Below are 54,242 nucleotides of genomic sequence, written 5' to 3' on the forward strand. Positions count from 1 at the left end.
CGAGGAGGCGCTTGCCATCGCCTGCGCCATGGGTCTCGATTCAGACTGCGAGCTGTGGCTCGGCGCACGCAAGGTCGCCCGGATCGTCGACGGGCAGGCCTCCATGCTTCCGAACGACAGTGCAACCCAGCTCCGTTGAGGGCGCGGTCAGCTCCGCCGAGGCGGCGTTCCAGCCGGGTTGGCCGCGATCCGGCATTCCGGAAGGTTGAACTGCTGCATGTCGCCGCAGGGGCGAACCTGCGCGCTGCCGTCAGGCCCGACGAAGATCGCCCAATCACGCTTGTCCTCGCAGCTTGCGGTCCACATCGACAGCTTCTTGTACTCGGTAACGTAGCCCGAGCGTGTGACCCGCTTGCAACGCAGCCCGCTAGCAGTGATCGCTCGCTTTAGACCGATGTTGCGCCCCATCTCGTCGAGCTGGTGGAGCTGGTCCTGCTCGGGCGAACGAACCACGATCTCAGGCTCGTTGGAAACCACCTGCCGCTCGGTCCCGCTGCCGCAGCCGGCCAGCGAGATGATCGCCGCCCCGACCGCCAGAATCCTGATCGCCTGCCGCATTGTCGAGCCTCCTTGCATTGCCAATAACGATTGAAGCGGGCCGGCGCTGCAAGCCTTTTGACGCGATCGCAAACGGCGATAAGGTGCCGGCCCATGAAAGCCCTTCTCGCGCTGCCCGCGCTTCTTCTCCTCACCGGCGCCCAGAGCCCCAAGCCGCTGACGCCGACCGACATCGTCGCCAAGGCGCCGGCCTCGGCATGGAAGTCGATCCCCCCCGAGGACCTGCTGGTGATCGACTACCAGGGCGGCGGGCGGAGCGTGATCCAGCTCGCCCCCGCGTTCGCGCCGGTGCACGTCGCCAACATCCGGGCGCTGGCCCGCGCCGGCTATTGGATCGGCTCGTCGATCTACCGGGTGCAGGACAATTATGTCGCGCAGTGGGGCGTCAACGACGACGGCAAGCCGCTGCCCGCCGGAGTGGTGAAGCGACCTCCCGCCGAATATGTACGCAGTTCCCAGGGGCTGGCGATCCGCCCGTTTCCGTATCGTGACTCCTATGCCGTGCGGGTCGGACACACCGGCGGCTGGCCGGTCGCTCGTTACCGCTCGGCCGACGTCAGCCTCACCCATTGCTACGGCACGGTCGGCGTTGGGCGCGACCTCAAGCCGGACACCGGCACCGGCGGGGAATTGTACGCGGTGATCGGCCACGCGCCGCGCCACCTCGACCGCAATATCGCCATTGTCGGCCGGGTGATCGAAGGCATCGAGCAGATGAGCGCACTTCCCCGCGGAACGGAAGCGCTCGGCTTCTACCGGCAAGGCGTTCCCGGCCGGGCAATCGCGTCCATCCGCCTGGCGTCGTCCATGCCGGCGGTAGCCCGCCCCAGCTTCCAGTACATGGATGAGGCCAGTGCAAGCTTCACCGCTTACCTGCGCGCCCGGGCCAATCGGCAGGACGACTTCTATCAGGTCCCCGCTGGAGGCGTCGACATATGCAATGCGCCGGTGCCCGTTCGGCGGACACCGGCGCCCTAATCCGCACTTGATGGTCTCCCCCTCCGGCCGGCGGTCGCTGCGCGATGGCCGCGCCGCTCGCTTCGGCTGCCGGGGAGAGTTTCGTTACGCCGCCCAGGCGTGATTGGAAGTCCGGTTGCGGTGCTGAATGACCGCGGGTGCATTGTGTGACCGCATGCTCGCCTCGGCGAGCGGCAGCGCGGTGGCGCAGAAGGCACATTCGGCCGATACGCGGCCAATGATCCAGTGGGTCCGGCCGCAGCCCGGACAGTGATTCACCTCCTGCTCGCGGTAGACGGCATGATATCCCCGCCCCGCCGGGTCGTGCTTCAGGCCAAGATCACCAAGGGTCGGGAAGTTCGACATCGCTCTTATTCCTTTCGGCCCCTAGAACGACCGATCTAAAACGAAAGTTTCACGCTTTTGCGACGACCCGTTCCGCTACAGGCTGCGGAGCGCCTGCGCAGGCCGGGCGGACAGTGCGGGAAGAGCGGCGAACAGCGCGGTCGCGACAGCGACCGCAACCCCGACGACGGGCAGGGCCACAAGAGACGGCCAATCAGGCCGAAACGGCAGTTCGAACAGCTGGGTCACCGTCGCCCAGGCGCCCAGTGTCCCAAAGCCGAAAGCGGCGGCAGCGATCGCCGCGCTCATCGCCAGGAACTCGATCAGTTGGGCTTGAAGCACCTGGGCACGGCTGGCGCCAACCAGCTTCAGCAGCACGCTTTCGCGCGCCCGCTTGGCCCGGGTCGCCGCCACCGCCCCGGCCAGCACGGCCACTCCGATCAGGATCGCGACCGCCGACGCCAGGCGGATGGCGGCGTCCATCGCCGCGAGAATGGCCGACACGCGTCCAACCACCTCGCTCACCCGAATGGTGCTGACCATCGGCAGTTCCTCGCTGAGTCGGCGCTCGAACAACGCCGTGGCTACACCGGCGCCGGGCGCGACAGTTGCCATCAAGGTATAGGGCGCGCTGTCCAGTGCACCGGGCGCGAAGATGATCGCGAAGTTGAAGCCGAACGAGCGCCAGTCGATCTCCCTCAGGCTGGCGATCCGCGCCTCGATCGGGCGACCGAGCACGGCCACGGTCATGGTGTCGCCGACCTGGAGGTTGAGCGCCCGCGCCGCGTCGACATCGAGCGAGATCAGCGGCGAGCCGGAGTAGTTGGCCGGCCACCACTCGCCAGCGACCAGCCGGTTGGCGGGTGGAAGATCGCGAGCAAAGGTCAGGCCGCGGTCGCCGCGAAGGATCCAGGCCCCCTCGGGAACGGCGCCGATGGCGGAGACCGGGCGGCCGTTCAGCGCCGTCACCGGTCCGCGCAGCGAGGGGACGAGGCGGAGCTCGGCACCGGGCAGCGCCTGCTCGGCCAGGGCCCGGAACCGCGCTTCCTCGGCAGCGGGGATGTCGAGCATGAACAGGGCCGGCGCCCGCTTGGGAATGTTGCCCCCGATCTCGGCGGACAGGCTCGAGCCAATGCCGCTCAGCGCCACCAGCAGTGACAGCCCCAGCCCCAGTGCAACGCTCAGGCGCACGGTGGCGGAGCCGGGGCGATGGAGAGCCCCGATCCCCAGCCGGACGATCGGGCCGCCGCGCCCGCCAAGGCCCCGCGCAATTCGGGCGATCATCCAGCCCAGCGCCGCAAAGGCTCCGGCCAGCAGGACGGCGCCGGCGATCGCGATCAGGGTCAGCCGCGGGTTGTCGGAGGCCGCGGCGGCCAGGGTCACCGCCAAACCCCCGGCGACGAGCGGGACGAGCAGGTACCGATGCCAGCCGGCGCCCTCCCCCTCGACGTCGCCGCGCAGGATCGCCGCCGGGCGCTCGGCGACGGCCCGGGCGACCGGCCGCCACGATGCCGCGACCGTCACCAGCAGGCCGAAGACGGCGGACAGCAGCAATGCGGCGGGCTGCGGAGCCCGGTCTGGCTGGATCGGCAGCAGGTCGCCGACAACCTCTGCGACGAGCGCGGGAGCCGCGGCACCGATGGCCAGGCCGATGGCGATGGCGAGCGCCGCCAGCGCTCCGATCGCCAGCGCTAGCATCCAGCCGAGGTCGCGACGGCGGGCACCGTGGATCTTGAGCACCGCGACCGTGGACCGGCGCGATGCGGCGAAGGCGGCAACCGAGCTTGCGATGCCGATGCTTCCGATCCCCAGCGCACCCAACGCGATCAGCAGCAGCATCTCGCCGACCCTGTCCACAAACCGGCGGGTACCCGCTGCCGCTTCGCCGCGATCCAGCGCGCGCCAGCCTCCGCTGGGGAAGCGGCGCTGAAACGCCTGGCCGGCCGCCTGGGCATCTACGCCCGCAGGCAGCAGGATCCGGTAGGTGCTGGTGTACAGGCTACCCGGCTGGACCAGTCGGGTGGTGGCGAGGCCATCTGGCGTGACCAGCACGGGCGGCGCGAGGGCGAACCCGGACGCGGCCGGCATTCCCTGTATGATGCCGGTCACCCGAAAGCTTGCGAACCCCAGCCGCACGGTTGCGCCGGGTCGAAGGCCGAACCGCTCGGCAAGCTCACGACCGACCACCGCTTCGCCCCTGCCCGGCATGCGTCCACCGTGCCGTAGCGTCACCTTGCCAGCCGGCGGCCACCCGGGTGCAATGCCCGACAGCTCCACAAGTGCGCTGCCGGTCGGCGCAACGAGAGTCGACCGCAAGGTCGTGCTCGGCGATAAGCCGCCGAGGCGGGCCATCGCTGCCTGCTCCTCCGGAGTGGCGGAGCGCTGCGCCACGCTCAGCGACAGGTCGCCGCCAAGCAGGTCGCGTCCGTTGCGGTCGATGGTCGAGCGGATCGAGCTCGACAGGCTGGTCACCGCCGCGAGCCCGGCCACCGCGATGGTCAAGCAGACCAGCAGCAGCACGAGGCTGCCGAGGCCACCCCGCAGGTCGCGGCCGGCGAGCCGCCAGGCTCCCCTCACGCCGTCCGCCTCATGCTGCGATCCGACCGTCGGCGATCCGCACCACCCGGCTGGCTCGATCGGCCACCGCCGGATCATGGGTGATGACCACCAGCCCCGCCCCGGTCACCGTCGCCCGCTCGAACAGCAGGTCGATGATCCCGCCGCCGGTCCTGGCATCAAGGTTGCCGGTCGGCTCGTCCGCCAGCAGCAGGCGCGGCCCTGGCGCGGTGGCGCGCGCAATGGCAACGCGCTGCTGCTCGCCGCCGGACAGCTGGGCCGGATAATGATGCTCGCGCCTGGCGAGGCCGACCGTTGCCAGCTCCGCATGCGCCCGGGACGACGCGTCTGGGGCACCGGCAAGCTCCATGGGCACCATGACATTCTCGAGCGCGGTCATGGTCGGCAGCAGGTGGAACGCCTGCAGCACCACGCCGATCGACCGGCCGCGAAGGCGGGCCAGTGCGTCCTCGTCGAGACTGCCAACGTCCTCGCCCAGCACCCGCGCCTGGCCCCCGCTGGCCCGTTCCAGGCCGGCGATCACCGCCATCAGGCTGCTCTTGCCGGACCCGGATGCGCCAAGGATCGCGACCGCCTCCCCCTCCTTCAGCTGGAAATCGACCCCGCGAAGGATCTCCGTCCGCGCCGCTCCTCGGCCGAGCGTGAGACGGACGTCGGTCAGTTCGATCAGCGTTTCGGCCATGGTGCGCGGCTAGGGCGATTGAAGCTTGGCGGCAACCACCTAGATGCAGCGGGATGTACGCGAAATTCTGGCTTCCCTTCCTTCTCGCCGCCACTCCCGCCGCAGCCCAGGCGCAGCCCACCGCGGCTGCAGCCGAGCAACCGCACATCCTGGCGTTCGGCGACAGCCTGACTGCGGGATACGGCCTCGGGCGCGGGCTCGGCTTTGCTCCGCAGCTGCAGGCGGCGCTGCGCCGCCACGGCATCCCCGCAGTGGTTCACGATGCGGGCGTGTCAGGGGACACGACGTCCGGCGGGCGGGCGCGGCTGAAGTGGACGCTGGACGGCCTGCCTCGAAATCCCGACCTCGCGATTGTCGAGCTCGGCGCCAACGATATGCTCCGCGGCGTCGATCCGGCGGTGACCGAGCAGAATCTGGACACCATCCTGGCTGAACTGAAGCGACGCGGCATTCCGGTGCTGGTCGCCGGCATGCTCGCGGCGCCGAACCTCGACCCGCGCTACCGGCGGCGGTTCGATGCTGTCTTCCCGGCCCTGGCCCGCAAGCATGATGCGGCGCTCTACCCGTTCTTCCTCCAGGGTGTGGCCGGAAACCGGGCGCTCAACCTGCCCGATGGGCTGCACCCCAATTTCGAAGGCATCAAGCGGATCGTCACCGGCATCCTGCCGGCGGTGAAGCGGGTGCTGGAACGTCAGCCCGCCAGGTGAGCGGGATCGATCGGCTCGGCGAACTCGGCGCCGATCTTGCCCGCGGCGGTCCAACGGATCACCGCATTGGCGCGGTCGCGCCCCGGCAGCATCAGCCAGACCCGGGCCCCCACTTCGAAATCCTCGTCGGTCTCTGCCATGAAGCCGGTCTCGGACAGGTTGAGGATCCGGGCTTCCGTGCCGGTGGTTCCAAGCTCGCGCAGGCGCCCATCCAGCTCGACCTGATGGCGCGGTGACCGCCGCCGGTCGGCCTCGCCGGTGTCTTCCGCGATTCGGCCCCTGATGATCATTGCTCGGCTCATCTCGCCGCCACCATGGCGGGCCTCTATTGCGTGTTCGGCGGCGGCTTCCGCGCCTACAAAGACCATGTCCATCCCTTGGTTCCCGTGCAACCCTGCATCCTGCGGCTTGGCCGTTCTAAGCTCATCTTCCCTAAGCTTTCCTTTGCGCTGAAGCCGCCGACTGTGGCTGCGGCGCAACTGGAACGGGGCGTTCATCACGTGTATTGGTCCAGCAAGGCAAAGGAGCCGGTGGGCGGCCACGGAGCCGCCGTTCTTTCGATCAAGCAGGCAGGGGTGCAATGAGCGCGCGTTTTGTGTCGATGATGATGCTGGGTTCGGCGGCGGTGCTGCCCGCCGGAATGGCAATGGCGCAAGCAACCGCCGTTCAGGCGCCCACCGTGCAGCCGGTCGCTCCGGCGACCACGACCGCCGATCCCTTGGCGCCCCGGCCGCAGGCTGCAGCCCCGGCGCAACCGCCTGGCGTTGCCGCACCCCAAGCCGTTCCGTTGCCGCCTCCACCGCCACCGATCTGGCAGCCGGCCGACGCGCAGGACCTGCTTGCAGCGGTCCGGCAGGTCGGCAGCGAAGGGCTCGATCCGCGCGATTACGACCCGGCCGCGCTGGAAGCGGCGCTGCGGGGCGCCGATCCGATGCTGCTGTCGCGCGTCGCCACCGACACCTTCAACAAGCTGTCCCGCGACTTTGCCTTGGGCCATGTGCGCGGAAGCGCCCGGCAGCAGTGGTTCGTGGTGGACAAGGATCTCGACGACATCCGGCAGCGGCAGCTGCTCGACCAGGCGCTCGCCTCCCACTCGGTTGGCCAAACCCTCCGCGGGCTCCTGCCGACTCATCCGCAATATGGCTCGTTGCGGGTCGCATTGCAGCAGGCGCAGCCGGGCGACACCGCCACGATCAACAAGATCCGCCTCAACATGGACCGCTGGCGCTGGCTGCCGCGCGACCTTGGCGAGCGCTACATCATCGTCAATGTGCCCGGGATTCACGCGACGCTTGTCGAAAACGGCGTGACGCGGTGGAAGCATCGCGCGATTGCGGGTGCGACCAAGACCCCCACTCCCCAGCTGTCGGTGCACGCCACGGGCGTGATCCTCAACCCGTGGTGGGAAGTGCCGAAGAGTCTGTCGGGAGAAGTTGCGGGCAAGCGCGGCTACGTCGCGGTCAAGGGCAAGGACGGCAAGGTCCAGCGCTGGCGGCAGCCCCCTGGTCCGTCAAACGCGCTTGGCAAGATCAAGTTCGTGATGCCGAACAGCCACGCCATCTATCTGCACGACACCAACAATCGGGGCCTGTTCGACGCCAAGGCGCGCTTCCTCAGCCACGGTTGCATCCGTACCGAGCACATCCTCGACCTGGCGGGCGAACTGCTGAGCGATGATGGCGGGGAGTGGAACCAGGCCAAGATCGACGAGGTACTGGCCAGCGGCAAGACCGTCGAGGCCAAGTTCGTGAAGCCGGTGCCGGTGTACATCGTCTACTTCAGCGCCGCAGCGCTGACCGACGGCAAGATTGTCACTTACCAAGACCTGTACAAGCGCGACGCCCCGGTGATCGCGGCCCTGAACGACCGGGACGGCAAGGCGCCGACGAGGACAGCGGCGAAATAGGTAAGTTGCTCCCTACGGCGACGGCCGTGGGGAGCAGGGCGGCTGTTTTGGACTATTGGTGAGGAGAGCCGTCACGGGAGCAAATCCCGTGACGTCGGGCGTGTCGGGCATCCGCGCGCACGCCGCCGGCGCTTTGCGTCTCTCGACCCAGACGACGGACGCTGTGCGCCCGCCATCTTGATCTCGGCGCTACGCGATCTTGTCCGCGTAGATCATCCGCTGTCCGGCGAGCCGCTGCATCACGCTGTCCTGGCTGGCCTTGCTGAAGGCGAAGCAGCCTTCGGACCGGCCGAGCTTGCCGTGGATGCCGATCATCTCGGGCTCCGCATACCAGGCGTTGTGGATGACAATCGCGCGGGACTCGGCGTTGTTGTTGGTCCAGTCGAGCCCATGGACCTTCATCGAAAGCCCGTACTTGCCGTGGTAATATTCACCGGTGGTGTAAGCGCCGTTGGAGGTCGCCTCCGAACCGGGCGTGTTGCTGAAGCTCTCGACGAAGCCGCTGTGGGCCGGGTCCGACCCGCGGCCATGGGCTACCAGATGACTTTCGACGCGGCCGTTCATCAGGTCGACCAGATGGAAGCGCGCGTCGCGGGAGGCGAGCGAGAAATCGACAATGCCCATGAAATCGCGGGCGCGCACGGCGGCTCCGTGTCGGTCCAGTGCCGCCTTGGCGCGGGCGAACAGGGCCGCGTCGATGCCCAGCGGGGCAGCCGGCGCAGCAGCAACGGCTGGCACTGGAAGCGGGGGCGCCTTGTAGACGATCGAAGGCAGTCCGACGGGCTGAGCGGCGCTGGAAACCAGCGCGGCACCACCGCCGATTGCACCCCAACGCAGCATTTCCCGGCGACTGAGCGACATTCGCATCCCCCGTTTGTTGGAACAGAAGCCTATACACGACAACGGGTTAACCGCCGACAACTGGACCCAATGGAAGCCGTCTTTCGTCGCGCCGACACCTCGATTCAGCCCGCCATCAGCCTTGGCGTCGCGGGTTGAAGAATCGCTGGGCCGCTGTTAAGGGCCGCGCACCGGCGTGGGCTCAGCCTGCGACGAACGACATTCAATGCGCAGTGATGACGCGGTCTGCGATCGTATCCCCAGCGCGAATCCGGCGGTAGTCGGCACAAGAGAAGACAGGAGTTGGACGGCTTTTATGCAAATCATCGTTCGCGACAATAACGTCGACCAGGCGCTGCGGGCGCTCAAGAAGAAGCTGCAGCGTGAAGGCGTGTATCGCGAGATGAAGCTTCGCCGTCACTACGAGAAGCCGTCCGAGAAGCGTGCTCGCGAGCGTGCTGCCGCGATCCGCCGCGCCCGGAAGCTGGAGCGCAAGCGGGCCGAGCGCGAAGGCGTTCGCTAATACCGGGCCGCGCCCCAGCGGCCTTCTTCCCCATCGCTGAAGGACGCCCGTCGATGACCGTGACGCAGGTTCCCATTCGTCCTGTTGCCAAGGCGACTCGCCTGCGCCTGCTGGCTGGGCTGGTCGTGCTGATGGCGGCCGGTGCGGGCCTGGCCTGGGCCGGGACCAGCCCCTTGCGCCCGGAAGTCACCGCGACCGGCGTCCAGTTCCGCACGGTGCAGGCCGGCGAAGGGCCGTTCATCACGATGAACGATGCCGCGTTGATCGAGTATACCGGCACCTTCGACAATGGCGAAGTGTTCGACAGCACCGCTGGCAAGGGTCCCGCACCCATGTCGCCGCAGGGCGTGATCCCGGGCTTCGCCGAGGCGCTGCAGAAGATGCAGAAGGGCGGCACCTACAAGTTCCGCCTGCCGCCGGAACTCGCCTACGGCGCGTCGCCGCCGCCAGGCTTCCCCGCCAACGCCGCGCTCAATTTTGAAGTGAAGGTGCTGCAGGTCGCCCCGGGCGCCGCGGCCATGCTCGGGGCGGGCGGAGGACAACCGCGCTAGGCTGACGACGCTCCGCTTGCCGGCTCGGGCAACGGCGCACTTTCGGACCCATCGTCCCCGCCGGCGCGCTGTCCCGCAAACTCCTGCAGCGTGACCTTCAGCGCGGCCAGGATCGTGTCCGCGAACAACAATCCCAGGAATCCGAACAGCGCACCGAAGATCAGCTGCGCGGCAAGCACCACCGCCGGGGCGAGGTCGACCGTCTTGCGGGCGATGTACGGCAGGATCAGATAGCCGTCGATGTTCTGCACCGCGAAGTAGACCACAATCGCCCACAGCCCCTCGCTGGTTCCGGCGCTGAAGCCGACCGCAACCATCAGCACGCCCGAGGTGATCGCCCCGATGTTGGGGATGAAGGCCAGGACGCCGGTGAGCAGGCCGAGCAAGGCCGCCATCGGGATCGGGTCGACCCCGAACAGGCGCCCGACATAGGCCAGCATGATGAAGGTGAAGAGACCCTCGACCACCATGCCGACGATCCGCCCGAATAGCAGCCGGCGCAGGGTAAAGCCGACCCGGTCGCCGATCTGGTAGAAGCGGTGGCGGTGCCGCATCGGCAGCAGCCATGCGACGCCCCGGTCGTAGAGCCGCGGCTCGACGGCGATGAAGATGCCGATGACGATGATCAGGAACGCGCTGGTCACCGCACCGAGCGCAGTGCCGACGGCGCTGGTCAGCCGCCCGACCGACCCGAGCACCTGTTGGCCGAGCGTGTCCGGGCTGCCTTCGCTGACCAGGCCATGGTCGAACGCCCAGGAATAGACGCGGCCCGCTTGCGCCTCCACCACGGCGCGCAGGGCTTCAAACTGCGCGGCGAAGGTCGTCCCCGCGAAATAGAACAGCCAGCCGAGGAAACCGAAGGCGGCAAGCACCACCATCAACAGGCGCCAACCGCGGGCGATCGGCAGCCATCGCCCGAGCAGGCGCGTCCCGCCATCGAGCAGCACCGCGAACACCAGCCCGCCGATTATCAGCAGCAGCGGTTGGGCAAGGAAGATCACGCCGGCGATCAGCAGCGCGGTTCCGAACCACACCGAGGCCCTCTTGACCTCGTTGCGGATCAGCGGATCGTGAAACTCAGCCGGACCCGGCAGTTCGACGTGCGGCTCTTGCGTGGTGTCCCCCATGCGCGGCCTTATGGCTGCGGATGGGTCCGAAGGCTACTGCCGGCCCGACCGGAGCGGAGGGAGGAGAACCAGCTCAACGGATTGAAGCTGGTCGATCCATCCAGGCTGAAAGTGATGAATTCGGCGCGCCCGCCGATATTCTCCCACGGCACCGGTCCGCCCAGGCCATGCTCCTGGTCGCCGAGCGCGAACCGGCTGTCGGCGCTGCGGTCCCGGTTGTCCCCCATCAGGAAGACGTGGTTGGCCGGAACGGTGACCGGGCCATAGTCGTCGCCCTGGCTTGGGCCGAGGTCGATCGTGTCGAAGCTCGCGCCGTTGGGGAGCGTTTCTCGGACGATCGGCAGGCGGCAGTAACGCTTGCCGTCGGCGGCCTCGACCAGGAAGCCGGCGAACTCGATCCCGCATGGCGCATTGGCATCGACCGGGATCATCGCCGGCGGGCGGACCTGGCGCCGGACCTGCTGCCCGTTGAGGATCAGCCGGCCGTCGCGCACCGCCACCGTATCGCCAGGGCCGGCGATCACCCGCTTGATGTAATCTTCGCGCGCACCCGGAGGCGTGACGATCACCACGTCGCCGGGCGTCGGCAGCTTGCCGAACAAGCGACCACTCATCTCCGGCATGATGTGGAAACTTGGCGAGACCCACGACCAGCCGTAAGGATATTTGCTGACCACCAGCCGGTCGCCCTTGAGCAGGCCGGGCATCATTGATTCTGACGGAATGTAGAAGGGCTTGGCAACAAAGCTGTGGAACAGCAGCACCGCCAGCAGGACCCAGAACAGCCCCTTGATCTCCCGCCACAGCGCGGAATCCTTCTTCTCCGCCGGCAGCTCTGCCGGAGTCGGAGCGGCCGCGCTCGGGGTCAGGGTTTGCGCCTCGTCGTTCAATCAGCTCTCCAGCATATGCGCTTCGAGGATCACAAAGGCCTGCGCCCAGGGATGATCGTCGGTCATGGTCAAGTGGACGGTCAAGGCGTGGCCCGGCGGCGTGAGAGAATCAAGCCTGTCCCTCGCTCCGCCAGTCAGCACCAGGGTGGGCTTACCGGATGGCGCATTAGCGACACCGATATCCTTCATGAACACGCCGCGCTTGAAGCCGGTGCCGACCGCCTTGGAGAAGGCTTCCTTGGCGGCGAAGCGTTTGGCGAGGGTCCCGGCGGAGGTGAACGGGCGGCGCGCGGCCTTGGCGCGCTCGGTCTCGGTGAAGACGCGCTGAAGAAACCGGTCGCCGAACCGGTCGATCGACGCCTGGATGCGCTCGATATTGCACAGGTCTGAGCCCAGGCCGACGATCACCGCGCCGCGTCCATAAGTTCGCGCATCTTGCGGACACTCTGCTCGAGCCCCGTGAACAGCGCCTCGCCGACCAGGAAGTGGCCGATATTGAGCTCACGGATCTGCGGAATGGCGGCGACCGGGACGACATTGTCGAAGGTCAGGCCGTGTCCCGCATGGGGTTCGATCCCGTTCTTGGCTGCCAGCGCGGCGCAGTCGGCAATCCGCTTCAGTTCCTCGGTCCGGGCCGCTCCGTCGCGGTGGGCGTAGCGGCCAGTGTGGAACTCGACCACTGGAGCCCCCAGCTCGATCGCCGCAGCCACCTGGCGTTCGGTTGGCTCGATGAACAGGCTGACGCGAATACCGTCGCCGGACAGCCGAGCGATCATCGGCCCAAGCGCCTCGCGGTGGCCGTCGGCGTCGAGCCCCCCTTCGGTGGTCCGTTCTTCCCGCCGTTCCGGAACGATGCAGGCAGCGTGCGGCCGATGGCGCAGGGCGATCTCCAGCATCTCCTCGGTCGCGGCCATCTCCAGATTCAGCGGGAGGCCGATCTCCACCATCAGTCGGTCGATGTCGCGGTCGGTGATATGGCGGCGGTCTTCGCGGAGATGGGCGGTAATCCCATCGGCCCCCGCGGCCTGCGCGGCGTGGGCGGCGCGGACCGGGTCGGGGTGCTCCCCGCCGCGCGCATTGCGGATGGTCGCGACATGGTCGATGTTGACGCCGAGGCGAAGCTCGCGGCTCAAGCGGCCCTGCTACCCGGTTTCACCGCCGGAATCACTGCCAGGTCGGATGGCAGGTCGTCGGCTGCGTAGGTCGGAACATCGATGCGGATCAGCGGCGTGAATGGTACGCCCAGATCGGCGGTGCCGCCTGAGCGGTCGACCAGCGCCGCGGCGGCGATCACCCGGCCGCCCGCTTCCTCGACCGCCGTGATGGCTTCGCGCGACGACAGGCCGGTGGTGACCACGTCCTCCACCAGCAGAACCCGCGCGCCACGCTCCAGGGCGAAGCCACGGCGGAGATGGAACTCGCCCTCGGGACGCTCGACGAACATCGCCGGGCGGCCCAGCGCGCGGCCCATTTCGTGACCGATGATCACTCCGCCCATCGCGGGAGAGACCACCACGTCGATGGCGCTGCGGACCTCGGCCGGGAGCTTGGCCGCCAATGCCCGCGCCAGCCGCTCGGCACGGGCCGGGTCCATCAGCACCCGCGCGCACTGGAGGTAGCGCGGGCTGCGCAGCCCGGATGACAGGATGAAATGGCCTTCCAGCAGCGCCCCCGCTGCCCGGAACTCCGCCAGCACCTGCTCGTCGGTCATCGCCACGTCGGTCGTCATGGGCCGCTGATAAGCGCCTGCCCCCGGTCCTTCAACCACCGCGCAAGTGCCGCAGACAAGCGCTTGAGACGGTGGAAAGCCGCGCCTATAAGGCCGCCACTTTGGCGTGCCGGCCCGGCGCGCCGCTTCGCGCAGCGCTGTCAACCGGGGTTGGAATGAAACTGATTGGATGGGTAATCGCCCTGGCTGCCGCCGGGCTCACTCCTGCAGCGGCAGCCGTGCCGACGGTGGCGCAGCCGCAGGCCTCCGCGCCTGCCGCCGCCGCCGCTGGAACGCCGCAAGCCGGCGCCGCCGCCACTGACCCGACCCCCGGCCCCAGTGCCGTTGCCGCCGCGCCGGGCACTGCTCCGGCTGCCACCTTCGACCATGCCGCGCCGGTGGCCGGAATCGGCATGCCCGATGGCCGCATGGGCACCCAGGACCAGTTCACGCCGATCGGCCGTGAAGGCGCCGCGTTCCACAACAATTGGCTGCTGCTGCTGTGCGCGCTGATCAGCCTGTTCGTGCTGGGCCTGCTCGCCTACACCATCGTGCGCTACCGCCGCGCCGCTCACCCAGTCCCTTCGCGGACCAGCCACAACACGTTTGTGGAAGTCGTCTGGACCCTGGTTCCGGTGCTGATCCTGGTGGCGATCGCGATCCCCTCGATCCGACTGATCCGCCACCAATATTCGCCGCCGCCGGCCGATCTCACCATCAAGGTGATCGGCAACCAATGGTATTGGAGCTACCAGTATCCTGACCATGGTGGGTTCGAGATCGTCTCCAACATGCTCAAGGAACGGGGGGAGGCCGCCGCCGGGACCCGCTTCCGTACCGACGCCGACGGTCCGCGCCTGCTGGCAGTGGACGAGCGGCTGGTGATTCCGGCCGGCGCAGTGGTGAAGTTCATAGTCACCTCCAACGACGTCATCCACAGCTTCGCCGTTCCGGCCTTCTGGACCAAGATCGACGCGAACCCGGGCATCCTCAACGAGACCTGGGCCAAGGTCGATCGGCCCGGCGTCTACTTCGGGCAGTGCTCCGAACTGTGCGGGGCACGGCATGCCTACATGCCGATCGCCGTCGAGGTCGTCACTCCGCAGCGCTTCGCCCAGTGGGTCGCCGCCAAGGGTGGCACCATGCCCGGGACTCGTCCCGCCGCGACTCCGGACAGCACGGCCGCGACGCAGGTCACGCCGTCCGCCGTCCCGGCAGCGGCTGCGCCGACTCCTGCTCCGGCAGGCGGCGCCCCGACGAATGCGGCCCCGGCCAATCCCACCCCTGCGCCCACGCAGGGCGCACCGAACAACAATTAAGACGAAGCGGACCTATCCATGGCGACCACCGCAGACACTCTTCCGCTCAGGGCTCACGAAGCTCATGACGCGCATCACGACGCGGACCACAAGCCGGGCTTCTTCGCCCGCTGGTTCATGTCGACCAATCACAAGGACATCGGCACGCTGTACCTGATCTTCGCGATCGTCGCGGGGGTCATCGGCGGTGCCATTTCCGGCATCATGCGGGCCGAGCTGGCCGAACCGGGCATCCAGATTCTGACCCAGGGATGGCCGCTCGGGGCGGGCAGCGCCAACTTCGACGAAGCGCTGCATCATTGGAACGTGCTGATCACGGCCCACGGCTTGATCATGGTCTTCTTCATGGTCATGCCGGCGCTGATCGGCGGATTTGCCAACTGGTTCGTGCCGATCATGATCGGTGCTCCCGATATGGCGTTCCCGCGGATGAACAACATCAGCTTCTGGCTGATCGTCCCGGCCTTCATCCTGCTGCTCGGCTCGTCGTTCGTGTCGGGAGGCACCGGCGTGGGCGCGGGCACAGGCTGGACCGTCTATGCGCCGCTGTCGACCAGCGGCTCGGCGGGGCCGGCGGTGGACATGGCGATCTTCTCGCTCCACCTCGCCGGCGCAAGCTCGATCCTTGGCGCGATCAACTTCATCACCACCATCTTCAACATGCGCGCGCCGGGGATGACCCTGCACAAGATGCCGCTGTTCGTGTGGTCGGTGCTTGTCACCGCCTTTCTGCTGCTGCTGGCGCTGCCGGTGCTGGCGGGTGCGATCACCATGCTGCTGACCGACCGCAACTTCGGTACGTCCTTCTTCGATGCGTCGGGCGGCGGCGACCCGATCCTGTACCAGCACCTGTTCTGGTTCTTCGGCCATCCCGAAGTGTACATCATGATCCTGCCGGCCTTCGGCATCGTCAGCCAGATCATTGCCACCTTCAGCCGCAAGCCGGTGTTCGGCTATCTCGGCATGGCCTACGCCATGGTGGCGATCGGCGTGGTCGGGTTCGTCGTGTGGGCGCACCACATGTTCGTGATCGGCATGGACGTGAACGTGAAGATGTACTTCACCGCCGCCACCATGATCATCGCAGTTCCGACCGGCGTGAAGATCTTCAGCTGGATCGCAACCATGTGGGGGGGCTCGATCTCATTCGAGACTCCGATGCTGTGGGCGATCGGCTTCATCTTCCTGTTCACCGTCGGCGGCGTGACTGGCGTCGTGCTCGCCAACGGCGGCGTCGACACCTACATGCACGACACCTACTACGTGGTGGCGCACTTCCACTACGTGCTGTCGCTGGGCGCGGTGTTCGGGCTGTTCGCGGGCTTCTACTACTGGTTCCCGAAAATGAGCGGGAAGATGTACAACGAGTTCCTCGGCAAGCTCCATTTCTTCGTGATGTTCGTGGGCGTGAATCTGATCTTCTTCCCGCAGCATTTCCTGGGCTTGGATGGGATGCCGCGGCGCTATCCGGATTATCCGGATGCGTTCGCTTACTGGAACTACATTTCCACCGTCGGCTACATGATCACGGCGGCCGCGATGGGCATATTCTTCGTCAACCTGTTCTGGTCGCTGCTGGCCGGCAAGAAGGCTCCCGACAACCCGTGGGGCGAAGGCGCGACGACGCTCGAGTGGACGTTGTCCAGCCCTCCGCCGTACCACCAGTTCGAGACCCTGCCGAAGATCGACTAGCCGAAGCGCAGAGTAGAAGGGCCGGGACCGCCGAAGCGGTTCCGGCCTTTTTGCGGATTGTCATAGGAATCCGGGGCGGGCTGCGGGGGGCGACGCACCGAGTCACGGGCTTTGCTGCCGCGAGGCCGACCACGGTAGGCCTAAAGGACCTGCCCGGCCGCCCAGCCGCTGGCCCAGGCCCACTGAAAATTATACCCGCCGAGCCAGCCGGTGACGTCCACCGCCTCGCCGATGCAGAACAGGCCCGGCAGATGCCTCGCCGCCATCGTCTGCGACGACAGCCCAGCCGTCGCGATACCGCCGACGGTCACCTCGGCCTTTGCGAACCCTTCGGTGCCATTCGGGCGGAAGGTCCAGCCGGCGAGTGTCGCGCCCGCGCCCTGCAGCCGCCGGTCGGTGATGCTGCCAAGCTCGCCGGAAAGACCGAGCCGCTGCCCAAGCGTATCCGCCAGCCGGACCGGAAGCTTCGACCGCAGCGTTGCCGCGGCTGTCGCCCGTGGCCGGAACCGCTTTTCAGTGACGAGCCAGCCGGGCTCGTCGTCAGGGAGGAAGTCGATCGCGATCGCCTGTCCGTGCCGCCAGTAGCTGGAGACTTGCAGGATCGCAGGCCCGGACATTCCGCGGTGGGTGAACAGCGCCGCCTCGCGAAATCTCGCCGAGCCGCTGCGGGCGACCACTTCGGTCGCGACGCCCGACAGTTCGCGGAACAACGCCTCCTCTCCGCTCAGCGTCAGCGGGACCAACGCGGGACGCGGCTCGACCACCTTCAGGCCGAAGCGTCGGGCAAGGTCGTAGGCAAATCCGGTCGCGCCGAGCTTCGGGATCGATGGCCCGCCCGTCGCCAGCACCAACTGCGGTGCCTCCAGGGATCGCTCGCCGACCCGAACGCAGAAGCGGCCATCCGTGTGGGCCACTTGCCCGACCGTCTCGCCAAGCTGCAGCGTGACCCCGCCCTTCTCACATTCGGCGAGCAGCATGGCGACGATCTGCCGCGCGGAATTGTCGCAGAACAATTGACCGAGGGTCTTTTCGTGCCAGGCGATTCGGTGTTCGTCGACCAGCGCAACGAAGTCGGCCGGGGTATAGCGTCCAAGCGCCGACTTCATGAAATGCGGGTTGGCCGACAGATAGTTCTGCGGTCCGGCGTGCACATTGGTGAAGTTGCATCGCCCGCCGCCGGAAATCAGGATCTTCTTCCCCGGCTCATCGGCATGGTCCACCAGCAGCACCCGCCGCCCGCGCTGGCCGGCGACCGCCGCGCACATCAGCCCGGCGGCACCGGCACCGAGGATGATCGCGTCGAAGGAGGTGGTGCCGTTCCGCATGGCGCCGTCCTAGCGTGCGCCGTCGGCGGCGGGAATGAGCACCAGCTCACATCCGTAGGCCCGCCCCGCGCCTCATGTTATCCTTGCCGCCCCTCGAAGCGGAGGCTGCCATGCAGAGCACCACCGTCCGGCTGGGCGCTTCGGCGCTGCTCGCTGCCGCATTCCTGGCGCCAAGCCCTGCCCCCAATCGGGTCGACGACACCAGGATCATCGACCTGACCCATGCCTTCGATGAGCGGACGATCTACTGGCCGACCGCCAAACCCTTCACATGGGAAAAGGAGGCGTGGGGCCGGGCGCCGGGCGGCTACTGGTACACCGCCGGCCGCTACTCGGCGAGCGAGCATGGCGGCACCCACCTGGATGCGCCGATCCACTTCGCTGAAGGGCAACAGGCGGCGGACGAAGTCCCCTTGTCCCGGCTGCTCGGGCCGGCAGCCGTGATCGATGTTTCCGAGGCCGCGGCTCGCGACCGTGATTATCGTGTCGGGCCGGGTGACCTCCACCGCTGGGAAATCAGCTACGGACCGATCCCGCCGAACAGCATCGTTCTTATCCGCTCCGGCTGGGCTCGCTTCTGGACCGATCGCAAGCGCTACCTGGGCAGTGCCGTCCCGCGGGATACGGCCAACCTGCACTTCCCCGGCATCTCGCGGGAGGCAGCCGAACTGCTCGTCCGCCGGCGTGTCGATGCCGTTGGGATCGATACGCCAAGCCTCGACAATGGGCAGTCGCGGGACTTCATGGCGCATCGTATTCTGTCCGCCGCGAACATTCCCGGGTTGGAGAATGTCGCCAGCCTTGAGCAACTGCCGCCGGCGGGCGCGACGGTGATCGCACTGCCGATGAAGATCCGGGGCGGCAGCGGTGGGCCCGCGCGGATCATCGCCCTGCTGCCGTAAGCGGCTAGTTCACCCGCCGCGCAGCGATGACCTTGATCGCGGGCTCAAGCATCTGCCCCTTCATCGCGCCGCTGCCCTTGGCGGGATCGACGGGGGCGGCGAGGATGGCTTTCACCACGTCCATGCCCTCGACCACCCGGCCGAACGCCGCGAAGCTGTCGCCGAAGGTCGTGATCGGTCCGGCGAGGATGAAGAAATCGGCACGTGCGGTGCCCGGGCCGATGTTGGCCATCGCTATCGCCCCGGCGTCCATGGTCACGCCCGTTTGCGACGGCGGCTCGTGCGCGATCGGCGGATAGAGCAGGCGCGCATCCTTGGTGATGCCGGCCTGGATCAGCCCGCTGCCCTTGCCGTAAGGCATCGCGCGGTAAAAGCTGATGCCGTCGAACCTCTTGGCATCGACGTATCGCAGGAAGTTGGTGGTGGTGACCGGCGCCCGCCTGGCGTCCAGCGCGAGCACGATGCGGCCCTTGTCGGTGTCCAGCGCAACGCGAACAAGATCGTCCTTGGGCGCTACCGCGGAAGGCGGAGCGGCCGGAGCTTGGGCAAGGGCCGGAACTGCGGCGAAGGCGCTGAGAAGAAGAGCGATTCGGTGGATCATCTCCGCAGCCTAGCGACTCTTCGCCGACCGCTCTATAGGCGGCGCGAGCCATGACACCCGCCGCCGCTGCCCCCGATCTGCCTGCCGACTGGCGGGACCTGTTCGCGCTGACCAAGCCGCGGGTGATGACGCTGGTGGTGTTCACCGGCCTGTGCGGGCTCCTCGCCGCGCCAGTGGCAATGAATCCGGTGCTCGCCTTCGCCAGCGTGCTGTGCATCGCGCTGGGGGCGGGCGGAGCGGGGGCGCTCAACCAATGGTATGAGGCGGACCTCGACGCGCAGATGCGGCGCACGTCCGCGCGGCCACTTCCCGCCGGGCGGATGAGCCGGCAGACCGCACTGCACTTCGCGGTCGGCCTGTCGATCTTTTCAGTGATCCTGATGGACCTTGCCGCCAATCACCTGGCGGCGGCGATCCTGGCCGTGTCCATCCTGTTCTATGTGCTGATCTACACGGTCTGGCTGAAGCGCCGGACACCGCAGAACATCGTCATCGGAGGCGCGGCTGGGGCATTTCCGCCACTGATCGGCTGGGCCGCGGCGACGGGAGAAATCGCGCTGCTGCCGGTGCTGCTGTTCCTGCTGATCTTCCTGTGGACCCCGCCGCATTTCTGGGCGCTGAGCCTGTTCGTCCGCTCCGACTATGCCGCCGCGGGGGTGCCGATGCTGCCGGTGGTGGCCGGCGCGCAGGCGACGCGGCGACAGGTGGCGCTCTACAGCTTGCCAATGGCCGCCTGCGCTGTTGCGCCCTGGATGCTGGGGCTGACCGGCCCGATCTACGGCGTCGCGGCGGCGGCCTTGTCGGCTTTCTTCGTCTTCCTGGCGTTCGCCGTGCTGGCGAACAAGGCAACCGAGCCGGCTAGCATGGGCCCGGAAAAGCGGCTGTTCGCTTTCTCGATCGCCTACCTGTTCCTCCTCTTTGGCGCGCTGGTGGTTGACCGCTTCGCCGCCCCTCTCCTTCACGGATGAACCGATGACCGACGACCGCGCACCGCGCCCCGAAGACGAGCTGATCCGCAAGCGCCAGGCGAGCGGCGCGCGCGCAACCGCTTTGCTGCTGATCGGCTTCGTCGTGCTGGTGTTCGCCATCACCATCGCCAAGATGTCGATCAACCAATGACTACGCTTGCGCAGAAGAACCGCAGCGTCGCGCTGAAGGCGGTGCTGTTCGTGCTGGTCATGGTCGGCGTCGCCTTCGCCTCCGTGCCGCTGTACCGGATCTTCTGCCAGGTGACGGGCTTCGGCGGCACTCCGCTGCGCGCCGAGACGGCTCCGGGCCCCGTCGCTGGGCGGATCGGCATCCGCTTCGATGCCAACATCAACCCAGCCCTGCCGTGGAGTTTCACCGCGCCGGAGCGGATCCAGATCGCTCCCGGCGCGCGGACGGTGGTCAACTACCGCTCGAAGAACATGGTCGCTCGCGCGACTACTGGGCGGGCGATCTTCAACGTGTCGCCCGCCAAGGCGGGTCAGTATTTCAGCAAGATCGAATGCTTCTGCTTCACGGAACAGACGCTGAAACCCGGCGAGGAAGTCGACATGCCGGTGGTGTTCTTCGTCGATCCCAAGATCCGCGAGGACGAGGCCACGAGCACGCTCGACGAGATCACCCTCTCCTATACGTTTTACCCGGTGGAAAATCCGGAAAGCGCCCGCTAGAGCGCAATTAAACAGAGGAACGCGAGACGCCCATGGCCGCCACGAAGAACCATCCGTATCACATCCTGCCGCCCAGCCTGTGGCCGCTGCTGGGCAGTTTCTCGGCGCTGGCGCTGACCGGCGGCGGAGTGATGTGGATGCACGACAACCCTTACGGGATGTTCGTGACCCTGCTCGGCTTGGCCGGCGTGCTGGTGACCATGTACAGCTGGTGGCGCGACGTGGTGCATGAAAGCCGCGCCGGCGACCATACGCCGATCGTGCAGCTTCACCTGCGCTACGGCATGATCCTGTTCATCGCATCCGAAGTAATGTTCTTCGTCGCGTGGTTCTGGGCATTCTTCGACAATGCCCTGTTCCCCAGCGCGGTCGACGCCGTTGGCGCACAATGGCCGCCCAAGGGCACCGAAGTGCTCGACCCGTTTGGCTGGCCGCTGCTCAACACCTTCATCCTGCTGTGTTCGGGCACCACCGTCACCTGGGCGCACCATTCGCTGATCCATGGCGACCGCGAGGGCCTGAAGAAGGGCCTGCTGGCGACGATTGCGCTCGGCCTGCTGTTCTCGGCCATCCAGGCGTACGAATATGTCCATGCCCCGTTCGCCTTCAGCCTGGCCAATGGCGGCAACATCTATTCCTCCACATTCTTCATGGCGACCGGCTTCCACGGCTTCCATGTGATCGTCGGCACCATCTTCCTGATCATCTGCTACCTGCGCGCCGCCAAGGGCGACTTCACGCCGCAAAAGCACTTCGGGTTCGAAGCGGCGGCCTGGTACTGGCACTTCGTCGACGTCGTCTGGCTGTTCCTGTTCGTGTCCATCTACGTATGGGGCGGCTGGGGCGCGCCGGTTCACGGTTGATCGACCACGACCCGCGGCAGGAGCTTGCGCCGGCCTCCTTGGCCTTGCGCGGGCTCTGCCCCCGCTGCGGGAAGGGCAAGCTGTTCCGCGGCTGGGTGCGGTTCGCGGAGCGCTGCTCGGCTTGCGACCTGAGCTTCAGCCAGTTCAATGTCGGTGACGGGCCAGCGGCGTTCCTGATCCTGATCGTCGGCGCGGTCGTGACCGTCGGCGCGCTGGTCACCGACGCCGTGCTCGAGCCGCCGTGGTGGGTTCACCTGGTCTGGGTCCCCGTCGCCGTGCTGCTTACGGCTCCCGGCCTGCGCCTCGGCAAGATACTGCTGCTGGCCCAGGAATATCAGCACAAGGCTCGCGAGGGGCAGATCGTCCAGTGACCCGCCGGATCCCGCTCCTCCCAACTCTCGTCGTCGCCGCCGCGGTATTGGTGATGGTCGGGCTGGGCATTTGGCAACTTCAGCGCGCGGCTGAGAAAGAGGCGTCGCTCGCCCGCTACAATCAGGCCGAGCACCTTCCTGCCGTGGCATGGCCAACCGTGCCCGTGTCAGACACAGACCTGCCGCTATTCCGTCAAGCGAGCGGTTTGTGTCTCCGGCCCGTCTTCAGCAAGGCGGTCGCTGGCCGCAACCGCCGCGGCGAGAGCGGCTACAGCCATCTGGTCGATTGTGACACCGGTGCCGAAGGTCCCGGCATGAGGATTGACATCGGGTGGTCGCGCGATCCTCTGGCGGGCGCTGCCTGGCGGGGCGGTCCGGTCGCCGGCGTGATCGGCCCGGACAGCCAGGTCCGGATGCGCCTGATCTCCGCATCGGGGCAGGCCGGGCTCGAGGCGAGCGCTCCGCCCAGCCCGGCCGACATCCCCAACAACCACCGCTCATACGCAGTGCAATGGTTCCTGTTCGCGCTCAGCGCATTGATCATCTATGGGCTTGCGCTTCGCGGTCGGAGGGCGAAGACGACTTCATGACCCCGCGCCTGCATACCCTTCCGAACGGCCTTTCGATCATTGTCGATCCGGTGCCCGGCGCCCAATCCGCCGCGGTCGGCCTCCACGCCGGTGTCGGCTCCCGCGCCGAAGCGTTCGGCCAGGGCGGGCTCGCCCACATGCTCGAGCATATGGTGTTCAAGGGCGCCGCCGGCCGCTCCGCCCGCCAGATCGCGGAAGCGATCGAGGATGTCGGCGGCCACCTCAACGCCTGGACCGGTCGCGACCAGACGGTGTTCCACGCACGGACCCTGGCGGCGGACGTGCCGCTGGCGGTGAACCTGATTGCCGACCTGCTGCGCGAGCCGGACCTCGATGCGGACGAACTCGAGCGCGAGAAGGGCGTGGTTCTCTCCGAGCTCGGCGAATATCGCGACAATCCCGAGGACTTCGCCGGCGACCTGCTGTTCGAGGCGGCGTTCGGTGGGCAAGCGCTTGGGCGGCCGATCATCGGCACCGAGCAGTCGGTGCGGGCGCTCACAAGGAATGACCTGACCGACTGGATGAGGCGCGAGCTGGTTGCCTCGCGGCTGCTGCTTGTGGCTGCTGGGGCGGTCGACGAGGACGCGCTTCTGGCGTTGGCGGAGAAGCGCTTCGGCGACATGGCCGCCTCCCCGCCGCCAGCAACGGTGCAAGCCTCTTTCGGCGGCGGCGAGCGGATCGACGCGCGCAGTTGCGAGCAGGCGCACTGGAGCTTCGCCCTGCCAGGTCCCGCGGCAGGTGCGGCGGCAATGCCGGCGACCAGCATCTTCTCGCAGGCCGTCGGGGGCGGCATGTCCTCGCGGCTGTTCCAGATGCTCCGGGAAGAGCGCGGCCTGGCTTACTCCATCTATTCCTGGACCCAGGGGTTTGCCGACAGCGGCCTTTTCGCGGTGAGCGCGGCGACCGATTGCAGCGACGCCGCCGCCGCCCTGGCGCTTGCCCGCCAGATCGTGCGCGCAGCCGCTGACGACCTGTCGCCGCAGGAAGTGAGCCGCGCCCGGGCGCAGATCGAGGCCGGCCTGCTGATGAGCCTGGAGACCGCTCAAGGCCGCGCCGACCATCACGCCCGCAATTTCGAGATCTTCGGCCGGTTGGTCCCTCTCGCCGAAACACTTGACGAGATTCGTGCGGTCGATGCCGTCGCCGCACGGGCAGCCGGAGCCGCACTCCACGAAGGACCGACCGCGCTTGCCTGCGTCGGCGGAAACCTCGCGCTCGCCGCATGACCGATCTCCTCACGCTGGTGGCCGAGCCCTGGGCGGACTGGGGCCTGATCGATTCGGGCAACGGCCTGAAACTGGAGCGCTACGGCCCGGTGCGCGTCGTCCGCCCGGACCCGCAGGCGATGTGGGCGCCCGCCCATGGGGATTGGGATCCGGACGCGAGCTTCATTCCCGGCTCGGATGAGGAAGGGGGCGGTCGCTGGGTCCACCACCGGGCTGTCGAGCGCAGCTGGCCGCTGAGCCGGGGAGCGGTACGGTTCCACGCGTCGCTGACGCCGTTCCGCCACCTTGCATTCTTCCCGGACATGGCGCCGCAATGGGACTGGATGCGGGACAGGGTCCAGCAAGGGCCCGGCGACGCGGAGATCATGAACCTGTTCGGCTACACCGGCGTCGGTACGCTGCTGCTCAGCGAAGCCGGTGCCCGGATGGTGCATGTCGACGCGTCCAAGAAGAGCGTCGACGCCGGCAAGGACAATGCGGCCCTGTCCGGGCTGAGCGACCGGCCGATCCGCTGGATGGTCGACGATGCCGCCAAGTTCACGGCGCGCGAGGTCCGGCGGGGCCGCCGCTACGACGGCATTCTGCTCGACCCGCCGAAGTTCGGCCGAGGCCCGACTGGCGAGGTGTGGCGGCTGGAAGAGCATCTTGCGCCGCTGCTCGCAGACTGTCGCAAGCTGCTGGACGAGAATAGCCGCTTCCTGGTGCTGACGGTCTACGCCGTGCGCATGTCGGCGCTGGCCATCGGCGAGCTGCTCCGCCAGCTGACGGCCGATCTCGGTGGCCGGGTCGAAGCCGGTGAAATGGCTGTCCGCGAGGAAGCGCGGGGACTGCTGTTGCCGACCGCCATCTTCGCCCGCTGGTCGCGCGATTAGGTCCGCAGCGCGCGGATCGCTGCCCCGGAGACGAACGGCGCCCCGGCAAGGACGAAGAGGGCGACCGCCGCTTCGAGCTTCAGCGCGCCGTTGCCGCCCTCGCCCGCGGCCGAAGCCCCGAAGATCAGCAGCGGTATCGCCAATGGAAGCAGCAGCAGGCCACTCAGCGCCGGGCTTGCGCGGAGACCCGCGGTCAGGCTGGCCACCGCGACGGCCAGCGCCGCCAGCGCCGGCGTGCCGATTGCCAGGGTGAGGAGCACCCGGCCCAGGGCGGCTTCGTCGAGCCCAAGCAGCACCGACCCCGGCACCGCGGCAAGCAGCAGCAAGGGCCCGAACGTCAGCCAGTGGCCGAGGATCTTGGCCACGGCAATCTCCTCGCCCGAGCAGCCGCGGATGGCGAGCTGATCGAGCACCCCGTCGGCCCGGTCCGGCTCGATCAGCCGGTCCAGCGGCAGCAGCCCCGAGGTCAGCGCGGCGATCCACAGCGCGCCCCCGCCAATCCGCGCCAGCAGCCGCGCATCCGGCCCAATCGCAAACGGAAAGATCGTCGCGACCAGCAGGAAGAACATGACCGGCAACCAGGCGGCGCCGCCCAGCGCACGTCGGGCTTCGCGAAACACGAGTGCTGCGATCACCTGCCCAGCTCCAGGGTCCGCCAGGCGCCGCCGGGCAGCGGCAGGTGGGACGCCGCCACAACCGCACCGCCGTTGTGGCGGTGTGCCGTGATCGCAAGGTCGAGATGGTCGGCGCTTGCCGCGTCCAGGCCGTTCAGCGGCTCGTCGAGCAGCCACAGCGGCGCGCCGGACGCCACCGTCCGCGCCAGCCGCGCTCGCCGCGCCTGCCCGGTGGAGAGCATTCGAACGGGCACGTCGGCCAGGCGCCGCAAATTGAAGGCGCCGAGCGCAATGCCCAGCTCGGGACCACGCCCATCGAGCTTTGCCCAAAACGCCAAAGCCCGCCCTAGCGGGGCTTCGCGGTCAAGAGCCAAGGCATCGTCGGCCAGCGACACGTCGGCGCCGCGCTGCACGTTGCCTGCCGCTGGCTGGAGCAGGCCGGCCGCAAGCCGGAGGAGGCTGGACTTGCCCGCCCCATTGGGGCCGCGCACCAGCATCGCGTCGCCTGCCGCAAGCTCGAAGCTGACCTGCTCGAACAGCAGGCGGCCGCCGCGAACGCAGGCGACATGCTCGAAGCAGAGCAGCGAACTCAATGCTGCCGTTCCAGCGCGTGCATGTCGTCGTCGCTGAAGCCGAAGTGGTGCCCGACCTCATGAACCAGCACATGGGCGACAAGATGCTCCAGCTCTTCCCCGCCGTCCGCCCACTCGTCCAGGATCGGGCGGCGGAACAGGAGCACGCGGTCGGGCAGCGAACCGGATTCCTCGACGCTCTTCTCGGTCAGCGGGCGGCCTTCGTAGAGGCCGGTAAGGTCGAACGGATCATCGATCCCGACGGATGCGAGGGTCTCCTCGTCGGCGAACTCCTGAACCAGCAGCACCACGTCCTTGAGGTGGCTCGCGAATGGTTCGGGAAGCGCGGCAAGCGCGTCGCGAGCGATCCGTTCAATGTCCGCAGCCGACGGCGGGTGCCCGAAAATTCGCATGCGTCGCGGCTTACGGCCAACCGACGCGTCCGCCAAGCAGCGCTTCCTTGCCCCCGCGCCCACGATTGCCTAAGTGGCCCCGGTCCAGGCATGGCCCGCGGTCTCGCGCGAGCCGAACATGCGGAGCGGTGGCCGAGTGGTCGAAGGCGCTCGCCTGGAAAGTGAGTATACGGCAAAACCGTATCGAGGGTTCGAATCCCTCCCGCTCCGCCAGCCTGCGCTGATGCATCGGTTCGTCAGTGGCCACCGGTCCGGCGTTCGACGCCGGCATGCCGCCGTCCAGGGAAGGGTGCCGGCCCGGCCGGTCAGTAGCCGTTGCCGCCGAACACCACCGGGATCGTGCGCACGATGATCCAGACATCGCCGCGCAACGTCCGGCTCGTGGCATATTGGCAGTCGAGTTGGACCCGGCGACTGTACGACACGTCGTTGCGTCCGCTGACCTGCCACAAGCCGGTGATGCCTGGATTGACCGAGCAATAGGTCGCGAACGACTCGGCGTAGTAATGCGCTTCGTCAGTGGCGAGCGGGCGCGGGCCGACGATGCTCATGTCGCCGCGCAGGACGTTGAACAGCTGCGGCAGCTCATCGAGACTGTACCGGCGGAGGAAACGGCCGATCGAGGTGATCCGCGGGTCCTGGCGCAGTTTCCGCAACTCGATCCATTCCGTCCTCAGCGCCGGCGACGATTCGAGCAGCGCGGCGAGGACGCGGTCGGCATCCATCCTCATCGTCCTGAACTTCAGGCAGTTGAAGACCTTGCCGTCGCGGCCGAGACGCTGGTGATGGTAGATGATCGGGCCGGGGCTGGTCAGTCGGACGGCCACGGCGCAGAGGACCAGAATCGGCCAGACCAGCAGCAGGCAGACGATAGCAATGGTCACGTCCATGCAGCGCTGGAGGACCAGGGCCTCGGTTGCCGAGGAAGGCTGGATCGCGGCCGCTGCAGACTGGACGAACGGCTCGTCCCGAACCACGCGGAACAATCCGCCGGCCGAACTGGCATTCGAATGGCTGTGGAGAAGGCTGGGTTGGGCTTTTGGGCCCTGCGTGGCGAGCGGTGGAAGGTCTTCGGCGCGACTGGCCATCACTCAACTCTCCTTCACCGTGGCGCACCGGCGGTTCGTGTCGGCGGAGGGCATGCGAAGCCGATTGCCGCCCGTGCCGCTGGGCGCGGACGAGCAGTGTGTCTCGATCGACTGGCGTACCCGGGTCGGCTGACCTGCCCGACCTCGACGAACTCCGTACAAAGTGCCCAAAAGGACATCTGCGGCCTGAGAAGATGAGCGTCAGTCCTCGTCGGTGAAACTCGGATTTCGAGGCTAGACCCTTTGACGTAAGCCCCCGGGACGGTTGTCGGGTGAAGCAGGCGCGAGCACACATATCGTCGGGGCCGACGCTCCAGTTGCGTCCTCCCCGTGCGTGCTTGTGTCGATTGCGGCGCTTGCGCGCAGTTGAGGCAAGAGGTGGCAGTATGAAGAAGCGTCTCATTCCCGTCGTGCCGGTGATTGCCGGCCTTGCCGCCTGCGCCAGCAACAATGTGGGCTCGAACCTTCCGGGCGGGGGATCGGCCTACGCCGTCATTCCGCCGGCCACGACGATGGTCAGCACGGAAGAATATCGCATCGGCCCGGCGGACGCGGTCGACATCACGATCCTGCAGGAACCGGAGCTGTCGATTAAGGCCGCGCCGGTGGACTCATCGGGCAACGTCAACCTGGCACTGATCGGGGACGTCAAGGCCGGGGGCAAGACCGCCAACGAGTTCGCCAAGGAAATCGCGGCCCGCTACAGTCAGCGCTACCTCAAGAACCCCCAGGTGTCGGTGGTCGTCGCCAAGCCGGTGGCCCAGAAGGTCGCGGTGCAGGGCGAAGTGATTGAGCCCGGCATCTACCCGATCGAGGGCCCCACGACCTTGCTGGGCGCACTGTCGCTGGCCAAGGGCGAAACGCAGCTGGCGGCGCTCAACGACGTGGTCGTGTTCCGCACCGTCAACGGGCAGCGCGCCGGCGCGGTGTTCGATGTCCGCCAGATCCGCAGCGGCAAGGCACCCGATCCGCAGATCAAGTCCAACGACATGGTCATCGTCGGCGTGTCAGGAAGCAAGCGCGCGTGGCGCGACATCGTCAGCTCGATGCCGATCCTCAACATCTTCCGCCCATTTTAGCGGAAGACAGTTGTCATGAATGGCCAAAGCCCTGGCCGGGCAGGGCAGCGCAAGACTGCCTCATGCCTGGCGCAACCTGCCGTCCTGAATGCTCGGGAGCACGGCCACGGCCGCGCTTCCCCCGTGGATCAGATGTCGGCCGCCAGGCGCTGCGCGGGCCTGAGCGCGGCCACCGCAGCAAGGCGGCTGTGCACGCCCAGAGCGCGAAACGCCGCATGGACGTGCACTTTGACGGTGCTTGGCGAAATGCCGAGCTCCCGCGCGATGACCTTGTTGGCATGACCTTCCGACAGGAGCTTGACCACCTGTTGCTGGCGATCGGTCAGGTTGGCCAGCGCTCCGGAGTCGAACTCCTTGTCGTGGCCGTTGGCCCAGCGCTCCGGCTCGACCAGGCTCGCCGGAACGAAGATGCCGGTGTCCGCGACACTGCGCAGCGCTCGGAGCAACTCCGCGCAATCGCTGATCTGCTTGGGAATGAAGCCATGGGCCCCAGCCGCAAGAATGCCGAGAACCTCACGCAGATCGGTCCGCTCCGACAGGACGGCGATGCGCATGGAGGGCCAGCGTTGGCGAAGCTCCCTGATCGTTGCGATCCCGGATGCGCCAGGGAGGTCATAGTCCATGACGAGGAGTTCAGCGTCGCTCCGCGCCAACACCTTCATCAGCCCATTGTAATCGGAGGTCCGGAGGACCTTGGCGAAGCCGACCTCCGTCTGCATCATGGCGGCGAGGCCGGCGTTGAAGAAATCCTGTCCTTCCGCGACGACCGCGATTGACGTTGCGTCCATAGGTTGCCGTGCGGCTGCCCCCTTCTCGCTTGACGCTACTGTTACATCGGCGTGAGAGTCACATTAACAAAATATAAACCTGTGTCTATGTCGCTCGGAGTATCCGGCCGGCCAAATTGGATGTATACACAAAGTGATAGAGGCTTTCTGTTACAGGGTCTGCTAACATGGTCAGTTCCCTCGGCCGCGTACCAGGCCGGGTCCCCGCCGCCATCTCAACGGTTTGCAGCTGACGAACCGCCGTTCCGTCGAGCTGCGCTGGCAAGGAGTTCAGCGTGGATCAGCATGGACGCTTACTGATCGCCCATCAGGACGCCCTCGCCCGCAATTACCTGAGGTCCGTCGCAACGCGCGAGCTGCAGCTTCTTCCTTGTGCTGAGGCGGGCAGCTTCGACTCGCTGCTAGAAGAGTTACACAAGGGCCATCCGGTAACACTGGCGTTGGTCGACCTGGAACTTCCCGGAATGTCGCAGTCCCTCGGCCTGCGTTACTTGACGGCGCACCACCCAATATTGCGGATCGCGGTGCTGTTCACCAGTCTTGGCACTACTGATCTGGAGCAGCTTGCCGCCAGCGGCGTTGCCGCCCTGGTTCCGAAGCAAACTCCGGAAGCCTCGCTGATCGACATCCTCGGTCGCTTCGTCGCCGGGTTGAACTATGTTCCCTTCGCCGCGGCCCAGGACGATGGTTCGGCCGGCGACACTCAGAACCAGCTTTCGTTCCTGGATTATGAGCTGACCAGCCGTCAAAGCGAGGTGCTCCGGCTCCTCAGTCGGGGCCATTCCAATCGCACGATCGCGCGGATGCTCGGCATTGCGGAAGGGACCGTCAAGGTGCACGTCAATGCCGCATTCCGGGTGCTTGGCGTCCACAACCGGGTCAGTGCGGCTGCCGCCCTGCGCACCCATTTCGCCCAGTCCGACTCGCAGGTGCCGTGACTGGAGCTGCTTACTAGGCCAGGAAGTCGACCACGAACTGATTGGCGGGCTGGGCCACGATCTCGCTTGCACGTGCGAACTGCTGGACCGCGCCATGATTGAGGATCGCGACCCGGTCGGCGAGGGAAAAGGCCTCTTCATGATCGTGCGTGACGAAGATCGAGGTCAAGCCAAGCTCCTCGTGAATTGTCCGGAGCGCGCCCCGGAGGTCGCGCCGCACCTTGGCGTCGAGGGCGCCGAACGGCTCATCCAGCAGCAGGATCGCCGGCTTGCGGGCCAGTGCTCGCGCGAGCGCCACGCGCTGCCGCTGCCCTCCTGAAAGCTGGCTTGGATAGCGTGTGCCGATCCCTGGCAGTTGCACCAGGTCGAGAAGTTCCTCCACCCGGGCCTTGATGGCAGACCGGCCTGGGCGCAGCGAGCGCTTCATGATGTTGAGTCCGAAGGCGATATTATCCGCCACCGTCATGTGTCCGAACAGTGCGTAATGCTGGAAGACGAAGCCGATGCCGCGCTTCGCTGCGGGCGCATCCGTCACGTCGCGATTGCCGAACCGGATCCGCCCGCTGTCGGGCAGTTCGAGACCCGCGATGATCCGCAGGAGCGTGGTCTTGCCCGACCCGGACGGACCGAGCAGCGCCACGAACTCCCCGGGCTCAACCTCAAGGGAGATGTCGCCAAGGGCGGGAAAGGCGGAGAAGCGCTTCGAAACGCCCGCCACATGGATCGGCACCCTAGTGCCGGCCGGCTGCAAGTGCGTCGCCATGCCTCCACTCAATTGCGGTCTTGAGAACAAGAGTGACGAGCGCGAGCCCAGCGAGGAGAGAGGCGACGGCGAAAGCGGCAATGAAGTTGTATTCATTGTAAAGCACCTCGACATGCAGCGGCATGGTGTTGGTTTCGCCGCGGATATGACCGGACACGACGCTGACCGCGCCAAACTCGCCCATCGCTCGGGCGTTGCAGAGCAGCACCCCGTACAACAGCCCGAAACGGATGTTGGGCAGGGTGACGTGCCAGAAGGTCTGCCACCCGGTCGCGCCAAGCGACATGGCCGCCTCCTCATAGCCCCGCCCCTGCATCGTCATCAGCGGGATGAGTTGCCGCGCGACGAAGGGGAAGGTGACGAACACGGTGGCGAGCACCAGTCCGGGCACGGCGAAGATGATCTCGATGTTTCGCGCCTGGAGCCATTCGCCGAACCAGCCCTGCGCCCCGAACAGCAGGACGAAAACGAGACCCGAGACCACCGGAGACACGGAGAAGGGCAGTTCGATCAAGGTGGTGAGCACCGACTTGCCGGGAAACTCGTACTTCGAGATGCACCACGCCGCGGCGATGCCGAAGATCATGTTCAGCGGAACGGCGATGGCGGCAACCAGCAATGTCAGCTTGATCGCCGAGAGTGCGTCGGGCTCGACGATCGCGCTGGCGAACGCGTCCCAGCCCGAACGCAGCGCTTCGAACAGGACCGCCCCGAGCGGCACGACCAGCATCAGCACGATGTAGAACAGCGCCAGTCCGATCAGGAACAACCGCAGCGGCAGCGCTTCGCTCAAGTGGGCCGGACGGAGCATTATACCATTCTCCGGTGCTGCCAATGCTGCAGCAGGTTCAGGACCATCAGCATGACGAACGAGACCAGCAGCATGACGACCGCGATGGAGGCCGCCCCGGCGAAATCATATTCCTCGAGCTGGGTTACGATCAGCAGGGGCGCGATCTCCGACTCGAACGGCATGTTGCCGGCAATGAAGATGACGGAGCCATACTCACCCGCACCGCGCGCGAAAGCGAGGGCGAAGCCGGTTGCGAGAGCCGGCAGCAAGGTCGGGAAGATGACCCGGGCAATGGTCTGAAAGCGGCTTGCTCCAAGAGTCATTGCCGCCTCCTCGGTTTCCTGGCTCACCTCCGCCAGCACCGGCTCCAACGTGCGAACGACGAACGGCAGGCCGATGAAGGTCAGCGCCAGCACCACGCCCGCCGGCTTGTAGGCGATCGCGATCCCGAGCTTGGTCAGCTGTTCACCGATCAGGCCGGTATCCGCGTAAAGCGCCGTAAGAGCTATGCCGGCAACGGCCGTCGGCAACGCGAAAGGCAGGTCGATCGCCGCCCCGAACATCCGTTTGCCGGGGAACTCGTAGCGGACCAGCACCCATGCCACCACCAGTCCGAACACGCAGTTGATCGCCGCCGCCAACAGCGCCGCACCGAAGCTCAGCTTGTAGGCGGCGAGCGCGCGGTCGGACAGCGCGGCGGCGACAAAGGCCGCCCATCCCCCCGCCGAGCTGCGTGCGAAAACAGCCGACAGGGGGATGAGGACGATGACACTCAGCCAGAAGACGGTGATTCCCAGGGACAGGGAGAATCCCGGGAGGACGGACCGTTTCTGGGGTATCATCAGCACCAGTTTGCTACCCCTCAGAAATCGAGGTGAAGACGCGTCGCCAGCACGTCGCCGGCCGCCTTGTCCCCGACCGGATCCAGCGGCGTATTGTCCCCCCGGAACCGGACCCAGTTGAACATCAGCTTGGCGAAGGGATTGAAGTACCAGTTCAGTCCCAGGGTGATGCTGCTGGCCTCATTCCCGTCCGCAATGCTCGTCGCGGCGCACGGGATCAGGAAACTGGCAGCCGTTGTCGGCGCCGCCCGGCAGCCCGGCGTATTGGAAAGATCGATCTTGTCGTAGCGCAGTGCCACTTCAAAGGCGCCAAGGCCGTCCTTGCCCAGTTCGGTAAACGGCCTTACCCGGTCGAAGTTGCCGCCTCGAAAGGGCCGGGTCTCGCCGGTGATGAAGTAGGAGGCATAGCCGTAGAAGCCATTGAAGCTGATGTTTCCGGCGCCCTCCCGATCAAGCCAGACTTTGCCATACTCGCCGGCAAGCGTGAGCGGGCCGAACACGCCCGCAGCCTCAAGGCCGCCGTAACGCAGCGACTTCACGGCCGCACCTCCCCCGCCGAGAGCAGCGCTGATGAGGCCCGTGTCGGCGATGTTGCCGTTGTCAATGCGGATGTTCGGCCGGTCGGTCAGGCGTACCGCATCTTCCACGTCACCAGCTTTGAGCGCGGTTCGGTAGGCACCCGACAGGCCGAGGTGGATGATCTTGCCCGGTTGGAACAATGGCTCCCAGGTAGCGCGGCCGTTGAACCCCCAGCTTTCGTCCGGTGTGTTCGTGGCGAGCGCCGGCGGATTGTTGGAGCGGCCGATGCTTTCATTGTCGCCAAAGGCGCCCACCGCGACATTGATCGTTTCGCGCGGCGCGTATGCAGCGGAGAAGCCGATTCGGCGTTCCGCGACGGCATTGCCGAACGCGTTGGTGAACATGCCGCGTTCCATGAACATGTTGTAATTGTCGCTGTTGTTCGACTCGAGCCCGAACGGCGCCTTGTGCTGCCCAAGGGTGAGCACGACCTTCGGGATCTTGGTATATTGAAGGTAGGCATCCGTCAGGTTCACCACGTTGCCCGCGAAGTCGACTTCAATCCGGTAGTTGAACCATTTGAGCGCGGTGCCTTCGAGGCCGGTGCGCGCACGGCGGAAGCCTGTGCCGTTGTTGTAGTCATAGCCGCCGCGACGCTCGAAGAAGGCCGCGCCGTCCGCCTCGACCACTCCGCGCGGCTTGAAGGTGAATGCGCCGGTAGTGTCGGCGATCGTCGGCGCCCAGGTGAACTGCGCTGCCTTGGCCGCGCGGGTCTCCACGGATTCAAGCCGCTCCTGGTTGAGTTCGGCCTGCTGTTCCAGTTCGGCGTTGCGGGCCTCCAACTGCCTGATCCGCGCTTCCATCGCGTTCAGCCGGTCGAGCACTGGGTCGCCGGTCGGAGCGAGCGCTGGCGCGGCTGACCGGGCATTGTCGTCGACTAGGGTGTCGAGCGGACTGGGACCCGGATCGACTGCTGGCTCAACAGCAGGGTTCGTGTCCTGCTCGGGAGTGGGTTCGGGCGTCTGGAGGGCAAGCGATGCAGCCCCGGCAAGAAGCAGGCTTATCATTATGATTATCCCCTGTTTCCATGGTGAAGTGAATCAGCGTTTGGCGGCCTCGAAGATCTGGTCGAACAATCCCCCGTCGTTGAAGTGCATGGCCTGGGTGCGCTTCCAGCCGCCAAAGTTGCGGTCGATCTGCAGGAGTTGAAGCTTCGGGAAGCGCGCTGCATAGCGAGCGGCGACCTCCGCGTTGCGCGGCCGGTAGTAATGCTTGCCGATGGTCGCCTGCGCCTCAGGGGTGTAGAGATATTTCAGATAGGCTTCCGCGGCACGGCGCGTGCCGCGGCGGTCGACAACCTTGTCGACAACCGCGACCGGCGGCTCCGCCAGGATGGAGATGGACGGAGCGACAATCTCGAACTTGCCCTTGCCGAGCTCGTTGGTGGCGAGAAACGCTTCATTCTCCCACGCAATCAGCACGTCACCCTGGCCACGCTGGGCAAAGGTAGTGGTCGAACCGCGGGCACCGGAATCGAGGACCGGCACGTTGCGGAAGAGTCTGGTCATGTATTCGCGGGCCTTGGCCGGCGACCCGTATTTGCGCTGGGCATAGCCCCAGGCAGCGAGGTAGTTCCACCGCGCGCCGCCGCTGGTCTTCGGATTGGGGGTGATGACCTTGACCCCAGGACGGATCAGATCGTCCCAGTCGCGGATGTTCTTGGGGTTACCCTTGCGGACCAGGAAGACGATCGTCGAATAATATGGCGCGCTGTTGTTGGGCAGGCGCGACTGCCAGTTGGGGGCGATCAGTCCGCGCGCTGCAATCTCGTTGATGTCGGAGGCCAGGGCGAGCGTAACCACGTCCGCTTGCAGTCCGTCGATCACGGAGCGGGCCTGCTTGCCGGAACCGCCATGACTCTGGCGAATGGTGACTCGCTGTTTTGCTGCCGCTTGCCAGCGCTGGGCGAACTGTTGGTTGATGTCGAAGTAGAGTTCTCGTGTCGGATCGTAGGATACGTTCAGGAGCTGCACTGCCTGTGCTGCAGCTGGAGAGGTCATAGCAACGCTGCCGCCTAGCAGGGCTGCACAAAGCAAGAGGGCACGAACTTTCATGAGGTCCGACTCCATCCAAGCAACTGGTCGGAGCATGAACCCTAGTCTGCCACTGGACAATTAACTTAACGTTCACTTCGCCGCATTGTTGCCACATTCCGGCTCAGTCAAACGGCCCTCCCATTCGGCTCCCTCAGCAAGGGAGATGGAGTCGAGGATTTCCGTTGTCCGGTCCCGCACGATGGTGAACGCACGTCGAATCGCGCAGCTCGCTTCATCATGGCAGTCACCGCAGGGCGTGTAGAAGTTGACGCTGGCGCACGACACAAGAGCGATCGGGCCTTCAAGCGCACGGACGATCTCCCCGAACGAAATCTCGGACGGCCCGAGCGTGAGCTGATAGCCGCCGCGGGGCCCGCGCAGGCTGCGGACCAACCCGGCTTTCTTGAGGTCGAGCATGATGAGCTCAAGATACTTGGGCGGGATGTTCTGAGTCTCGGCGATGCGGGCGAGCTGCACGGGAGCCCCGCCTCCCTCCTCGACCAGGTAAAGCAGCGAGCGCAGGGCGTACCGGGATCGTTGGGCAAGCATGACGCGCGGCCTCCACCTGGCGCAGAGATCGACGGAACGATCCAGCTGCCCGCAGAGTAAGACATCACGCCGAGCCGGCAAACCCCTTCAGATCTTGGCGACAACATAAGCGGCAAGGTCCGTTGCTGAGACAGTTGTGGGCCAGCCATCCAACAAAGCGCTGACGGATATCGTCCGAGACAAAAGCGCGACTTTTCCCGTTAAAAACCCGATATTTGCGCAGGAGTTATCGGCAACAGGAACCCGATGTGCGTTCGGCTGAGGACTCGCCGCTAGGTGTTTACGGCTTCTCAATCTACGACACGCAACAGTCATCTTTGCAAATGATCCTAGTTCAGGGGGGGATCACATGAAGATCGGCGACCATCGCTGCGACGTACGCAGCCAGTGCGCTTGAGACATCCCTATAAATTTAGGTGAGGAGCGGATTCCGTTGATCGGATTCCGCTCGTGAGAACTTGCATTTGGAGCGTTATTGAATGGCTACTGTTACGCTAACCGGTGACTACGGTTACAAGGAATATTGGGTCAGGAACGCGGCAGCCGGTACGACGGTCGATGCCACGGCCGCCGACTTTCACATCTCGGCCAAGGAAAACCTGCCGGCGATCAACATCTATGATTCCAAGACCGTCACCATCAATGGCGGCGAGATCAAGGGCGAGATTTCCCAGACCGCCGAGTGGAACAGCATCTATCACCACATGGCGACCGGGTTCCGGATCAGCAACAGCCCGAACACCACCATCCGCAACGTCAAGATCGACGGTACGTGGGACGGCATCCGGTTCATCCCGCACGACACGCTGTCGGTTTCCAACGGCAACTCGAACGGATGGCTGATCGAGGACGTTCACTTCAGCAACATCCGCGACGACGCGATCGAGAACGACTTCGCGGCGACCGGAACCCTGCGCGACAGCCTGCTGGATGGCGTGTTCAGCGCGTTCGGGACGGTGAACGACCAGTCGGCTCACGGCGTCGTGACTGTCGATGACAGCATCATCGTGATGAAGAACTATCTCAAGGACGGCGAGATGACCCATGGGTCGCCGTTCAAGTTCAACACCGCCGATCCAGGCAACAATCCGGACCTGCGCATCATGAACTCGATCATCGCGGTGCAGGATCCGACTCACAACGGCTTGTCGCGGCTGAAGGAAGCGTGGAGCAATCTCACTGAATCGTCCGGCAACTATTATCTGAACCTGTCGGACACACCGTTCCCGTCGAGTTACCCGTTGCCGCCCAAGGGCTTCACGGTTCTTCAGGGCAAGGCCGCTCGCGATTTCCTTGCCACCGAAAAGGCCAAGTGGCTTTCGGAGCACCAGCAACCGCAGTCGTCGACGACGACCCCGACGACACCGCCGCCGCCGGAGCCCGACTCCGACACTCTGGTGGTGGCGCCCAAGCCTGCTGCGGGGACCAACATCATCGACGGCACGAGCAGCAGCGATACGCTCAAGGGCACGTCGGGCAATGACAAGATCACTGCTCTCGCTGGCGCCGACTTCCTCTATGGCAAGGGCGGCTTCGATGAGCTGATCGGCGGCTCGGGTGCGGACAAGTTCGTGTTCGACACCGACATGAAATCGTACGACGCGATCTACGACTTCAATCCGGCGGAGGACGCGATCTACCTCGACAACGCGATCTTCACGAAGCTGGGCTCCGGCTCGTTGAGCAGCCCGCGCCAGATCTACGGGACCAACCTCGAGGATCGCCCGGGCGCAAAGGCGGATGATGCCAACGACTTCATCATCTACGACACGAACACCGGCTATCTGTCCTATGATGCGGACGGGAACGGTGCTGGAGCTGCGGTCGTCTTCGCGCATCTCCAGGGCGGCCTCGATCTCCGAACCGCCAATTTCTTCGTGATCTGACCTGCCGGATTCGTCCTGCTAACTGAGTTGAGTTCAGCAGGAATGATCTGAAGAAGGGGACCGGCTTCAAACGCCGGTCCCCTTTTTCGTTGCTCAGAACCAATCAGGACCGAGGCTGAGCTCGAACAATCGTCCATCGTTCACCTGGTCGGAGCCATAATCGGCCACATACAGGCTCAACGTGTCGCCGTCGTTCGGATTGCTGCTGGGCGCAAGTTCCAGGCCCTTGATGGAGGGACGGCGACTGAGGGTCGACAGAAGGTCGATGGTGGCAAGGACGTTGCCCTCGGGGTCCATCGCCCAGATCAAGGCCGAACCGGCGGCGACAAAGTAGATGTCATGCACGCTATCGTACGCCAGTGCCTCGGCATCTTTCATCACGGAGGGCAACGGTATTGAATTCACATATTCCCCACTGGGCGTGAGTTCGAACATCAGCCTCAATGATCCGTCGAGGATGTGAAGATTGCCGGTGAGCGGATCGAACTTCATGTCTTCGGTGTCGAATAACCCAACTCGTGCCGTATCGAAGAACCCAAGCCGCACCGACGGGTTTGTCGGCGACACCCAGGACACAGCCGCTGCGTCATCATCGGCGACATACAGGAGGCCGTTGCTCGAGTTGTAAGCGAGGCCGGTCGGCTCTTTCGTAAAGGACAGGAGGCTGTGGTTCCGGATGTAGGAACCATCAAGCCCCACGGCAAACAGGTTGGTGCTGCTGTTGTACGGGCTTTCGTCATGCTCGGAATCGGCGACGAGCAGCGTTCCAAGGCTGGGGATGTAAGCCAGCCCCGAGGGATCGCCGATCCCGTAACTGCCGCTCCCGCCGTCCCTGTACTTGGAGCCGTCAGCTATATTGTAGGTTGCGACCACAGTCGGGTTGAGCGCGGGCATCGGGGGGGTGGCGACATCGTCATCCTTGATCTTGCCAACCGCAACCGCGGCATCGATCCTCGCGTTCGTCGCGGAGTTGATCTGAACCGTGAACGTTTCCAGCCGCTCTCCAACGCTGTCGTTGACGAGGTTAACGTCAAACGACTTTGTCGTCTGTCCCGCCAGGAACGTCACCGACTGCGACAGGCTGACATAATCGCTGCCTGCCTCGGCAGTGTGGTCAACGGTGCTGAAGGTTACCGTCACGGCCTGAGTAGCGGCTTGGCTTAGCGACAGGTTGAAAGTGACCTTGCCGGCATTTTCCACAGCCTGGCTGGCCGCGTTGATCGACACGGTCGGTAAGTTCGTCGGGGCCGCCCCTTGCACGTAAGTGACGGTCAGCACCGGTTTTACAGCCCCTTGAGAAGAGCTGAACTCCCAGAAGTCGGTGCTTGAAGGATTGAACAGCCAGCCAAGGTTCGCCGCGTTCTTCTGTGCTGAGGTTGAGCCGGCGCCATTCCAGGCCAGCAAGCTGTCCGTTACGTCGAGGATCCGCGCCCCGAGTGCAACCGCTCCGAGGGAGATGCCTGTTGACGAAGCTTCGACGCCGTTGACCTGCACGCCAGTGCCCAGGCTGTTCCAGGTCGATGATCCGTCCCAATTGACCAGCATTCTGTTCATCGTGCCGCCGTTGGTGGAAGCCCCGGTTACCTGAAGCTGGAGGGACGCTGAAAGGATCTGCGCTCCGACCAGGACCTGTCCGGATTCACTGCCGAACAGGTCGCCGAAACGGAGAAGAATGTCGGACCCTTTGCTTCCGTCCGTGCTTGCGCGCAGCACCGCTGCATCGGCATAGGATGTGGTGGGCCGGTTCATCCTCAGCATCGTGTCGACCGCACTGAAGTAACCGTCCGCACCCTGACGGAAGGTGAGCGAGACAACCGCCTGCTGCGTGCTCACCGTCCCGACACTCACTCCGACGCTGCCTTGCGCAGTGCCGCCGACACCATCGGACACGGTGTAGGAGAATGCGTCATTCCCGCTGAAGCCCGCGTTTGGCGTGTAGCGGACCTGTCCGTTCTCGATCTCGACCATCCCGTTTGCAGCATTGCCTATGGCTGCAATGCTGAGTGGGTCGCCATCGACGTCCGTGTCGTTGGCAAGGACGTCGATCAGCACCGGAGCCCCTTGGATCGTGCTTGCACTATCGGCGTTCGCGACTGGTGCATCGTTCACCGGTGCAATCGTGATGGTCACCTGCGCCGGCGACGAGGTGAGGCTTCCGTCGCTCGCCGTGAAGCGGAACGAGGCAGTACCGCTAAAATCCTTGGAGGGGGTGAAACTGTAGGCGCCGGTAGCGGAATTGATCGAGACCGAACCCCCGACCGCGGAATTGGCCACAAACGCGTAGGTCAGCGTGTTGTTGTCGGCGTCGGAGGCCTGGACCTGGCCGGTGATCGCCGGTCCGTCCTCGATTCCCGATGCAGTGGAGGCAATCCCAACCGGCGCTGAGTTGCCGTTGCCCCCGTCGCCAACGACGATCGAAGCGGTGCCGGAGGCGACCGAGAAGGCGGCTTGGCCACCAGCGGTGGAGGCATCCGCCTTGGCGCCGGCCGTGCCGCTGGTCTGGTCCCACGCACGGAAGGTGAAGCCGGCAGTGGTGCCGCTGACCCCATCGGGGACGAAGCGGACGTAGTCCGCGCCGCGCAACAGCAACGCATTGGTCTCGCTGACGCTACCTACCGCCAGCCAGGTCGCGCGACCGTCGATCGAATATTGCCACTGTCCGTTGCCGGACTGCAGGGAGGTGATTGCGATCCCCTTGGTGGTCGAATCCGCGTCGGTCGACGCCAGGAAGACGGACACCTTGCGACCGGTATTGGAGGTTTGATCCTCCGTGATGCTCGGCAACGACACTGAGGTGGACGTCAGCACAGGCGCGTCGTTGATGCCGGTCACTGTGAACTTGAGGGTCGTGCTCCCGGAAGCTGTCCCGTCCGTCGAGCCGTAGGTGAACGTATCGGAGCCGGTCGCCCCTGCCCTCAGGCGGTCTGCCAGGTTGGCGGCATAGGAATAACTGCCGTCGGCCATGATCGTGAGGGTTCCGAAGACCCCCTGCAGGGTGGTGCCCGCGCTGGTCACCGGCACGTAAGTGCCGGCGCCGGCCTTGATCTGCGTCACGCGCAGGGCATCGGAGTCGTTCTGGAGAACGTTGCCCGACGCACCGCCATTCTCGAGTAAGGCGCTGGAGTCCGAGCGAAGTACCAAAGCCATCCGGAAACCCCTTCATCCCCACCGAAGAAAGATCATAAAGCCTTGATTTTCAGAGCGTTAACGCGCGACAGTCGAGGAAGAGATTGGGCGAGTCAATCCGTCAATGGGCTTAGACCAAGATATCGGTTGTTCGGCGAAGCCGCTTCGTAGAGCATCCCGGAGGAGGCATCTCACGCATAGTGGAAACGGGGTCATCGCCCTGCCTCGGGGAGGTAAGCTTGGGGCATTTTGAGCAAATTCGCAGCGAGCATATGCCGCACGAGGAAGCACTCCCCCGCGACCCTCCTGCCCTGCCGGTGACACCGCTGAACGACAGTTCGACGAAGCTACGGCCGAGCACGGTTGCCGTGGCCCTCTTCGCTGCCCTGGAGCAGGAGGGTATCCGCTACTGCCATTGGAAGAGCAACATCCGACTCGACGGAACGCTGGTCGGGACCGAAGACATCGATGTCCTGGTTCATCCGGCGGATGCACACGGCTTTCAGCGGGTCATCAACGAGTGCGGGTTCAAACTGACGGTCTCACGGATGGGGGTCGGCCATCCAGGCGTGTTCCACGCAATCGGCCGGGATCCGGAAAGCGGCCAGTTCTTCGATCTGCATGCCTACCATCAGCTGATCAGTGGCGACAGCCTCGTGAAATCGTACCGCTTCCCGGTCGAAGAGGAATTGCTTGCATGCACCACGTCTCAGATGGGCGTGCGGGTGCCAACGGCGTCGGCCGAACTGGTGCTCTTCCTGCTCCGGATCCTGCTTAAGCACACCAGCCTGATCGAGGTTCGCAAGGTCAACGGCAGTTACGGCGAGTGCAGGACGGAGCTGGCCTGGCTGTTGGCGCGGAGTGACCTCGGTGAGGCGGCCCGATTGCGGGACGAGTGGTTCCCCACGCTGCAGATGCCGCTGCAGGACATGATCGATTGCGTCGCGAAGGGTACGGTTGCGGCGCGGGCGGGCATGGGGCTGCGGTTGGCCTGGGCACTGCGGCGGCACCGCCGCCTTGGCCATCTCGCCGGCGCGGCGTCGCGAATGACCAGGTTCGTCATCAAGCACCTCAGCCGCTGGCGGTCGAGGCGCAACCTGTCGTTGCTGGCAGGCGGCACGTGGATCGCGCTGGTCGGCCCCAAGGGAACCGGCAAGTCAACGCTGACGAAGGTCTTGGCCAAGCAGCTCGGTTCGAAGCTGACGGTGCAACAGATCCACTTCGGCAAGCCGCCGGCGAGCTGGCTGACATTCGTCCCGAGGCGGGTCGTGCCGGCCGTCCGAAAGGCGCTGTCGAGCAAGCGCTCGGCCGATCGGGACGGGTCCGGGCAAAGCCTCAAGGCACGCTATTCGACCTGGTTCGTGGTCAGCAAATGGCTGGTGGCGATCGACCGCCAGCGCCTTCTGACTCGGAGCATGCGTCAGGTCGCTTCGGGCACGATCCTGATCTCGGATCGGTGCCATGTTACCAACGGCACCGGAATGGACGGCAGCGCCTTCGACGACCTGGCGGTAGCCCGCGCGCGCTCGCCCCTCCAGCGCTGGCTGATGGAGCAGGAGCGCGCAATCTACCGGCACCTTCCTCGCCCCAGGCTCGTGTTCAAGCTCTGTGTCCCGCTCGAAACGGCGCTCCAGCGCGACCTTGCCCGGCACAAGGCCGGAGGTCCCAACCCCCAAGCGATCAAGCGGCGCTGGGATGTGGAAAGCCAGTCGGAGTTCGCCCGCTCGACCGTCTGCCTGATCGACACCGACGGAGACATCGACGACACTTCGCGAACAATCGCCGCGCGCGTGTGGCAGTCGATTTGAGAACGCTTGGCGGCCGCTTCAAGCTTGCGCCGCGACGCGGCTCAACGCTCGCCCGGCTGTCGCGGAACATCGCCTGGGGACTGGGCTCGCGCGGCTTCAACTCGGTCGCGGGGATCCTCTACCTGGCCCTGGCCGCGCGCACTTTGGGACCCAAGTCGTTCGGCGAGTTCGTCCTGATCCTCACCTATGGGCAGATGATCGCCAACTTCGTCCAGTTCCAGTCGTGGAAAGGTGTGATCCGCTACGGCGCCCTCCACCTTCAGGCCGAGCGGCCAGACCGGCTAGAGCGGCTGTTCGGCTATACCGCCACGCTGGATTTCAGCAGTGCGTTCGTTGGCGCGTTGATCGCGGTGATCGGCGCTCCGATCGTCGCCCCCCTGTTCGACTGGTCGCCGCAGCAGCAGATGTCCGCGGCGCTGTTCGGGGCCATTCTGCTGCTGACCACGGGAGCGACCCCCACCGGCATGCTGAGGCTGTTCGATCGCTTCGACCTGGTCGCTTATGCCGAGGCGGTCGGCCCTTTGTTGCGGCTCGTCGGCTGCGTGATCGCATGGCTCGCCGGCGCCGGGATCGTGGCCTTCCTCATCGTCTGGGCGACTGCGGCGAGCGCACAGGCCATCGTCCAGTGGGTCGCGGCAATCGTCTCCCGGAAGTCTCGCCTTGCATTTGGTCCGGCGCACTTCAGGCAAGGCGCACAGGAGAATGAAGGCATCTGGCGTTTCATGCTGCAGACCAACATTTCCAATTCAGTCAGCACGTTCTGGATGCAGCTGGGGACCCTTGCCGTGGGTGCGGTTGCTGGTGCGGAAGACGCGGGTGCCTTCCGGTTGGCCCAGCGCCTGGCCAAGGGCATCGTCAGGCCGGTACGTCCGATCACCGTCGCGCTCTATCCCGAACTGGCCCGCCTCGTTGCGAAGGACAGTCGCGACCAGCTGCGCAAGATGGTCATCAGGGCGACGATGGTGGCCGCGGGTTTGGCCTTGCTGGTGGTGCTGGTCACCGGTTTTGCGGGACGAGAGATCCTGACCCTTCTGGCCGGAAAACAGTTCGAGTTCGCCTACGTCTTCCTGTTCCTGCTGTCGGTCGCAACCGCGATCGATCTCACGGGGATCGCCTTCGAGCCGCTTCAGGATGCACATGGCCGGGCCGGGATCGTGTTGCGCGCCAGGTTGGTCGCGGCCGCCGCCTACGCTGTTCTGCTGGCGATCCTGCTGCCGTGGATCGGCGGCATCGGCGCAGCGCTGGCCGCGATCATCGGGTCAGGGTTGATCTTCGCTCAACTGGCGCGGGCGACTGCGTCGGTGCTCAAGGACGATCGGAGTGGCACCGTCGTCGGGGAGCGCGCAAATGTCGGGCAGGTGCCAGTGACCCGACCCTAGCCCAGGACACGATCAAGACCGCGTAAGCAGCCTCAATGCTGGGCTGCCTGCGCGATCTCCTCGGGAACCTCATAGCCGTTGCGCATCATCTCCGAGCGAAGTTCCGGAAGAATCTTGGCGAGCTGCCCTGCGTCGAACCGTTGCCACTTGTCCTGGCGGTCGGTCCTCACCTCGGTCCGCACGTAGTCGGCCATCTCGTCCGTCATCTCCAGATCACAGTGCGCGCAAATCCGCTGCAGATAGCCGACCGGGTTGGCGACGAAGTCCTCGTACCGCAGGCGGAACACCTGCCCCGGTTCGAACTGCGCAAGATCCTGCTCGGCCTTGCGGGTCGCGTTCGCCCACTGCCGGGCGATCACGGTCAGCATGTCCTCAGTCTTCACGTCCTGTTGGATGCCCTTGTAGCGCGGGCCCCAAACCGAGAGATACTTTCGCCGAAGGATCCGGTTGCGCCAGAACTGGTCGAGGAAGCCTTTCAGGTACAATGGGATCTGGCTGACCGGGGTGGTCTGGATCCGCTTCAGGATCCGCTTGGTCCCGGCCGGTTTCTGCCACTTCAGTTCGACCGAACTGATGAACGACAGCGGATTGCGAACGATGTAGAGGAAGCGCGCGTCCGGAAAGATTTCTCGCACATAGCGAATGCGGAGAATGTTGTGCGGCGTCTTCTCGATGATCGTGCGGTCGCCATGTTCGCTCTGATGCTTGAGGAACTGGCCGCGGACATAGTTGCGCACCCGCTCCGTCGCGTCGTGTTCATCGAACTCGTCGTGGTCGCGGGACGGGTCTGCATAGCGCCACATCCCGACCGGTTCGTACAGCGCGACGACGTCATGATGCGTTGCAAGGATTCGCTGCAGCATTGTCGTGCCGGATCGGAAATTGCCAAGCAGGATGATCGGACGCTTCAGTTCGCCTGACATAGCCGGCTGATCCCCCATGCTGCTGCACGCGAAGCGGGCGCTCGCCAAACGATTACCGCTTCGCGATGAAGGTATACTCAAGCGTCTGCCGGCGCAAACCTCGAACGCGCCAGACGACGTTGACCGGTCCCGGCGCTTGTGCGAGCCTCCTCAACTTGCAGTCGCGGGGGCCTGATGACGGTGACAGCGATCTTGGCGGGGCTTTCCGCGACCTTCTGGGCGCTGTTCCTTTATCCTTACGCCATCTACCCTTTGGTATTGGGGATGCTGAGCCGCAGGCCCATCCACCCGCGGCCTATCCAGTGCCCGGTGTCGATCCTGTTCTGCGCCTATAACGAGATCGAGTGCCTGCCCGCGAAGATCGACAACTTGCGTGAGTTGAAGGCCGCCTGCCCGCAGCTGGAAATCCTGGTCTATGACGATGCGTCGACCGATGGTACCTTCGAGCTGCTCGCCGGCGCGGGCGATCTGCTGAAGGTGGTTCGCGGACCGGGCCGGACCGGCAAGGCCGCAGGCATGAAACGGCTTGTCGCATTGTCGAATGGGAAGGTGCTCGTCTTCACGGACGCGAACATTCTTCTCGCCGCCGACCTCGTCGAGCGGCTCCTGCCCTATTATGGCGATCCGCAGATCGGCGGCGTCGCCGGAACCTTCAGGGGATCGGCCGGGCAAGGCACCGTCACCAGCAGCGTCGGTGCGGCATTCCTCAGTCTCGACGAACGGCTGCAGATCATGGAATCGCGCACCGGGAACATAATGGGAGCATCGGGGGGATTGTTCAGTGTCCGCCGCGAACTGTACCCCGATTTCCCCGACACGGTTCAAGATGATTTCACCGTCTCGATGAGCGTGATCTTTCGTGGCAAGCGCCTGGTCAAGGCGCCCGACGTCGTCGCCTTCGAAAAGACCATCGCGCGGCGGGAGGAGGAGCTCAGCCGCAAGGTGAGAATTGGCGCACGTGCGTTTCATACCCACCTCTTCCTGCGCCCGCAGGTCGCCCGGATGGCGTTACGGGATCGCATGAAGTATTTTTCCCGCAAGATGCTGCGCTGGTTCGGCGGTGTGTTCCTCGCCCTTGGAGCGGTGTTTGCGCTGGCGGCCGTGGCGACGCTGTCCGTCACCGCCGCCGCGGTGCTGGCGGCCGGCGCACTGGTGGCGATAGCCATATCGCTGCGCTCGAGCGCCGGCCACCTTGCCAAGCTCGGGGAGATGGGTCTGGCAATCTTCGCGACGCTGTTCGGCGTCGTCCAGGGCATGCGGGGTCGCACGAAGGCGACCTGGTCTCCCGCCAAGTCGCGATGACCGACGGCGCGGGCGCGAACAACGGTTGCGGGCTGCGCATCAGCTACCTGTTCCAGCAATTCCCCGTCCCCACCGAGACCTTTGCGGTCTCCGACATCGCAGCCTTGATCGCCCACGGTCATGAGGTTTCCGCCTACACTCTGAAGCTGCCGCGCAGGGCCGAGCGCGATCTTGCGCACAAGAGCGGGGTGCCGCCGCAGCTTGCGATCGACCGGCCGAGCTGGGCAGGCGCCCTGGCCTGGCCGAAGCTCTTGTGGAGGCGGCGGCGGGACGCTTCCTGGCTCGTTCGGCAGACTCGTCCCCACTGGCGCTCGGCGCCCGGCCTATGTCTCCAGACTTTGCTCTGCATTCCGCGGCTGCTGGAGATCGCGGACCGGATCGAGCGGGAGGGACCGGACGTCGTGCACGCCTTCTGGTCGCGTCATGTTGCGCTGGTTCTGCCGCTGCTCAAGGCTGCCGAGACGCCCTGCCTCCGCACCGCCTTTGCTGGAGCGTACGACCTGGTCGCGGACGACTTCATCTTCGACATCACCCTGCCGGCGAGCGAGATCCTGTTTTCCCATGCGGAGGTGAACAGGCCTGTGCTGAAGCAAAAGGCCGTCCCGAACACGCCGATCGAAATCGTCCACCGTGGCATTCCGTTGATGGACAATGGCGCGCAGGAAAGCCGCGACGAATTTCGGCTGATTACTGCGTCCGCGCTGGTCCAGCCAAAGAATGTCGAAGCCGTGATCCGCAGCTTTGCCAGTGCGCTGGCGTGGGAAAGCCGCCTGAGCCTGCGGATCTATGGCGATGGTCCTGACCGGCCCCGGCTCGAACGGCTGGTCGAGCAACTGGGCTGTTCGGCCTCCGTTTCGTTCGCCGGGCACATCCGTCGCGAGGAGCTGTTCGGGGAGATGCAATGCGCCTCGGTCTTCATGCTCCTGTCGAAGAAGCCGTCCGAGCGCTTGCCCAACGTACTCAAGGAAGCCCTATGGGCCGGATGCGCGGTGATCTCGTCGGACTCCGAGGGCATAGAAGAACTCCTGCCGGACCCGGGGATCGGGAACATCGTCGACCCCGACGACCCCCAAGCCATCGCCGCGGCGCTCAAAGCCGTGCTGTCGCAAACTCCGGACGAGCGGCAGCGAAGACGGGAGCGAAGCCGCGCGTTTATCTCCGGCCGCTTCTCGAGCGCGGCGAGCATGAGCGCCTACGACCGCGCATGGCGGAACCGCATCGCCGCACGCGAACTGCGAACATGACGTCGCCCTTGCGTCCCCGCGCGCCGTTCGCCGTCAGGCGACGGGGAGCCAGTCGGGCCGGAACCTGATCCGGCTGCTCAGATCGGTGGGACCGGGGTAAAAATGATCGCCATACTCGGCGATGATGGGGCAGGTGACCCGCCCGGAGTAATAGCACCCCAGGCTCCAGTAACATTGCGCCTCGCGGCTGCCGATGGAGACCCCGCGGATATCGAGCAGCGCATCCCCATTCAGCCACACCTGGAGGGCGCCGTCCGAAGGGCTGAGCACCACCCGGTAGACCAGATGATGGACCTGATTGAACGACAACGGGCCTTCATGGCGGCGCGTCCCTTCGCCGTCCCGCTCGCCGCGGGTGGTGATGGCGAAGGCGCCGTGGCGGGTACGGCGGAACGCGACCGCCGGCGATCCGCCGAAGTCGGACCCGATGTGCAACTGCCCGTGCACCCCACCCCGGTTGGCAGCCATTCCGGCCGGATCGTCCCACCGATGGTGGACGAAGGACATGGCGCCCCACAGCGGAACTCCGTTGGGCAGCCTCGGCGACTTCGGAAAGCGGATCTCGCTGCGCCGCTTGTTTGGATCGTCCCGCGGGCCGCGATTGAGCTCCCCTTCCCGAATTTCGAAGCGGGCGTTGTTGGGAGCCAGGCGTAAGGAATGGTCCATTCCGGGGTTCCAGGTGGATCCCATTGCGCAACGCCACCGGCGATCGTTCCAGTCGACGTGGCCGGGCGTGAGGCCGTTGACCAAAGTCGAACGATAATTGGGCGATCGGCGGTCGCTTCGCGGAAGCTGCAACGAGCCCGAGCGAGCGGTCAGATAGCCGAGCGGAACGATCGCCGCGCCCAATGCCAGGCAACAGGAACGCCGCGAGAGATCCACCGCCATCTCCTTTTCGCCGCTCATCACGCACTGGACAGCGGTCTCTTTCATAGCATGGTTTGCGTTTGGCGACTGAGGGATTATCAATTCGGATGAAGCATCGCCTGCTTGCCGATGCTTCCTGTCGGGAACCCGTGGTGAACGCTGAACTTCCGCAAAGTCACAGCCAAGCTTCATTGACCTTGTGGGAGTTGTTCGCCCTTCCCGGCGCAGGCAAGTCGACGGTTACGAGGGCGCTCGCCAGGCAGGCGCGGGTCGCCACCCGCGATGATCTTTCGGCGGAGTGGGCCACGCGTTCGGCTCGGGAGCGTTTGCTGCATGTCACCCGGGGCCTGGCGAACCCCAGTTGCGTGGCCGCCGCGGTTCGGTTCGGCGTCGGCGCCCGCCTCGGCACCCCGGAAAGCATGTTCCGCCTGGTGCGGCTCGTCGCGAAGACCCAGTGGCTTCGATCGCGGTCCGGTATGGTGCTGCTCGATCAGGGATTCCTGCAGGATATCTGGTCGATTCTGCTGTCGAACGGTTCCCGCCCTGCCGACCCGTCGCTGCTGTCCGCACTGATCGCCTCTGTCTACCAGGGCATCGATGCGACGATCGTGGTTCTTGCCGTGGACCCGCAAACAGCGTCAGCGCGCGTCGCGGCTAGAACCGATGGGGATAGCCGCTTTGACAGCTTGCCCGAGGGTCAGCTTCGTGATTCCATCGAAGCCGCGAGTGGCCTTCAGCGCCAGATAATCGACTCGGCGCGGCTCGCCGGATTGCATGTTGTCATGATCGATGCCTCGCCCCCCGTTGAGGTCGTTACAGCCCAGCTGCTGGACCTGGTACCATCGGCGCCAGCCAGAGTTGGTGACGCGATCCCGCAGCGGCCGCGTCGGATCTCCATCGTGGGAGCCTCCGGCAGCGGCAAGACGACTTTGGCCAGGCAAGTGGCGGACCGGCTGGGCCTCCCCTTTCGCGAGCTCGACTCCATCCGCGAGGCGGCGGAGCAAGGATCAGCGGAGCAGGACTTCCAGTCCCGTGTTGCCGAGCTTGCACTCGGCGACTCGTGGATCATCGACGGCCATTATCGTGAAGTGCGCCAGCTGATCTGGAGCCGCGCCGAGCTCGTGGTCTGGTTGAACTATCCGATGCGGCTTGTCTTCCACCGCGTGCTCCGGCGCTTCTTAGGCAAGCAAAGGGCAGCCGCATCGGGCGGGGACCGGCGCGAGATGCGCCCTAAAGCCTCCGCCCAGCACAGTGCGTCCTGGCGCCGGCGGTTCGAACGCCTGGCAAAGACCTTGCGCGAGCGCAGGCTGTACGGCCGCCTGCTGCAGTCCGACTATCCCAATGTGAAAGTGGTCGAGCTACGCTCCGTCGCCGCGACCCGTCAGTGGCTGCGAGACCTTTAAAAGCCGAGCCTCCGGGGCGTCGCTCTAGCCGAACCTGCCACGAACAGGACTCATCCGCCGAGGCATGGTCCGACGTGCGATGCGTCCACCTGCTCCTGCAGGCTGCTCCAGACGGACGGGTTCCGCCGCAGCAATGGCGGCGATGGCGAACCAGATAACGTTGTCGGTGTGGAACGGCCCGGAGTTGTGAAAAAAGATGTGCACCATGTAGGGGATGAAGAATATCAGGGACGCCCTAATTTGCCAGATCAACCTTGCTACAATGGGTGTGAGCAGCAGCAGCCCAACCCCGTAGACATTGATCATGGTCACAAGATAGTTGTGGAGATCATTCTCCCGCGTCCCTTGCGGGGACTGCATCATGTACAGGTCTGGCCAGTAGCCCTGCCAGAGGGTCATGGGTGCAAACGTCAGTCCGTAGCCGAGCGGATTGTCGGCAAATAGCCGGAGTCCGTAGTAGACCAGAGTGGACCGAGCCTTTGCGGAATTGTCGTCAGTTTCCAGGAGGCGCGGCGCCGCTGTTTCAAAGACGCTCGTGAGCAGCGGCCACACGAAATACGCTATGGCAGCCGCCACGACCAGGAAGATCGGCATCCATGAGGTACGCTGCTGGATTGCATAAACCGCCAGGAAGATCAGGCCGCCAAGGATCGGAGAGCGCGTGGCGCAGGCGATGCAGGCGGCAAAAAAGGCCAGCAGTGCAGGGACAACAAGGGGGTCAGCGCCGGAGGCCGGACCTCGAAGCTTGCTGCGGACGGCAAGAAAGGTTGCGAAGCCGAGGCACAGGTGCGTTGAGAGAGTAATCGGGGAAAAGGACAGGCCGACGGGCCGCCGCTCCAGAAAGTTTAGTCCCTCTATTTCTTCGGTGGGGAGCGGCCCGAGCGCACGCCGCAACGCCCAGGCCGGCTGGATGTCCAGCATCTGCCCCATTGCAACGAAAGCGCTTGCAGAGATCACCGCCACGATGGCGAGCGTGCTAGCCCGGGCTCCTGCGACCCGCGCAAGGATTGCGGCGGCCAGGATGGTAGCCGCGGCTTGCACGTGCACTTCGGCCACCTGACGGAAAACACCGGCAGGAGAAGCTCCGTTCACCAAGCTGACGAAGACGCCAAGGACCGCCAAACCGGCCGCAAGGGCAAGCAGAAGACGATACTCAGCGAAGACCCGCTTCGCGACCGGAAAGTAGAAGAGCAGCGCTAGGGCGAGCGCTCCCAGCGTCGCAAAACCGCGGATCGGCACCCAGCCGATCCTGAAGGAGTTGAGCGCTACGGCGGCGATCAACAATGCCGCAAAGGCGGCCGCGGCGAAGACTCGTCCACTGGCTTCCGCCGAGCTGTCCACGCTGTAGACGAACTGGCCGAGGCGAGGAGGCCGTCCATGGACTTGGGCAGGGTCAGCAAACTTCACCATGCCGATCAGCTTGCACGCCCGTAGGTATAATAATCGTACCCGCCGTAGCGCACTCCGGCGGACTTCGCGTCGAACTTGGTGATGACGGCGCCGATGATGTTGTTCTGTGGTAAGCGCGAGACCGCCAGGTCGACTTCGCTGGTCAGGGTCCGGCCTGCCTCAACCACCACCAGCACCGCTTCGACGCTGCGCGCAAGCAGCACTGCGTCGGCCATTCCCATGATCGGCGGGCCGTCGATGATCACGATATCGTTGTTCTCCGACAACTCGTCGAGAGCCTGCTTCATGTGATCCGCCGACAGCAGGGAAACCGGACTCGTGGTGACCTCGCCGGCGCGCACGATGCTGAACCCTGTCCCTTCCGCAGGCTGCACCGCGTCGCGTGCCGTGGTCGATCCGGTCAGGACGTCGGAGAAGCCTGGCACCGACGCTTCGTCGCGGGCCCGCGACGCCCCCGCGGCGCGGCGGAGATCGGCGTCGACAACGACCACGCGCTTGCCCATGGCCGCCAAGCTGCGGGCGATCCCCTGGGCCGACGTCGACTTCCCTTCGGACGCCGTGCTGCTCGTGATCAACAGGGTCTTGGGGAGTCCTGCGGCCGTCGACTGCTGCAGCGCGACGGCGATTGAGTAATACGCCTCGGCATAGCCGGTGTCGGGATCAGCCAGCGCCGTCGTGCTTTGCCCCAGGCCGGTGACCCGCGGAACGCAGCCGAGCGAGGCCAGATTGAGGCCCTGCTCGATATCCTCGGTGGTGCGGACGACGTTGTGCATGCGCTCCCGGATGCCGCCAAGGACCAGCGCGAGCAGGATGCCGCCAATGCCCGCTAGGGCGAGGTCGCGCCCGACGGACGAGTCCGCCGTCATCGGCGGCCACGCCGGATCGACAAGCGAGATGTTGGCCGCGGCCGCCCCGGCCGCAGCGGCCACTTCCTTGTACCGCTGCAGCAGGCCGTCATAGAACGCCTTGTTGGTTTCGACCTCGCGCGCAAGCGAGTTGAAGCCGACGCCGCGTTCGCGTTCGGACATCGCCGCGCCGCGCAAGCCGGCGACGGTGCCGGCGATCTGCCGTTCCTGCTGGGCAGCGGCGATGTACCGGCCCTGGAAGGATGCCTTGATCCGCGACGCGAAGGCGCCGATCTGGCCGTCCAGTTCAGCGATCTTGGCGGCTGCCCCTTTGACGCCGGGATGTTCTTCGGTGTGGCGCTCGCGCTCCTCCTGCAGGGCCGCCAACAGCTGCGCCCGTTGTGAAACGAGATCCTGGACGGCCTTGTTGCCCTGCACTTCCGGCAGGCTCAGCGCATCCGCCCCCTGCACCTGGGCCCACTGCTGCTGGGCATCGATCCGCCGTGCCGTCGCCTGGCTCAGCGAACCGGTCATCAAGCCAAGCTGTTGCGCCCGCAGCGAGGTGGGAGATCCGCCTCCATTACCCGCGTCGACCAGGCCGGTGGTCAGATCGGCGGAGCGCGCATAGCTGAGCATCCGGCGTTCGGAGCCCTCCAGGCGTTGCTTGGCCTGCGCCAATTGCTGCAGCAGATACTGCTTGGCCCGGGTTGAGGTCTGGTTCTTGCGGTCCAGATTGGCGGCGATGAGCGCCTCCGTAAAGGCGTTCGCCACCCGCGCGGACACGTTGGGATCGCCGCTGGTGAAGGAAAGCTGGGCCACCCGGGTGTTGAGCCCGATGCCGACCTGGACGTTCTCCTGAAGTTTCTGAACCGCCAGCCTCTCGGCCGTCTGCCGGTCGGGCGCCTCCACCCCGAGCGCTTTCAGCGCCGCGGGCGATTCGACCAGCCGGAGATTGCTGGCGACGGTTTCCGCGATTGTGCGGCTGCGGGCGAGATCGACCTGGGTCTGCAGGAACCGCTCGGCGTTGCGTGCATCGGCTTGCGGTTCCAGGCTGTCGTCGGCGAACACCTTGGGCGCCTGCTCGTCCACCTGGACCGAGGCGACGGCCGTGTAGCGCGGCTCGGCGGTGAGCGTCAGGATTGCTCCCGCAATCAGCGCCAGCGCAATCGCGGCTGCGATCACGAACCTTTGCCGGTACACGGCGGCGAAGAATTCCTCCAGGCCGGTCCGCTGGGACGACTGCCGCTGCGTCGGAAGCAGCTCCAGCTCCGTGAAGGAGCGGGCCGGCGAAAGCGGCGTGTTGGACGTCGTGATCAGCGTGTTCATGCTCATGACCCTTGTGGTAGTTCGCCAGTGCCAGTCGCGTGCCCGGTCAGGTGGGCACGGGTGAGCCGACCCCCTGCGCTGGGAAACCTTTGCTCAGGGAGGCAGGTGCGCTCGACCTATCGGCTGGCCAATTGTCGAGGAGGAAGTCGTTCGGGGTGCCCCGGCTGCCGTATGTCGCGTTGGCCCCGCCCCGATTGCCGGGCACGAGAGGTCCTGCGCTGTCCTGGGTCGAGGTTGCCATCGTACGCCTACCACCTTGGAACCGAGCTACTTCAAAGGGGTTTTCAGCTGCCGTCTCCCGACGATGCTCGCCCGCCAAGTTGCACATCCACGGTGCCCCACAGGAACAACCCCATCAGAAACAAGGATGACCTGAGGCCAGATGAATCCAAAGCCGCTATTGTGATTAGTACCTTGGTCGTAAGCCATGCGCGCTATCACGGGTCCGGCTTTGAATTCGGCAAGCCATTGACAAGTCTGGCCCAGGCGGGAAGGGAAGCGAAGTGATGCACGTTCATGCCGCAAATGGTGACCCGCGCAGCAGCCGGCTTTCCGCCTGGCGGTGGTGGCGTGCGGGTACTTCTGCGGCGCGATGGCGCGGCTGGTAGCGGATCGACGTTCGACCACTGACCACCGTTTTTCCATCAGCCCGCCACCCGGCGGGCTTTTTCGTGTCCAGGATCACCCCCATGCAGAACCTCCTCGCCATTGCCGAACAGCCCGTTCATCCCGTCGTGGACACCGGGCCGGTCCCCAATCCGCTGCCCAAGCTGCTCGCCGGCGAAGATCTGCCCGCAGACGATGCGGAACATTTGTTCGAGCGGCTGGTGCTCGGGCGGCTCGAGCCGGCCGAGATTGCCGGCATGCTGATCGCGCTCA

The 54,242-nt window shown here is 65.7% G+C and carries 57 protein-coding genes and 1 tRNA gene (2 of these 58 running past the window's edge); 28 read left to right on the top strand and 30 right to left on the bottom strand.

Translation table 11 applies throughout. The features are described 5' to 3' along the window. On the top strand, window positions 1–139 hold the 3' portion of the coding sequence (locus ACFQPG_RS01255) for a hypothetical protein (protein WP_380809612.1). 77 nt of this gene lie to the left of the window's left edge; only the last 139 of its 216 coding nucleotides appear in the window; its start codon lies beyond the left edge, outside the window; its stop codon occupies window positions 137–139. A gap of 8 nt (window positions 140–147) precedes the next feature. On the opposite strand, the gene ACFQPG_RS01260 is transcribed toward ACFQPG_RS01255, so the two are convergent. Next, window positions 148–558: a hypothetical protein gene (locus ACFQPG_RS01260; protein ID WP_380809613.1), complete on the bottom strand. Its 411-nt coding sequence runs from the start codon at window positions 556–558 to the stop codon at window positions 148–150. A 93-nt stretch (window positions 559–651) separates the two neighbouring features. Here ACFQPG_RS01260 and ACFQPG_RS01265 point away from each other — a divergent pair, with 93 nt between their 5' ends. Further along, window positions 652–1,536 (top strand): peptidylprolyl isomerase, encoded by an 885-nt coding sequence (locus ACFQPG_RS01265; protein ID WP_380809615.1) that lies wholly within the window; start codon window positions 652–654, stop codon window positions 1,534–1,536. Between the two features lie 84 nt (window positions 1,537–1,620). Here ACFQPG_RS01265 and ACFQPG_RS01270 read toward each other — a convergent pair whose 3' ends face one another. From ACFQPG_RS01270 to ACFQPG_RS01280, 3 genes are all read right to left on the bottom strand, one after another. Continuing rightward, window positions 1,621–1,881 carry a hypothetical protein gene (locus ACFQPG_RS01270; protein ID WP_380809617.1) on the bottom strand — a complete coding sequence of 87 codons (261 nt, stop codon included), beginning with the start codon at window positions 1,879–1,881 and terminating at the stop codon, window positions 1,621–1,623. A 75-nt stretch (window positions 1,882–1,956) separates the two neighbouring features. After that, window positions 1,957–4,515, bottom strand: a complete 2,559-nt coding sequence (locus tag ACFQPG_RS01275) for an ABC transporter permease (RefSeq protein WP_380809619.1) — start codon at window positions 4,513–4,515, stop codon at window positions 1,957–1,959. Beyond that, window positions 4,448–5,119 carry an ABC transporter ATP-binding protein gene (locus tag ACFQPG_RS01280; protein ID WP_380809620.1) on the bottom strand — a complete coding sequence of 224 codons (672 nt, stop codon included), beginning with the start codon at window positions 5,117–5,119 and terminating at the stop codon, window positions 4,448–4,450. Before ACFQPG_RS01280 ends, ACFQPG_RS01275 begins: the two co-directional genes overlap by 68 nt. 53 nt (window positions 5,120–5,172) lie before the next feature. Between ACFQPG_RS01280 and ACFQPG_RS01285 the strand changes: the two genes are divergently transcribed. Next, window positions 5,173–5,826: an arylesterase gene (locus tag ACFQPG_RS01285; RefSeq protein ID WP_380809622.1), complete on the top strand. Its 654-nt coding sequence runs from the start codon at window positions 5,173–5,175 to the stop codon at window positions 5,824–5,826. Here the strand turns inward: ACFQPG_RS01285 and ACFQPG_RS01290 are convergent. Further along, the gene (locus tag ACFQPG_RS01290) at window positions 5,811–6,116 is read right to left on the bottom strand and encodes a PilZ domain-containing protein (RefSeq protein ID WP_380809624.1); all 306 of its coding nucleotides are present in this window, start codon (window positions 6,114–6,116) and stop codon (window positions 5,811–5,813) included. The genes ACFQPG_RS01285 and ACFQPG_RS01290 overlap by 16 nt on opposite strands. A 24-nt stretch (window positions 6,117–6,140) precedes the next feature. Between ACFQPG_RS01290 and ACFQPG_RS01295 the strand changes: the two genes are divergently transcribed. Continuing rightward, window positions 6,141–6,410 carry a hypothetical protein gene (locus ACFQPG_RS01295; protein WP_380809625.1) on the top strand — a complete coding sequence of 90 codons (270 nt, stop codon included), beginning with the start codon at window positions 6,141–6,143 and terminating at the stop codon, window positions 6,408–6,410. Then, entirely contained in the window at window positions 6,407–7,732 is a 1,326-nt protein-coding gene (locus ACFQPG_RS01300) for a L,D-transpeptidase family protein (protein WP_380809626.1), read from the top strand. Before ACFQPG_RS01295 ends, ACFQPG_RS01300 begins: the two co-directional genes overlap by 4 nt. Before the next feature lie 189 nt (window positions 7,733–7,921). Here the strand turns inward: ACFQPG_RS01300 and ACFQPG_RS01305 are convergent, their stop codons facing one another. Continuing rightward, window positions 7,922–8,593 carry a murein L,D-transpeptidase catalytic domain-containing protein gene (locus ACFQPG_RS01305; RefSeq protein WP_380809628.1) on the bottom strand — a complete coding sequence of 224 codons (672 nt, stop codon included), beginning with the start codon at window positions 8,591–8,593 and terminating at the stop codon, window positions 7,922–7,924. Between the two features lie 295 nt (window positions 8,594–8,888). Here ACFQPG_RS01305 and rpsU point away from each other — a divergent pair, with 295 nt between their 5' ends. After that, a complete protein-coding gene (gene rpsU, locus ACFQPG_RS01310; protein ID WP_294174490.1) occupies window positions 8,889–9,095 on the top strand; it encodes a 30S ribosomal protein S21 in 207 nt (68 codons plus the stop codon). A gap of 53 nt (window positions 9,096–9,148) precedes the next feature. Next, on the top strand, window positions 9,149–9,646 hold the full coding sequence (locus tag ACFQPG_RS01315; RefSeq protein ID WP_380809630.1) for an FKBP-type peptidyl-prolyl cis-trans isomerase: 498 nt from the start codon (window positions 9,149–9,151) through the stop codon (window positions 9,644–9,646). Here the strand turns inward: ACFQPG_RS01315 and ACFQPG_RS01320 are convergent. Genes ACFQPG_RS01320 through pyrE form a run of 5 tightly spaced genes read right to left on the bottom strand, consistent with a single transcriptional unit; the run spans window position 9,643 to window position 13,374 of the window. Further along, window positions 9,643–10,773 carry an AI-2E family transporter gene (locus ACFQPG_RS01320; protein WP_380809632.1) on the bottom strand — a complete coding sequence of 377 codons (1,131 nt, stop codon included), beginning with the start codon at window positions 10,771–10,773 and terminating at the stop codon, window positions 9,643–9,645. The genes ACFQPG_RS01315 and ACFQPG_RS01320 overlap by 4 nt on opposite strands. A gap of 8 nt (window positions 10,774–10,781) precedes the next feature. Further along, entirely contained in the window at window positions 10,782–11,663 is an 882-nt protein-coding gene (gene lepB / locus ACFQPG_RS01325) for a signal peptidase I (RefSeq protein ID WP_380809633.1), read from the bottom strand. Next, window positions 11,664–12,071 (bottom strand): holo-ACP synthase, encoded by a 408-nt coding sequence (gene acpS, locus ACFQPG_RS01330; protein WP_380809634.1) that lies wholly within the window; start codon window positions 12,069–12,071, stop codon window positions 11,664–11,666. After that, window positions 12,068–12,796 carry a pyridoxine 5'-phosphate synthase gene (locus ACFQPG_RS01335; RefSeq protein ID WP_380809636.1) on the bottom strand — a complete coding sequence of 243 codons (729 nt, stop codon included), beginning with the start codon at window positions 12,794–12,796 and terminating at the stop codon, window positions 12,068–12,070. The genes acpS and ACFQPG_RS01335 overlap by 4 nt, the downstream gene beginning before the upstream one ends. Next, window positions 12,793–13,374, bottom strand: coding sequence for an orotate phosphoribosyltransferase (pyrE, locus tag ACFQPG_RS01340; RefSeq protein ID WP_380811663.1), 582 nt, complete (start codon window positions 13,372–13,374; stop codon window positions 12,793–12,795). Before pyrE ends, ACFQPG_RS01335 begins: the two co-directional genes overlap by 4 nt. A 173-nt stretch (window positions 13,375–13,547) precedes the next feature. Here pyrE and coxB point away from each other — a divergent pair, with 173 nt between their 5' ends. Both coxB and ctaD read left to right on the top strand, forming a co-directional pair. After that, complete coding sequence (gene coxB / locus ACFQPG_RS01345) at window positions 13,548–14,690, top strand: cytochrome c oxidase subunit II (protein ID WP_380809638.1); 1,143 nt, start codon at window positions 13,548–13,550, stop codon at window positions 14,688–14,690. 18 nt (window positions 14,691–14,708) lie between these two features. Further along, complete coding sequence (ctaD, locus tag ACFQPG_RS01350; RefSeq protein ID WP_380809640.1) at window positions 14,709–16,382, top strand: cytochrome c oxidase subunit I; 1,674 nt, start codon at window positions 14,709–14,711, stop codon at window positions 16,380–16,382. A 140-nt stretch (window positions 16,383–16,522) separates the two neighbouring features. Here the strand turns inward: ctaD and ACFQPG_RS01355 are convergent, their stop codons facing one another. Beyond that, entirely contained in the window at window positions 16,523–17,707 is a 1,185-nt protein-coding gene (locus tag ACFQPG_RS01355) for an NAD(P)/FAD-dependent oxidoreductase (RefSeq protein WP_380809642.1), read from the bottom strand. Between the two features lie 110 nt (window positions 17,708–17,817). Here ACFQPG_RS01355 and ACFQPG_RS01360 point away from each other — a divergent pair, with 110 nt between their 5' ends. Then, on the top strand, window positions 17,818–18,609 hold the full coding sequence (locus ACFQPG_RS01360) for a cyclase family protein (RefSeq protein ID WP_380809643.1): 792 nt from the start codon (window positions 17,818–17,820) through the stop codon (window positions 18,607–18,609). A 4-nt stretch (window positions 18,610–18,613) separates the two neighbouring features. On the opposite strand, the gene ACFQPG_RS01365 is transcribed toward ACFQPG_RS01360, so the two are convergent. Further along, window positions 18,614–19,210, bottom strand: a complete 597-nt coding sequence (locus tag ACFQPG_RS01365; RefSeq protein WP_380809645.1) for a peptidylprolyl isomerase — start codon at window positions 19,208–19,210, stop codon at window positions 18,614–18,616. Window positions 19,211–19,260: 50 nt separating this feature from the next. On the opposite strand from ACFQPG_RS01365, the gene ACFQPG_RS01370 reads away from it, so the two are divergent. Genes ACFQPG_RS01370 through ACFQPG_RS01405 form a run of 8 tightly spaced genes read left to right on the top strand, consistent with a single transcriptional unit; the run spans window position 19,261 to window position 24,790 of the window. After that, window positions 19,261–20,178: a heme o synthase gene (locus ACFQPG_RS01370; RefSeq protein ID WP_380809646.1), complete on the top strand. Its 918-nt coding sequence runs from the start codon at window positions 19,261–19,263 to the stop codon at window positions 20,176–20,178. A 4-nt stretch (window positions 20,179–20,182) separates the two neighbouring features. Further along, window positions 20,183–20,329: a hypothetical protein gene (locus ACFQPG_RS01375; protein WP_380809647.1), complete on the top strand. Its 147-nt coding sequence runs from the start codon at window positions 20,183–20,185 to the stop codon at window positions 20,327–20,329. Then, the gene (locus tag ACFQPG_RS01380) at window positions 20,326–20,868 is read left to right on the top strand and encodes a cytochrome c oxidase assembly protein (protein ID WP_380809649.1); all 543 of its coding nucleotides are present in this window, start codon (window positions 20,326–20,328) and stop codon (window positions 20,866–20,868) included. Before ACFQPG_RS01375 ends, ACFQPG_RS01380 begins: the two co-directional genes overlap by 4 nt. Before the next feature lie 32 nt (window positions 20,869–20,900). Next, the gene (locus ACFQPG_RS01385; protein ID WP_380809650.1) at window positions 20,901–21,731 is read left to right on the top strand and encodes a cytochrome c oxidase subunit 3; all 831 of its coding nucleotides are present in this window, start codon (window positions 20,901–20,903) and stop codon (window positions 21,729–21,731) included. Continuing rightward, window positions 21,728–22,102: a DUF983 domain-containing protein gene (locus ACFQPG_RS01390; RefSeq protein ID WP_380809652.1), complete on the top strand. Its 375-nt coding sequence runs from the start codon at window positions 21,728–21,730 to the stop codon at window positions 22,100–22,102. The genes ACFQPG_RS01385 and ACFQPG_RS01390 overlap by 4 nt, the downstream gene beginning before the upstream one ends. Next, window positions 22,099–22,692, top strand: a complete 594-nt coding sequence (locus tag ACFQPG_RS01395; protein ID WP_380809653.1) for an SURF1 family protein — start codon at window positions 22,099–22,101, stop codon at window positions 22,690–22,692. The genes ACFQPG_RS01390 and ACFQPG_RS01395 overlap by 4 nt, the downstream gene beginning before the upstream one ends. Next, entirely contained in the window at window positions 22,689–23,918 is a 1,230-nt protein-coding gene (locus ACFQPG_RS01400) for a M16 family metallopeptidase (protein ID WP_380809654.1), read from the top strand. Before ACFQPG_RS01395 ends, ACFQPG_RS01400 begins: the two co-directional genes overlap by 4 nt. After that, window positions 23,915–24,790 carry a class I SAM-dependent methyltransferase gene (locus ACFQPG_RS01405; protein WP_380809655.1) on the top strand — a complete coding sequence of 292 codons (876 nt, stop codon included), beginning with the start codon at window positions 23,915–23,917 and terminating at the stop codon, window positions 24,788–24,790. The genes ACFQPG_RS01400 and ACFQPG_RS01405 overlap by 4 nt, the downstream gene beginning before the upstream one ends. Here ACFQPG_RS01405 and ACFQPG_RS01410 read toward each other — a convergent pair. From ACFQPG_RS01410 to ACFQPG_RS01420, 3 genes are read right to left on the bottom strand one after another with little or no spacing between them, the layout of a single operon-like run. After that, window positions 24,787–25,422, bottom strand: coding sequence for a heme exporter protein CcmB (locus ACFQPG_RS01410; RefSeq protein WP_380811665.1), 636 nt, complete (start codon window positions 25,420–25,422; stop codon window positions 24,787–24,789). The genes ACFQPG_RS01405 and ACFQPG_RS01410 overlap by 4 nt on opposite strands. Continuing rightward, a complete protein-coding gene (gene ccmA, locus ACFQPG_RS01415; protein ID WP_380809657.1) occupies window positions 25,422–25,997 on the bottom strand; it encodes a heme ABC exporter ATP-binding protein CcmA in 576 nt (191 codons plus the stop codon). The genes ACFQPG_RS01410 and ccmA overlap by 1 nt, the downstream gene beginning before the upstream one ends. Further along, window positions 25,994–26,389 carry a metallopeptidase family protein gene (locus tag ACFQPG_RS01420; protein WP_380809659.1) on the bottom strand — a complete coding sequence of 132 codons (396 nt, stop codon included), beginning with the start codon at window positions 26,387–26,389 and terminating at the stop codon, window positions 25,994–25,996. Before ACFQPG_RS01420 ends, ccmA begins: the two co-directional genes overlap by 4 nt. Window positions 26,390–26,511: 122 nt before the next feature. Here ACFQPG_RS01420 and ACFQPG_RS01425 point away from each other — a divergent pair. Then, window positions 26,512–26,602: transfer RNA gene (locus ACFQPG_RS01425), tRNA-Ser, on the top strand. 92 nt (window positions 26,603–26,694) lie between these two features. Here ACFQPG_RS01425 and ACFQPG_RS01430 read toward each other — a convergent pair. Continuing rightward, entirely contained in the window at window positions 26,695–27,477 is a 783-nt protein-coding gene (locus ACFQPG_RS01430; RefSeq protein WP_380809661.1) for a sugar transferase, read from the bottom strand. A gap of 386 nt (window positions 27,478–27,863) precedes the next feature. Between ACFQPG_RS01430 and ACFQPG_RS01435 the strand changes: the two genes are divergently transcribed. After that, on the top strand, window positions 27,864–28,556 hold the full coding sequence (locus ACFQPG_RS01435; protein ID WP_380809663.1) for a polysaccharide biosynthesis/export family protein: 693 nt from the start codon (window positions 27,864–27,866) through the stop codon (window positions 28,554–28,556). Window positions 28,557–28,684: 128 nt separating this feature from the next. Here the strand turns inward: ACFQPG_RS01435 and ACFQPG_RS01440 are convergent, their stop codons facing one another. Beyond that, the gene (locus ACFQPG_RS01440; protein ID WP_380809665.1) at window positions 28,685–29,344 is read right to left on the bottom strand and encodes a LuxR C-terminal-related transcriptional regulator; all 660 of its coding nucleotides are present in this window, start codon (window positions 29,342–29,344) and stop codon (window positions 28,685–28,687) included. Between the two features lie 275 nt (window positions 29,345–29,619). Here ACFQPG_RS01440 and ACFQPG_RS01445 point away from each other — a divergent pair, with 275 nt between their 5' ends. Beyond that, window positions 29,620–30,282, top strand: a complete 663-nt coding sequence (locus tag ACFQPG_RS01445) for a DNA-binding response regulator (RefSeq protein ID WP_380809667.1) — start codon at window positions 29,620–29,622, stop codon at window positions 30,280–30,282. A 13-nt stretch (window positions 30,283–30,295) separates the two neighbouring features. Here ACFQPG_RS01445 and ACFQPG_RS01450 read toward each other — a convergent pair whose 3' ends face one another. From ACFQPG_RS01450 to ACFQPG_RS01475, 6 genes are read right to left on the bottom strand one after another with little or no spacing between them, the layout of a single operon-like run. Continuing rightward, window positions 30,296–31,045 carry a sulfate/molybdate ABC transporter ATP-binding protein gene (locus ACFQPG_RS01450; RefSeq protein ID WP_380809669.1) on the bottom strand — a complete coding sequence of 250 codons (750 nt, stop codon included), beginning with the start codon at window positions 31,043–31,045 and terminating at the stop codon, window positions 30,296–30,298. Beyond that, complete coding sequence (gene cysW, locus ACFQPG_RS01455; RefSeq protein WP_380809671.1) at window positions 31,014–31,856, bottom strand: sulfate ABC transporter permease subunit CysW; 843 nt, start codon at window positions 31,854–31,856, stop codon at window positions 31,014–31,016. Before cysW ends, ACFQPG_RS01450 begins: the two co-directional genes overlap by 32 nt. After that, a complete protein-coding gene (cysT, locus tag ACFQPG_RS01460) occupies window positions 31,856–32,680 on the bottom strand; it encodes a sulfate ABC transporter permease subunit CysT (protein ID WP_380811667.1) in 825 nt (274 codons plus the stop codon). Before cysT ends, cysW begins: the two co-directional genes overlap by 1 nt. A gap of 20 nt (window positions 32,681–32,700) precedes the next feature. Further along, the gene (locus tag ACFQPG_RS01465) at window positions 32,701–34,266 is read right to left on the bottom strand and encodes a porin (protein WP_380809673.1); all 1,566 of its coding nucleotides are present in this window, start codon (window positions 34,264–34,266) and stop codon (window positions 32,701–32,703) included. A gap of 33 nt (window positions 34,267–34,299) precedes the next feature. After that, window positions 34,300–35,349, bottom strand: a complete 1,050-nt coding sequence (locus ACFQPG_RS01470; RefSeq protein ID WP_380809675.1) for a sulfate ABC transporter substrate-binding protein — start codon at window positions 35,347–35,349, stop codon at window positions 34,300–34,302. Between the two features lie 36 nt (window positions 35,350–35,385). Continuing rightward, entirely contained in the window at window positions 35,386–35,844 is a 459-nt protein-coding gene (locus ACFQPG_RS01475) for an RrF2 family transcriptional regulator (protein WP_380809676.1), read from the bottom strand. A gap of 479 nt (window positions 35,845–36,323) precedes the next feature. Here ACFQPG_RS01475 and ACFQPG_RS01480 point away from each other — a divergent pair, with 479 nt between their 5' ends. Further along, complete coding sequence (locus ACFQPG_RS01480; RefSeq protein ID WP_380809678.1) at window positions 36,324–37,730, top strand: hypothetical protein; 1,407 nt, start codon at window positions 36,324–36,326, stop codon at window positions 37,728–37,730. A gap of 93 nt (window positions 37,731–37,823) precedes the next feature. On the opposite strand, the gene ACFQPG_RS01485 is transcribed toward ACFQPG_RS01480, so the two are convergent. Further along, the gene (locus tag ACFQPG_RS01485; RefSeq protein ID WP_380809680.1) at window positions 37,824–40,877 is read right to left on the bottom strand and encodes an Ig-like domain-containing protein; all 3,054 of its coding nucleotides are present in this window, start codon (window positions 40,875–40,877) and stop codon (window positions 37,824–37,826) included. A gap of 218 nt (window positions 40,878–41,095) precedes the next feature. On the opposite strand from ACFQPG_RS01485, the gene ACFQPG_RS01490 reads away from it, so the two are divergent. After that, window positions 41,096–42,664 (top strand): hypothetical protein, encoded by a 1,569-nt coding sequence (locus ACFQPG_RS01490; protein WP_380809682.1) that lies wholly within the window; start codon window positions 41,096–41,098, stop codon window positions 42,662–42,664. Beyond that, window positions 42,649–44,043, top strand: a complete 1,395-nt coding sequence (locus ACFQPG_RS01495) for a lipopolysaccharide biosynthesis protein (protein ID WP_380809684.1) — start codon at window positions 42,649–42,651, stop codon at window positions 44,041–44,043. The genes ACFQPG_RS01490 and ACFQPG_RS01495 overlap by 16 nt, the downstream gene beginning before the upstream one ends. A 32-nt stretch (window positions 44,044–44,075) precedes the next feature. Here the strand turns inward: ACFQPG_RS01495 and ACFQPG_RS01500 are convergent, their stop codons facing one another. Further along, a complete protein-coding gene (locus ACFQPG_RS01500; RefSeq protein ID WP_380809685.1) occupies window positions 44,076–44,966 on the bottom strand; it encodes a sulfotransferase family protein in 891 nt (296 codons plus the stop codon). A gap of 174 nt (window positions 44,967–45,140) precedes the next feature. Between ACFQPG_RS01500 and ACFQPG_RS01505 the strand changes: the two genes are divergently transcribed. Continuing rightward, window positions 45,141–46,268, top strand: a complete 1,128-nt coding sequence (locus ACFQPG_RS01505; RefSeq protein WP_380809687.1) for a glycosyltransferase — start codon at window positions 45,141–45,143, stop codon at window positions 46,266–46,268. Beyond that, window positions 46,265–47,512, top strand: coding sequence for a glycosyltransferase family 4 protein (locus tag ACFQPG_RS01510; RefSeq protein WP_380809689.1), 1,248 nt, complete (start codon window positions 46,265–46,267; stop codon window positions 47,510–47,512). The genes ACFQPG_RS01505 and ACFQPG_RS01510 overlap by 4 nt, the downstream gene beginning before the upstream one ends. A gap of 33 nt (window positions 47,513–47,545) precedes the next feature. On the opposite strand, the gene ACFQPG_RS01515 is transcribed toward ACFQPG_RS01510, so the two are convergent. Continuing rightward, a complete protein-coding gene (locus ACFQPG_RS01515) occupies window positions 47,546–48,445 on the bottom strand; it encodes a hypothetical protein (RefSeq protein WP_380809691.1) in 900 nt (299 codons plus the stop codon). Between the two features lie 299 nt (window positions 48,446–48,744). On the opposite strand from ACFQPG_RS01515, the gene ACFQPG_RS01520 reads away from it, so the two are divergent. Beyond that, a complete protein-coding gene (locus tag ACFQPG_RS01520; protein ID WP_380809692.1) occupies window positions 48,745–49,782 on the top strand; it encodes a shikimate kinase in 1,038 nt (345 codons plus the stop codon). Window positions 49,783–49,806: 24 nt separating this feature from the next. Here the strand turns inward: ACFQPG_RS01520 and ACFQPG_RS01525 are convergent, their stop codons facing one another. The 3 genes from ACFQPG_RS01525 to ACFQPG_RS01535 all read right to left on the bottom strand — a co-directional run bounded on the left by ACFQPG_RS01525 (window position 49,807) and on the right by ACFQPG_RS01535 (window position 54,054). Beyond that, window positions 49,807–51,123: an O-antigen ligase family protein gene (locus tag ACFQPG_RS01525; RefSeq protein ID WP_380809694.1), complete on the bottom strand. Its 1,317-nt coding sequence runs from the start codon at window positions 51,121–51,123 to the stop codon at window positions 49,807–49,809. Window positions 51,124–51,197: 74 nt separating this feature from the next. Continuing rightward, window positions 51,198–53,363, bottom strand: a complete 2,166-nt coding sequence (locus ACFQPG_RS01530) for a GumC family protein (protein ID WP_380809695.1) — start codon at window positions 53,361–53,363, stop codon at window positions 51,198–51,200. Between the two features lie 514 nt (window positions 53,364–53,877). Continuing rightward, window positions 53,878–54,054, bottom strand: a complete 177-nt coding sequence (locus tag ACFQPG_RS01535) for a hypothetical protein (protein ID WP_380809697.1) — start codon at window positions 54,052–54,054, stop codon at window positions 53,878–53,880. On the opposite strand from ACFQPG_RS01535, the gene trpD reads away from it, so the two are divergent. Beyond that, window positions 54,053–54,242, top strand: partial view of an anthranilate phosphoribosyltransferase gene (trpD, locus tag ACFQPG_RS01540; protein WP_380809699.1) — the beginning only. Its footprint extends 878 nt past the window's final position; 190 of the gene's 1,068 nt are visible here — the first part of the coding sequence; the start codon lies at window positions 54,053–54,055; its stop codon lies off the right edge, out of view. The two genes, ACFQPG_RS01535 and trpD, sit on opposite strands and share 2 nt — an antisense overlap.

It is taken from the genome of Sphingomonas sp. GCM10030256, from assembly GCF_042666415.1.
GTDB lineage: Bacteria > Pseudomonadota > Alphaproteobacteria > Sphingomonadales > Sphingomonadaceae > Sphingomicrobium.

What these genes read in the sequence shown, in the direction of transcription:
- ACFQPG_RS01260 (WP_380809613.1), bottom strand. Translation starts at nt 558, where the DNA reads ATGCGGCAGGCGATCAGGATTCTGGCGGTCGGGGCGGCGATCATCTCG.
- ACFQPG_RS01265 (WP_380809615.1), top strand. Translation starts at nt 652, where the DNA reads ATGAAAGCCCTTCTCGCGCTGCCCGCGCTTCTTCTCCTCACCGGCGCC.
- ACFQPG_RS01270 (WP_380809617.1), bottom strand. Translation starts at nt 1,881, where the DNA reads ATGTCGAACTTCCCGACCCTTGGTGATCTTGGCCTGAAGCACGACCCG.
- ACFQPG_RS01275 (WP_380809619.1), bottom strand. Translation starts at nt 4,515, where the DNA reads ATGATCCGGCGGTGGCCGATCGAGCCAGCCGGGTGGTGCGGATCGCCG.
- ACFQPG_RS01280 (WP_380809620.1), bottom strand. Translation starts at nt 5,119, where the DNA reads ATGGCCGAAACGCTGATCGAACTGACCGACGTCCGTCTCACGCTCGGC.
- ACFQPG_RS01285 (WP_380809622.1), top strand. Translation starts at nt 5,173, where the DNA reads ATGTACGCGAAATTCTGGCTTCCCTTCCTTCTCGCCGCCACTCCCGCC.
- ACFQPG_RS01290 (WP_380809624.1), bottom strand. Translation starts at nt 6,116, where the DNA reads ATGATCATCAGGGGCCGAATCGCGGAAGACACCGGCGAGGCCGACCGG.
- ACFQPG_RS01295 (WP_380809625.1), top strand. Translation starts at nt 6,141, where the DNA reads ATGGCGGGCCTCTATTGCGTGTTCGGCGGCGGCTTCCGCGCCTACAAA.
- ACFQPG_RS01300 (WP_380809626.1), top strand. Translation starts at nt 6,407, where the DNA reads ATGAGCGCGCGTTTTGTGTCGATGATGATGCTGGGTTCGGCGGCGGTG.
- ACFQPG_RS01305 (WP_380809628.1), bottom strand. Translation starts at nt 8,593, where the DNA reads ATGTCGCTCAGTCGCCGGGAAATGCTGCGTTGGGGTGCAATCGGCGGT.
- rpsU (WP_294174490.1), top strand. Translation starts at nt 8,889, where the DNA reads ATGCAAATCATCGTTCGCGACAATAACGTCGACCAGGCGCTGCGGGCG.
- ACFQPG_RS01315 (WP_380809630.1), top strand. Translation starts at nt 9,149, where the DNA reads ATGACCGTGACGCAGGTTCCCATTCGTCCTGTTGCCAAGGCGACTCGC.
- ACFQPG_RS01320 (WP_380809632.1), bottom strand. Translation starts at nt 10,773, where the DNA reads ATGGGGGACACCACGCAAGAGCCGCACGTCGAACTGCCGGGTCCGGCT.
- pyrE (WP_380811663.1), bottom strand. Translation starts at nt 13,374, where the DNA reads ATGACCGACGAGCAGGTGCTGGCGGAGTTCCGGGCAGCGGGGGCGCTG.
- coxB (WP_380809638.1), top strand. Translation starts at nt 13,548, where the DNA reads ATGAAACTGATTGGATGGGTAATCGCCCTGGCTGCCGCCGGGCTCACT.
- ctaD (WP_380809640.1), top strand. Translation starts at nt 14,709, where the DNA reads ATGGCGACCACCGCAGACACTCTTCCGCTCAGGGCTCACGAAGCTCAT.
- ACFQPG_RS01355 (WP_380809642.1), bottom strand. Translation starts at nt 17,707, where the DNA reads ATGCGGAACGGCACCACCTCCTTCGACGCGATCATCCTCGGTGCCGGT.
- ACFQPG_RS01360 (WP_380809643.1), top strand. Translation starts at nt 17,818, where the DNA reads ATGCAGAGCACCACCGTCCGGCTGGGCGCTTCGGCGCTGCTCGCTGCC.
- ACFQPG_RS01365 (WP_380809645.1), bottom strand. Translation starts at nt 19,210, where the DNA reads ATGATCCACCGAATCGCTCTTCTTCTCAGCGCCTTCGCCGCAGTTCCG.
- ACFQPG_RS01370 (WP_380809646.1), top strand. Translation starts at nt 19,261, where the DNA reads ATGACACCCGCCGCCGCTGCCCCCGATCTGCCTGCCGACTGGCGGGAC.
- ACFQPG_RS01375 (WP_380809647.1), top strand. Translation starts at nt 20,183, where the DNA reads ATGACCGACGACCGCGCACCGCGCCCCGAAGACGAGCTGATCCGCAAG.
- ACFQPG_RS01380 (WP_380809649.1), top strand. Translation starts at nt 20,326, where the DNA reads ATGACTACGCTTGCGCAGAAGAACCGCAGCGTCGCGCTGAAGGCGGTG.
- ACFQPG_RS01385 (WP_380809650.1), top strand. Translation starts at nt 20,901, where the DNA reads ATGGCCGCCACGAAGAACCATCCGTATCACATCCTGCCGCCCAGCCTG.
- ACFQPG_RS01400 (WP_380809654.1), top strand. Translation starts at nt 22,689, where the DNA reads ATGACCCCGCGCCTGCATACCCTTCCGAACGGCCTTTCGATCATTGTC.
- ACFQPG_RS01405 (WP_380809655.1), top strand. Translation starts at nt 23,915, where the DNA reads ATGACCGATCTCCTCACGCTGGTGGCCGAGCCCTGGGCGGACTGGGGC.
- ACFQPG_RS01420 (WP_380809659.1), bottom strand. Translation starts at nt 26,389, where the DNA reads ATGCGAATTTTCGGGCACCCGCCGTCGGCTGCGGACATTGAACGGATC.
- ACFQPG_RS01430 (WP_380809661.1), bottom strand. Translation starts at nt 27,477, where the DNA reads ATGGCCAGTCGCGCCGAAGACCTTCCACCGCTCGCCACGCAGGGCCCA.
- ACFQPG_RS01435 (WP_380809663.1), top strand. Translation starts at nt 27,864, where the DNA reads ATGAAGAAGCGTCTCATTCCCGTCGTGCCGGTGATTGCCGGCCTTGCC.
- ACFQPG_RS01440 (WP_380809665.1), bottom strand. Translation starts at nt 29,344, where the DNA reads ATGGACGCAACGTCAATCGCGGTCGTCGCGGAAGGACAGGATTTCTTC.
- ACFQPG_RS01450 (WP_380809669.1), bottom strand. Translation starts at nt 31,045, where the DNA reads ATGGCGACGCACTTGCAGCCGGCCGGCACTAGGGTGCCGATCCATGTG.
- cysW (WP_380809671.1), bottom strand. Translation starts at nt 31,856, where the DNA reads ATGCTCCGTCCGGCCCACTTGAGCGAAGCGCTGCCGCTGCGGTTGTTC.
- cysT (WP_380811667.1), bottom strand. Translation starts at nt 32,680, where the DNA reads ATGATACCCCAGAAACGGTCCGTCCTCCCGGGATTCTCCCTGTCCCTG.
- ACFQPG_RS01465 (WP_380809673.1), bottom strand. Translation starts at nt 34,266, where the DNA reads ATGATAAGCCTGCTTCTTGCCGGGGCTGCATCGCTTGCCCTCCAGACG.
- ACFQPG_RS01470 (WP_380809675.1), bottom strand. Translation starts at nt 35,349, where the DNA reads ATGCTCCGACCAGTTGCTTGGATGGAGTCGGACCTCATGAAAGTTCGT.
- ACFQPG_RS01475 (WP_380809676.1), bottom strand. Translation starts at nt 35,844, where the DNA reads ATGCTTGCCCAACGATCCCGGTACGCCCTGCGCTCGCTGCTTTACCTG.
- ACFQPG_RS01480 (WP_380809678.1), top strand. Translation starts at nt 36,324, where the DNA reads ATGGCTACTGTTACGCTAACCGGTGACTACGGTTACAAGGAATATTGG.
- ACFQPG_RS01485 (WP_380809680.1), bottom strand. Translation starts at nt 40,877, where the DNA reads ATGGCTTTGGTACTTCGCTCGGACTCCAGCGCCTTACTCGAGAATGGC.
- ACFQPG_RS01500 (WP_380809685.1), bottom strand. Translation starts at nt 44,966, where the DNA reads ATGTCAGGCGAACTGAAGCGTCCGATCATCCTGCTTGGCAATTTCCGA.
- ACFQPG_RS01505 (WP_380809687.1), top strand. Translation starts at nt 45,141, where the DNA reads ATGACGGTGACAGCGATCTTGGCGGGGCTTTCCGCGACCTTCTGGGCG.
- ACFQPG_RS01510 (WP_380809689.1), top strand. Translation starts at nt 46,265, where the DNA reads ATGACCGACGGCGCGGGCGCGAACAACGGTTGCGGGCTGCGCATCAGC.
- ACFQPG_RS01515 (WP_380809691.1), bottom strand. Translation starts at nt 48,445, where the DNA reads ATGAAAGAGACCGCTGTCCAGTGCGTGATGAGCGGCGAAAAGGAGATG.
- ACFQPG_RS01530 (WP_380809695.1), bottom strand. Translation starts at nt 53,363, where the DNA reads ATGAACACGCTGATCACGACGTCCAACACGCCGCTTTCGCCGGCCCGC.
- ACFQPG_RS01535 (WP_380809697.1), bottom strand. Translation starts at nt 54,054, where the DNA reads ATGGGGGTGATCCTGGACACGAAAAAGCCCGCCGGGTGGCGGGCTGAT.